The organism is Pseudoalteromonas sp. McH1-7 (assembly GCF_013366255.1).
GTDB lineage: Bacteria > Pseudomonadota > Gammaproteobacteria > Enterobacterales > Alteromonadaceae > Pseudoalteromonas > Pseudoalteromonas peptidolytica.
In genome coordinates this window covers 1-57,671 of sequence record NZ_JABWPQ010000033.1, presented here as the reverse complement: position 1 = coordinate 57,671, position 57,671 = coordinate 1, and the positions used below count along the sequence as shown (strand labels likewise).

General features: G+C 43.3%; 54 protein-coding genes and 1 pseudogene (1 of these 55 running past the window's edge). 18 read left to right on the top strand and 37 right to left on the bottom strand.

Annotation, left to right across the window (positions count from 1 at the left end):
- From rpsD to HUZ36_RS19565, 16 genes are all read right to left on the bottom strand, one after another.
- A protein-coding gene (gene rpsD, locus HUZ36_RS19640) for a 30S ribosomal protein S4 (RefSeq protein WP_017218390.1) crosses the window boundary here: on the bottom strand, positions 1-457 show its 5' portion. 164 nt of this gene lie to the left of the window's left edge; the window shows 457 of its 621 coding nt (coding positions 1-457); the start codon lies at positions 455-457; its stop codon lies off the left edge, out of view.
- A gap of 21 nt (positions 458-478) precedes the next feature.
- A complete protein-coding gene (gene rpsK / locus HUZ36_RS19635; RefSeq protein WP_099643703.1) occupies positions 479-865 on the bottom strand; it encodes a 30S ribosomal protein S11 in 387 nt (128 codons plus the stop codon).
- A gap of 13 nt (positions 866-878) precedes the next feature.
- Positions 879-1,235, bottom strand: coding sequence for a 30S ribosomal protein S13 (gene rpsM / locus HUZ36_RS19630; protein WP_010378282.1), 357 nt, complete (start codon positions 1,233-1,235; stop codon positions 879-881).
- A 131-nt stretch (positions 1,236-1,366) separates the two neighbouring features.
- Positions 1,367-1,480: a 50S ribosomal protein L36 gene (gene rpmJ / locus HUZ36_RS19625; RefSeq protein WP_002959476.1), complete on the bottom strand. Its 114-nt coding sequence runs from the start codon at positions 1,478-1,480 to the stop codon at positions 1,367-1,369.
- 22 nt (positions 1,481-1,502) lie between these two features.
- Complete coding sequence (gene secY / locus HUZ36_RS19620; RefSeq protein WP_010606805.1) at positions 1,503-2,831, bottom strand: preprotein translocase subunit SecY; 1,329 nt, start codon at positions 2,829-2,831, stop codon at positions 1,503-1,505.
- An 11-nt stretch (positions 2,832-2,842) separates the two neighbouring features.
- Positions 2,843-3,277: a 50S ribosomal protein L15 gene (rplO, locus tag HUZ36_RS19615; RefSeq protein ID WP_099643704.1), complete on the bottom strand. Its 435-nt coding sequence runs from the start codon at positions 3,275-3,277 to the stop codon at positions 2,843-2,845.
- Between the two features lie 4 nt (positions 3,278-3,281).
- Positions 3,282-3,461, bottom strand: a complete 180-nt coding sequence (rpmD, locus tag HUZ36_RS19610; RefSeq protein WP_010378276.1) for a 50S ribosomal protein L30 — start codon at positions 3,459-3,461, stop codon at positions 3,282-3,284.
- Between the two features lie 6 nt (positions 3,462-3,467).
- Entirely contained in the window at positions 3,468-3,974 is a 507-nt protein-coding gene (gene rpsE / locus HUZ36_RS19605) for a 30S ribosomal protein S5 (protein WP_125250659.1), read from the bottom strand.
- 9 nt (positions 3,975-3,983) lie between these two features.
- Positions 3,984-4,334, bottom strand: a complete 351-nt coding sequence (gene rplR / locus HUZ36_RS19600; protein WP_010378271.1) for a 50S ribosomal protein L18 — start codon at positions 4,332-4,334, stop codon at positions 3,984-3,986.
- A gap of 9 nt (positions 4,335-4,343) precedes the next feature.
- Positions 4,344-4,874, bottom strand: coding sequence for a 50S ribosomal protein L6 (gene rplF / locus HUZ36_RS19595; RefSeq protein ID WP_125250660.1), 531 nt, complete (start codon positions 4,872-4,874; stop codon positions 4,344-4,346).
- A 13-nt stretch (positions 4,875-4,887) separates the two neighbouring features.
- On the bottom strand, positions 4,888-5,280 hold the full coding sequence (rpsH, locus tag HUZ36_RS19590) for a 30S ribosomal protein S8 (RefSeq protein ID WP_125250661.1): 393 nt from the start codon (positions 5,278-5,280) through the stop codon (positions 4,888-4,890).
- Positions 5,281-5,300: 20 nt separating this feature from the next.
- Positions 5,301-5,606 carry a 30S ribosomal protein S14 gene (gene rpsN, locus HUZ36_RS19585; RefSeq protein WP_095728862.1) on the bottom strand — a complete coding sequence of 102 codons (306 nt, stop codon included), beginning with the start codon at positions 5,604-5,606 and terminating at the stop codon, positions 5,301-5,303.
- A gap of 10 nt (positions 5,607-5,616) precedes the next feature.
- On the bottom strand, positions 5,617-6,156 hold the full coding sequence (gene rplE, locus HUZ36_RS19580; protein ID WP_010378262.1) for a 50S ribosomal protein L5: 540 nt from the start codon (positions 6,154-6,156) through the stop codon (positions 5,617-5,619).
- 15 nt (positions 6,157-6,171) lie between these two features.
- A complete protein-coding gene (gene rplX / locus HUZ36_RS19575) occupies positions 6,172-6,486 on the bottom strand; it encodes a 50S ribosomal protein L24 (protein WP_023401269.1) in 315 nt (104 codons plus the stop codon).
- Between the two features lie 10 nt (positions 6,487-6,496).
- On the bottom strand, positions 6,497-6,865 hold the full coding sequence (gene rplN / locus HUZ36_RS19570) for a 50S ribosomal protein L14 (protein WP_010378257.1): 369 nt from the start codon (positions 6,863-6,865) through the stop codon (positions 6,497-6,499).
- Positions 6,866-7,257: 392 nt separating this feature from the next.
- Entirely contained in the window at positions 7,258-8,049 is a 792-nt protein-coding gene (locus HUZ36_RS19565) for a polysaccharide deacetylase family protein (protein WP_444428458.1), read from the bottom strand.
- Positions 8,050-8,266: 217 nt separating this feature from the next.
- Between HUZ36_RS19565 and HUZ36_RS19560 the strand changes: the two genes are divergently transcribed.
- Positions 8,267-10,819 carry a serine/threonine-protein kinase gene (locus HUZ36_RS19560; protein ID WP_147388910.1) on the top strand — a complete coding sequence of 851 codons (2,553 nt, stop codon included), beginning with the start codon at positions 8,267-8,269 and terminating at the stop codon, positions 10,817-10,819.
- A 4-nt stretch (positions 10,820-10,823) separates the two neighbouring features.
- Here HUZ36_RS19560 and HUZ36_RS19555 read toward each other — a convergent pair whose 3' ends face one another.
- From HUZ36_RS19555 to HUZ36_RS19545, 3 genes are all read right to left on the bottom strand, one after another.
- Positions 10,824-11,282 (bottom strand): hypothetical protein, encoded by a 459-nt coding sequence (locus HUZ36_RS19555; protein ID WP_147388911.1) that lies wholly within the window; start codon positions 11,280-11,282, stop codon positions 10,824-10,826.
- A gap of 117 nt (positions 11,283-11,399) precedes the next feature.
- Entirely contained in the window at positions 11,400-12,218 is an 819-nt protein-coding gene (locus tag HUZ36_RS19550; RefSeq protein ID WP_147388912.1) for a phytanoyl-CoA dioxygenase family protein, read from the bottom strand.
- A 119-nt stretch (positions 12,219-12,337) separates the two neighbouring features.
- The gene (locus tag HUZ36_RS19545; protein WP_176033766.1) at positions 12,338-14,281 is read right to left on the bottom strand and encodes an AsmA family protein; all 1,944 of its coding nucleotides are present in this window, start codon (positions 14,279-14,281) and stop codon (positions 12,338-12,340) included.
- Positions 14,282-14,480: 199 nt separating this feature from the next.
- Between HUZ36_RS19545 and HUZ36_RS19540 the strand changes: the two genes are divergently transcribed.
- Together HUZ36_RS19540 and HUZ36_RS19535 are read left to right on the top strand one after the other, a co-directional pair.
- Positions 14,481-15,647, top strand: coding sequence for a hypothetical protein (locus tag HUZ36_RS19540; protein ID WP_176033765.1), 1,167 nt, complete (start codon positions 14,481-14,483; stop codon positions 15,645-15,647).
- Positions 15,648-15,915: 268 nt separating this feature from the next.
- Entirely contained in the window at positions 15,916-16,587 is a 672-nt protein-coding gene (locus HUZ36_RS19535; RefSeq protein WP_128731839.1) for a TorF family putative porin, read from the top strand.
- 141 nt (positions 16,588-16,728) lie between these two features.
- On the opposite strand, the gene HUZ36_RS19530 is transcribed toward HUZ36_RS19535, so the two are convergent.
- The 5 genes and pseudogenes from HUZ36_RS19530 to HUZ36_RS19510 all read right to left on the bottom strand — a co-directional run.
- Positions 16,729-17,622, bottom strand: a complete 894-nt coding sequence (locus HUZ36_RS19530) for an aldo/keto reductase (RefSeq protein WP_176033764.1) — start codon at positions 17,620-17,622, stop codon at positions 16,729-16,731.
- A complete protein-coding gene (purT, locus tag HUZ36_RS19525) occupies positions 17,619-18,806 on the bottom strand; it encodes a formate-dependent phosphoribosylglycinamide formyltransferase (RefSeq protein ID WP_176033763.1) in 1,188 nt (395 codons plus the stop codon). The genes HUZ36_RS19530 and purT overlap by 4 nt, the downstream gene beginning before the upstream one ends.
- A gap of 131 nt (positions 18,807-18,937) precedes the next feature.
- Positions 18,938-19,600: a fumarylacetoacetate hydrolase family protein gene (locus HUZ36_RS19520; RefSeq protein ID WP_128731836.1), complete on the bottom strand. Its 663-nt coding sequence runs from the start codon at positions 19,598-19,600 to the stop codon at positions 18,938-18,940.
- Positions 19,601-19,722: 122 nt separating this feature from the next.
- A complete protein-coding gene (locus tag HUZ36_RS19515; protein ID WP_176033762.1) occupies positions 19,723-19,956 on the bottom strand; it encodes a hypothetical protein in 234 nt (77 codons plus the stop codon).
- Positions 19,957-20,159: 203 nt separating this feature from the next.
- Positions 20,160-20,279: pseudogene (locus HUZ36_RS19510) on the bottom strand (ABC transporter ATP-binding protein); the annotation flags it as partial.
- Positions 20,280-20,430: 151 nt separating this feature from the next.
- On the opposite strand from HUZ36_RS19510, the gene HUZ36_RS19505 reads away from it, so the two are divergent.
- Positions 20,431-21,108, top strand: coding sequence for a nitroreductase family protein (locus HUZ36_RS19505; RefSeq protein ID WP_147388918.1), 678 nt, complete (start codon positions 20,431-20,433; stop codon positions 21,106-21,108).
- 18 nt (positions 21,109-21,126) lie between these two features.
- On the opposite strand, the gene HUZ36_RS19500 is transcribed toward HUZ36_RS19505, so the two are convergent.
- The 3 genes from HUZ36_RS19500 to HUZ36_RS19490 are packed head-to-tail and all read right to left on the bottom strand — an operon-like array spanning position 21,127 to position 25,780.
- A complete protein-coding gene (locus HUZ36_RS19500) occupies positions 21,127-22,170 on the bottom strand; it encodes an efflux RND transporter periplasmic adaptor subunit (RefSeq protein ID WP_128731833.1) in 1,044 nt (347 codons plus the stop codon).
- Positions 22,160-25,465 carry an efflux RND transporter permease subunit gene (locus HUZ36_RS19495; RefSeq protein ID WP_176033761.1) on the bottom strand — a complete coding sequence of 1,102 codons (3,306 nt, stop codon included), beginning with the start codon at positions 25,463-25,465 and terminating at the stop codon, positions 22,160-22,162. The genes HUZ36_RS19500 and HUZ36_RS19495 overlap by 11 nt, the downstream gene beginning before the upstream one ends.
- A gap of 18 nt (positions 25,466-25,483) precedes the next feature.
- A complete protein-coding gene (locus tag HUZ36_RS19490) occupies positions 25,484-25,780 on the bottom strand; it encodes an ArsR/SmtB family transcription factor (protein WP_176033760.1) in 297 nt (98 codons plus the stop codon).
- A 424-nt stretch (positions 25,781-26,204) separates the two neighbouring features.
- Here HUZ36_RS19490 and HUZ36_RS21825 point away from each other — a divergent pair, with 424 nt between their 5' ends.
- Positions 26,205-26,276, top strand: a complete 72-nt coding sequence (locus HUZ36_RS21825; protein ID WP_368659808.1) for a hypothetical protein — start codon at positions 26,205-26,207, stop codon at positions 26,274-26,276.
- Positions 26,277-26,313: 37 nt separating this feature from the next.
- Positions 26,314-26,658, top strand: coding sequence for a rhodanese-like domain-containing protein (locus HUZ36_RS19480; protein WP_125250677.1), 345 nt, complete (start codon positions 26,314-26,316; stop codon positions 26,656-26,658).
- A 247-nt stretch (positions 26,659-26,905) separates the two neighbouring features.
- Here HUZ36_RS19480 and HUZ36_RS19475 read toward each other — a convergent pair whose 3' ends face one another.
- The gene (locus tag HUZ36_RS19475; RefSeq protein ID WP_176033759.1) at positions 26,906-27,532 is read right to left on the bottom strand and encodes an OmpA family protein; all 627 of its coding nucleotides are present in this window, start codon (positions 27,530-27,532) and stop codon (positions 26,906-26,908) included.
- Positions 27,533-27,618: 86 nt separating this feature from the next.
- Positions 27,619-28,398 carry a substrate-binding periplasmic protein gene (locus HUZ36_RS19470; protein WP_241651635.1) on the bottom strand — a complete coding sequence of 260 codons (780 nt, stop codon included), beginning with the start codon at positions 28,396-28,398 and terminating at the stop codon, positions 27,619-27,621.
- A 126-nt stretch (positions 28,399-28,524) separates the two neighbouring features.
- Between HUZ36_RS19470 and chrA the strand changes: the two genes are divergently transcribed.
- Positions 28,525-29,655: a chromate efflux transporter gene (chrA, locus tag HUZ36_RS19465; protein ID WP_176033758.1), complete on the top strand. Its 1,131-nt coding sequence runs from the start codon at positions 28,525-28,527 to the stop codon at positions 29,653-29,655.
- A 120-nt stretch (positions 29,656-29,775) separates the two neighbouring features.
- On the opposite strand, the gene HUZ36_RS19460 is transcribed toward chrA, so the two are convergent.
- The 4 genes from HUZ36_RS19460 to speA all read right to left on the bottom strand — a co-directional run bounded on the left by HUZ36_RS19460 (position 29,776) and on the right by speA (position 34,781).
- Complete coding sequence (locus HUZ36_RS19460; RefSeq protein WP_176033757.1) at positions 29,776-30,981, bottom strand: mechanosensitive ion channel family protein; 1,206 nt, start codon at positions 30,979-30,981, stop codon at positions 29,776-29,778.
- On the bottom strand, positions 30,978-31,898 hold the full coding sequence (locus tag HUZ36_RS19455) for an acetyltransferase (protein WP_176033756.1): 921 nt from the start codon (positions 31,896-31,898) through the stop codon (positions 30,978-30,980). The genes HUZ36_RS19460 and HUZ36_RS19455 overlap by 4 nt, the downstream gene beginning before the upstream one ends.
- 18 nt (positions 31,899-31,916) lie before the next feature.
- Entirely contained in the window at positions 31,917-32,789 is an 873-nt protein-coding gene (locus HUZ36_RS19450; RefSeq protein WP_176033755.1) for an acyltransferase, read from the bottom strand.
- Between the two features lie 111 nt (positions 32,790-32,900).
- Positions 32,901-34,781, bottom strand: a complete 1,881-nt coding sequence (gene speA, locus HUZ36_RS19445; RefSeq protein WP_176033754.1) for a biosynthetic arginine decarboxylase — start codon at positions 34,779-34,781, stop codon at positions 32,901-32,903.
- Between the two features lie 220 nt (positions 34,782-35,001).
- Here speA and speE point away from each other — a divergent pair, with 220 nt between their 5' ends.
- Positions 35,002-35,862: a polyamine aminopropyltransferase gene (gene speE, locus HUZ36_RS19440; RefSeq protein ID WP_125250687.1), complete on the top strand. Its 861-nt coding sequence runs from the start codon at positions 35,002-35,004 to the stop codon at positions 35,860-35,862.
- A 38-nt stretch (positions 35,863-35,900) separates the two neighbouring features.
- On the opposite strand, the gene HUZ36_RS19435 is transcribed toward speE, so the two are convergent.
- On the bottom strand, positions 35,901-36,509 hold the full coding sequence (locus tag HUZ36_RS19435; RefSeq protein WP_176033753.1) for a DUF2057 family protein: 609 nt from the start codon (positions 36,507-36,509) through the stop codon (positions 35,901-35,903).
- A gap of 161 nt (positions 36,510-36,670) precedes the next feature.
- Between HUZ36_RS19435 and HUZ36_RS19430 the strand changes: the two genes are divergently transcribed.
- The 5 genes from HUZ36_RS19430 (at position 36,671) to HUZ36_RS19410 (ending at position 47,431) form a co-directional block, all read left to right on the top strand.
- Entirely contained in the window at positions 36,671-37,042 is a 372-nt protein-coding gene (locus tag HUZ36_RS19430; protein WP_128731240.1) for a histidine triad nucleotide-binding protein, read from the top strand.
- A 228-nt stretch (positions 37,043-37,270) separates the two neighbouring features.
- The gene (locus HUZ36_RS19425) at positions 37,271-37,927 is read left to right on the top strand and encodes a helix-turn-helix transcriptional regulator (RefSeq protein WP_125250690.1); all 657 of its coding nucleotides are present in this window, start codon (positions 37,271-37,273) and stop codon (positions 37,925-37,927) included.
- A gap of 382 nt (positions 37,928-38,309) precedes the next feature.
- Entirely contained in the window at positions 38,310-40,469 is a 2,160-nt protein-coding gene (locus HUZ36_RS19420; RefSeq protein WP_128731241.1) for an ATP-binding protein, read from the top strand.
- Between the two features lie 138 nt (positions 40,470-40,607).
- The gene (locus HUZ36_RS19415; RefSeq protein WP_176033752.1) at positions 40,608-43,946 is read left to right on the top strand and encodes an amidohydrolase family protein; all 3,339 of its coding nucleotides are present in this window, start codon (positions 40,608-40,610) and stop codon (positions 43,944-43,946) included.
- A 182-nt stretch (positions 43,947-44,128) separates the two neighbouring features.
- The gene (locus tag HUZ36_RS19410) at positions 44,129-47,431 is read left to right on the top strand and encodes a methyl-accepting chemotaxis protein (RefSeq protein ID WP_125250693.1); all 3,303 of its coding nucleotides are present in this window, start codon (positions 44,129-44,131) and stop codon (positions 47,429-47,431) included.
- A gap of 78 nt (positions 47,432-47,509) precedes the next feature.
- Here HUZ36_RS19410 and HUZ36_RS19405 read toward each other — a convergent pair whose 3' ends face one another.
- Both HUZ36_RS19405 and HUZ36_RS19400 read right to left on the bottom strand, forming a co-directional pair.
- Positions 47,510-48,280 (bottom strand): amidohydrolase, encoded by a 771-nt coding sequence (locus HUZ36_RS19405; RefSeq protein ID WP_176033751.1) that lies wholly within the window; start codon positions 48,278-48,280, stop codon positions 47,510-47,512.
- Complete coding sequence (locus HUZ36_RS19400) at positions 48,268-49,440, bottom strand: methionine aminotransferase (RefSeq protein WP_176033750.1); 1,173 nt, start codon at positions 49,438-49,440, stop codon at positions 48,268-48,270. Before HUZ36_RS19400 ends, HUZ36_RS19405 begins: the two co-directional genes overlap by 13 nt.
- Before the next feature lie 70 nt (positions 49,441-49,510).
- On the opposite strand from HUZ36_RS19400, the gene HUZ36_RS19395 reads away from it, so the two are divergent.
- From HUZ36_RS19395 to HUZ36_RS19380, 5 genes are all read left to right on the top strand, one after another.
- Complete coding sequence (locus HUZ36_RS19395) at positions 49,511-50,125, top strand: methylthioribulose 1-phosphate dehydratase (RefSeq protein WP_125250696.1); 615 nt, start codon at positions 49,511-49,513, stop codon at positions 50,123-50,125.
- Positions 50,122-50,808, top strand: a complete 687-nt coding sequence (gene mtnC / locus HUZ36_RS19390) for an acireductone synthase (protein ID WP_176033749.1) — start codon at positions 50,122-50,124, stop codon at positions 50,806-50,808. The genes HUZ36_RS19395 and mtnC overlap by 4 nt, the downstream gene beginning before the upstream one ends.
- On the top strand, positions 50,805-51,347 hold the full coding sequence (locus HUZ36_RS19385) for a 1,2-dihydroxy-3-keto-5-methylthiopentene dioxygenase (RefSeq protein ID WP_176033748.1): 543 nt from the start codon (positions 50,805-50,807) through the stop codon (positions 51,345-51,347). Before mtnC ends, HUZ36_RS19385 begins: the two co-directional genes overlap by 4 nt.
- A gap of 342 nt (positions 51,348-51,689) precedes the next feature.
- A complete protein-coding gene (locus HUZ36_RS21820; protein ID WP_254879600.1) occupies positions 51,690-51,956 on the top strand; it encodes a hypothetical protein in 267 nt (88 codons plus the stop codon).
- A complete protein-coding gene (locus HUZ36_RS19380; protein ID WP_176033747.1) occupies positions 51,902-54,040 on the top strand; it encodes a winged helix-turn-helix domain-containing protein in 2,139 nt (712 codons plus the stop codon). Before HUZ36_RS21820 ends, HUZ36_RS19380 begins: the two co-directional genes overlap by 55 nt.
- A gap of 175 nt (positions 54,041-54,215) precedes the next feature.
- On the opposite strand, the gene HUZ36_RS19375 is transcribed toward HUZ36_RS19380, so the two are convergent.
- On the bottom strand, positions 54,216-57,065 hold the full coding sequence (locus tag HUZ36_RS19375) for a M16 family metallopeptidase (RefSeq protein ID WP_176033746.1): 2,850 nt from the start codon (positions 57,063-57,065) through the stop codon (positions 54,216-54,218).
- Positions 57,066-57,671 lie beyond the last annotated feature (606 nt).

Sequence of the window (57,671 nt, the reverse complement as noted above, 5' to 3'; positions counted from 1 at the left end):
CTTGCTTTTTAGACTTCTCACGAATTACTACTACATCTTCAGGAGTAACTACGAAAGAAGGGATATTAACAACACGACCATTAACCATAATCGCTTTGTGGCTTACTAGCTGACGTGCTTCAGCACGTGTGCTTGCAAAACCCATGCGATATACAACATTGTCTAGACGTTGCTCTAGAAGCTGTAACAAGTTTTCACCTGTGTTACCTTTAAGGCGAGCAGCTTCTTTGTAGTAGTTACGGAATTGCTTTTCTAGTACACCGTAGATACGACGAACTTTTTGCTTTTCACGTAGCTGTAAACCGTAATCAGATAGACGACCTTTACGTGCGCCGTGCTGACCAGGTGCTGTTTCTAGTTTACACTTAGAGTCAATTGCTCTTACGCCGCTTTTAAGGAACAGGTCAGTACCTTCACGACGACTTAGCTTGAGCTTAGGGCCCAAATATCTTGCCATGTTCTTTCTCCTAACCTATTGTTATACGCGACGTTTCTTCGGTGGACGACAACCATTGTGTGGAATTGGCGTCACGTCAGTGATGTTAGTGATACGGAAACCAGCAGCATTCAATGCACGAACAGCAGACTCACGGCCTGGACCTGGACCTTTAATGAATACTTCTAGGTTCTTAAGACCGTACTCTTGTGCAGCAACACCTGCACGCTCCGCAGCAACCTGTGCAGCGAATGGAGTAGACTTACGAGAACCACGGAAACCTGAACCACCCGCAGTCGCCCAAGAAAGAGCATTACCTTGACGGTCAGTGATGGTCACAATAGTGTTGTTGAAAGACGCATGAACGTGAGCCATGCCGTCAACAACTTGCTTTTTGACCTTTTTACGACGAATTGGTGCTTTTGCCATAACTTACCCCACCTTATTTCTTGATAGGCTTGCGAGGACCCTTACGAGTACGCGCGTTAGTCTTAGTACGCTGACCACGTAGTGGTAGCGAACGACGGTGACGTAAGCCACGGAAACAACCAAGATCCATAAGACGCTTGATGTTTAGTGTAACTTCACGACGAAGATCACCTTCAACAGTGTACTTGCCAACTTCTTCACGAAGGATGTCAAGAGTTTCGTCATTTAACTCGCCGATTTTAGTAGTTTCAGCGATACCTGTCGCAGCTAAGATCGCCTTAGCGCGAGTTTTACCTACACCATAGATGCTTGTTAAACCGATAACAGCATGCTTATGATCAGGAACGTTAATGCCTGCGATACGGGCCACTAACATATCTCCTATAAATAAACTTGATTATCATCTTGCTGGAAAGCCCGTATAGGATACCCAACCGACATTCAAGTTTTACCAAAGAAACAGGCTAAGTAGAGCTACTCAGCCTGCACGACTTAATTTGCTTAGCCTTGCCTTTGCTTGTGCTTTGGCTCACTGCAGATCACACGTACAACACCTGCACGCTTGATTACTTTGCAGTTACGGCAAATTTTCTTAACGGAAGCACGTACTTTCATTACTCAACTCCGTAAACTGACCTTAACGGCCATAGCCTTTAAGGTTCGCTTTTTTCAGCACAGAATCATATTGATGAGACATCATATGAGTCTGTACTTGTGCCATAAAGTCCATGATGACAACAACGATAATCAAAATTGATGTACCGCCGAAGTAGAATGGCGTTTGCCATGCCATAGTCATAAACTCGGGCACCAGACAGATAAAGGTTATATACAAAGCACCTGCCAATGTCAGGCGTGTCATCACTTTATCAATGTATTTAGACGTCTGCTCACCTGGACGAATGCCTGGAATAAAAGCGCCAGATTTTTTCAGGTTATCTGCTGTCTCACGCGGGTTAAATACCAACGCAGTGTAGAAGAAGCAGAAGAAGATAATAGCCGCAGCTAATACCATCGCATACAGTGGTTGACCTGGAGTCAATACTGCTGAGATAGCTTGTAGCACATCAGCGACCGGACCTTCACCTTGGCCGAACCAGCTTGCTATTGTACCAGGGAACAAAATGATACTGCTAGCAAAGATTGGTGGAATAACACCCGCCATGTTAACTTTTAGTGGTAAATGCGTGCTTTGAGCAGCGAATACCTGACGACCTTGTTGGCGCTTCGCGTAGTTTACAACGATACGACGTTGTCCACGCTCAAAGAACACAACTAGGTAAGTTACAGCGAATACGATTACCGCAATCAATAACAATGCTAAAATATGCAGATCACCTTGGCGCGCCATTTCTGCTGTCGAACCAATTGCAGACGGCAGGTTAGCTACAATACCAACAAATATTAGAACAGAGATACCGTTACCGATACCACGTTCAGTGATTTGTTCGCCCAACCACATTAGGAACATTGTTCCTGTGACTAAGCTCACTACAGCTGTGAAGTAAAAGCCGAAGCCTGGATTCACAACTAAGCCTTCCATCATATTAGGTAGACCAGTAGCGATACCTATCGATTGGAATGTAGCAAGCACAAGCGTACCATAACGCGTATACTGGCTGATTTTCTTACGCCCTTGCTCACCTTCTTTCTTAAGCTCTATCATCGCAGGGTGTATATGCGTTAATAGCTGCATAATAATCGAAGCCGAGATGTACGGCATAATACCTAGCGCCAATACCGATGCACGCTCAAGCGCACCACCGCTGAACATGTTGAACATTTCAACAATGGTGCCCTTTTGTTGCTCGAAGAATTCGGCAAGTACAGCGGCGTCAATCCCAGGGATCGGCACAAAAGAGCCCAGACGGTAAATAATGATAGCACCTAAAACGAATAGTAATCGGCGCTTCAGTTCCGCAAGCCCACTTTGTGCACTTTGCATATCTTGACCTGGTTTAGCCATAGCGTACTTCCTTAGTCTTCTACCTTGCCTCCGGCAGCTTCGATAGCTTCGCGTGCACCTTTAGACACTTTAATGCCTTTAACGGTAACAGCGCGTGAAACTTCGCCAGATTTTACAACTTTTACGAACTGGATGTTCTTTTTAACGATACCAGCTGCCTGTAGCGCGTTTAGATCTACCACATCGCCTTCAACTTTAGCGATTTCGAATAGATTCACTTCTTTAGACACAAGAGACTTGCGTGAAGTGAAACCAAACTTTGGTAGACGACGTTGCATAGGCATTTGACCGCCTTCAAAACCAACGCGTACTTTACCGCCAGAGCGTGACTTTTGACCTTTGTGACCACGACCACCAGTCTTACCAAGACCAGAACCGATACCACGGCCGACACGCTTACCAGCAGTTTTTGAACCTGCAGCAGGTGAAAGTGTATTCAAGTTCATCGAATTACCCCTCAACCTTAACCATGTAAGAAACTTGGTTGATCATACCGCGAACTGCTGGCGTATCTTCTAGCTCAACAGTGTGGTTGATACGACGTAAACCAAGGCCACGTAATGTAGCTTTATGCTTCGGTAAACGACCGATTGAGCTACGTACTTGAGTTACTTTTACTGTGTTTGCCATGGTGTCTTACCCCAAGATTTCGTCAACGCTAAGACCACGCTTCGCAGCAATACCTTCTGGAGAATTCATATTCTCAAGAGCTGCAATAGTTGCGCGAACGATGTTGATCGGGTTAGTTGAACCGTATGCTTTAGATAGTACGTTCTGTACGCCAGTTACTTCTAGTACTGCACGCATCGCACCACCTGCGATAATACCTGTACCTTCAGATGCAGGCTGCATGTAAACTTTAGAACCCGCGTGGCGACCCTTGATTGGGTGCTGTAGCGTGTTACCGTTTAGTTCAACAGTGATCATGTTGCGACGTGCTTTTTCCATTGCTTTTTGAATAGCAGCAGGAACTTCACGTGCTTTACCATAACCAAAACCTACTTTACCAGCGCCATCACCAACAACAGTTAGTGCAGTGAAGCTAAAGATACGACCACCTTTAACCACTTTAGACACACGGTTTACCGCGATTAGCTTTTCAGCCAACTCTGGCTGTGCTTGCTTTGCTTCTACGTTAGCCATTGTCTACTCCTAGAATTGCAGACCGGCTTCGCGCGCAGCATCAGCTAGCGCCTTCACACGGCCGTGATATTTAAAGCCACTGCGATCAAAAGCGATTTTTTCAACGCCTTTGTCAGCTACGCGCTCAGCGATTGCTTTACCAACTGCTTGAGCCGCTTCGATGTTGCCTGTGCCTTTAACTGTTTCAACAATTGCTTTTTCAACAGTAGAAGCAGCAGCCAGTACATTACCCTCAGCATTGATTACTTGAGCGTAAATGTGACGTGGCGTGCGGTGGATAACAAGACGTGTTGTGCCTTGTTCGATAATATTTCTACGAGTGCGCTTAGCACGACGTAGACGAGCTGTTTTCTTATCCATCGTCTTACCTTACTTCTTCTTAGCCTCTTTACGACGCACGTGCTCATCAGCATAACGTACACCTTTACCTTTATAAGGCTCTGGTTCACGGTATGAGCGGATGTTAGCAGCTGTTTGACCAACTAACTGCTTGTCTGCGCCTTTAACAACAATTTCAGTTTGGCTTGGAGCTTCGATCGTGATACCCGCTGGGATCTCGAAGTTCACTGGGTGAGAGAAGCCAAGAGTTAAGTCTAATACTTTACCCTTAACTGCCGCACGGTAACCAACACCTACTAGCTGTAGTTTCTTTTCATAACCATCGTTAACACCAACAATCATGTTGTTGATTAGCGCACGTGCAGTACCAGCTTGAGCCCAAGCATTAGCAACTTCACGTGGAGCTGTAGTGATAACGTTGTCGTTTAGTGAAACTTCAACCGCATCGTTGATTGTGCGAGTTAATTCACCGTTTTTGCCTTTAACTTTGATGTCCTGGCCGTTAACTGTAACTTCAACACCGGCAGGAACAGTAATAGGAGCCTTCGCTATACGAGACATAGTTCCCCTCCGATTAAGCTACAAAGCCAATGATTTCACCACCAACACCAGCGTTACGCGCAGCGCGGTCTGTCATCAGGCCTTTAGAAGTTGATACGATAGCGATACCTAGACCACCCATTACCTTTGGTAATTCGTCACGTTTCTTATAGATACGTAGACCAGGGCGGCTAACACGCTGGATGTTTTCGATTACAGCTTTGCCTTCGAAGTACTTAAGTTCGATAGTCAATTCTGCTTTTACGTCACCAGATACTGCGAAGTCAGTGATATAACCTTCGTCTTTAAGTACCTTAGCTACAGCTACTTTCAGCTTTGAAGTTGGCATTGAAACAGATACCTTCTTCGCAGACTGACCGTTACGGATACGTGTGAACAAATCCGCAATTGGATCTTGCAAGCTCATGTCTTACTCCCGTGATTCTATTACCAGCTAGCCTTTTTAAGGCCAGGAATTTCACCGCGCATCGCTGCTTCGCGAACTTTAATACGGCTTAAGCCGAACTTGCGAAGGTAACCATGAGGGCGGCCCGTGATGTTACAACGATTACGTTGACGTGAAGGGCTAGAATCGCGTGGTAAAGACTGTAGCTTTAACACTGCATCCCAACGCTCATCATCAGATGCGTTAACATCGCTGATGATAGCTTTTAACGCAGCACGCTTTTCAGCATACTGAGCAACTAATTTAGCACGTTTTACGTCACGCGCTTTCATTGAATTCTTTGCCATAACCCTACCCTTACTTTTTGAATGGGAAGTTGAACGCTTCTAACAACGCACGGCCTTCGTCATCTGTTTTCGCAGAAGTAGTGATTGTGATATCCATACCGCGTACACGGTCTACTTTATCATAATCAATTTCTGGGAAGATGATTTGTTCACGTACGCCCATAGAGTAGTTACCGCGACCGTCAAAAGACTTTGCGCTAACACCGCGGAAGTCACGAATACGTGGCATCGCGATAGAGACTAAACGCTCTAGGAAATCCCACATACGCTCGCCGCGTAGGGTTACTTTACAGCCAATTGGGTAACCTTCACGGATCTTAAAGCCAGCAACTGATTTGCGTGCTTTAGTCACTAGAGGCTTCTGACCAGAGATTGATTCTAGATCTGCTACTGCATTTTCTAGAATTTTCTTGTCAGCTAGGGCTTCGCCCACACCCATGTTTAGTGTGATCTTTTCGATCTGAGGGACTTGCATGACAGAGCTGTAACCGAACTTCTCTTGAAGCTCTTTTACCACTTTGTCTTTGTACACTTCATGCAGTTTCGCCATCGTCTACTCCAACTATTAAATAGTTTTACCGGTAGACTTGAAGAAACGGACTTTTTTACCGTCTTCAAATCTAAAACCTACACGATCCGCTTTGCCAGTTTCGGCATTGAAAATCGCTACGTTTGATACGTCGACTGACGCTTCTTTCTCAACAATACCGCCAGCTTGCTGTAGTTGTGGTACAGGCTTCTGGTGCTTCTTGATGATATTAACGCCTTCAACAAATACTCGGCCAGTTTCAGTAACAACTGAAAGCACTTTACCGCGCTTACCTTTGTCTTTACCGGCTAGTACGATTACTTCGTCATCACGACGGATTTTTGCTGCCATGATCGACTCCTTATAGTACTTCTGGTGCTAGTGAAACGATCTTCATGAACTTTTCAGTACGAAGTTCACGAGTCACAGGGCCGAAGATACGAGTACCAATAGGCTGTAAGTTATCATTTAAGATAACAGCCGCATTGCTATCGAAACGGATCAAAGAGCCGTCTGGACGACGTACGCCTTTTTTAGTACGCACAACTACTGCGTTTTTAACATCACCTTTCTTCACTTTGCCGCGAGGAATAGCTTCTTTAACAGAAACTTTAATGATGTCGCCAACCGCTGCGTAGCGACGGTGCGAACCACCAAGGACTTTTATACACTGCACTTTGCGAGCGCCGCTGTTATCAGCAACGTCCAGCTGAGTTTGCATTTGGATCATCTTAATGACCTCCGGTGTAGTTACAACTCGCCGAGATTTTGTTCAAAATCAAGGCATTTAGGTTAAATTCCGCTCAAAAAACTGTGATTATGTCTTTCAAGGGCGGGCAATTGTACCAGCAAAGTCCAATCAAAGATAGTTCAATTTTTAATTAATTTAATGCTTTAACGTGACGTACTGATTGTAATTTCAGTATGTGGTGACGAGTATTCGAGAATTCAACCACTTGCATAATTTTCAAACAAAACTCATACGTGGATTTTCGCCTGATCCACTCTTGCTGAGAATACCTCGCCGTAACTTGAACAGAAACACATAAGCTTTGAATAAGATAGTTCACTGGTTTTAAACAGAATGATTGCGAAGTAGAATGGAGTATGGGTAGCCATACTCTACTGCGCTCTTTTAGCTTTGATGTAGTCACCCACATTACTTACAGTGTCAAGCCAATAGCCGTTTTTCGGATCCTGTAGATAAGGGATGAGCGCTTCTAACATTTCTGAATCGACGGTATACATCCCCCCTTCTCCCACTTCATGCCCAGCTAAAATAATCCAACTATTGTTCGCTCTTAATTGCTCTAAATAGTTTTTAATAGTTGAAAAGCTAAGGCCGTCCATTCTAATCCCAGTCAATTGAGCAAAGTCTGTATAGGTAGGATGATTGGCGCTTTCATCAAGCCAGGTGCGACCACTATCGAAGTGCCTTGCTATTATTGGCACATAGCTTTTTACATTTTCACCACGCCCGACAAAGGTATTACCGCAAGGATAAGCAAAGCTTCGCGGGGTTACGCCTAAGTGCTTTTCTATGTATTCGGTTGTATAAGTAATATCGCGTTCAATATATGCCAGATCAACTTGCTCCAGTCCTTGATTCTTCTCTCTCAGCCACGCAAAGTTCCCAGTGCACAAGTGTTCGTTGGTATGATTACCTATTTCATGACCCTGCTTAACAGCCCCTTGCCACAACGACAGATTTTCCGCTATTTTTGATGGCATGACGTAAAATGTCCCTTTAACCTTATAGCGGTTTAGTAATGGTATCGCGACCGTGACTTGGCTCGTTCTTGCATCATCAAAGGTCAGACTAATGGCATTGCGAGCGCCCTTTGGGTACGTAAAAGTCACATCACTATCTGCAGCTTTACTCAGCGTACTATAAAGTAATGTACATATAGCCATCACCCCCCAACAACAGCGAGTGAGGGAAAGAGTGTATAGGTTTGCCATATCTTTATCCTTAAAAGCTTGGTGTTTTATTACTCTATAAAAGTTGCACTCCCTAGCAAAGTGTTAAATTCTCAACTTATTTATTTACTATTTAGGTCACCGCAAGTAGTACTAATTTGGCGATTTTAGCGATACACTACCTTTAATAACCAATAAGAAAGACTGTGCTGTGTTGAAGTTAGAAGAATACTATCAGGACGTGATTTTGCTCGCTGAAGGCGGTATGAGCAAAGTGTACCTTGCTACTGACAAAAAGCTCGGCCGCCGTGTAGCGGTCAAGGTATTGTCGCTCTCTCAGCATACACAAGCAGACGAGTTCAACGAGGCTCGCCTATTAGCGCGTTTTAACCACCCTAATATAGTACAAATATACGACGTTTTTGAGAGCAATGGCCACATGGCTTTAGAAATGGAGTATGTACAAGGCGCGACTTTACAGCATTATACAAAAACACATGTTTTAACTACCGAGCAAAAAGTCGAGCTGCTTAGCCATATTGCCGACGGTCTCGCGTCAGCACATAGCCAAAATATCCTTCATTTAGACTTAAAACTGGGTAATATTCTGGTCAATGATCAGGGTGTAGCCAAGATCGCCGACTTCGGTATTTCACAATTAGAAGATAGCCAAACTTCTCGCCCTCACACCAGCTACGGCAGCCTCACCGCAATGTCACCAGAGCAACTTCGTAATGAAATGCTAGACAGCCGTAGTGATCTATTCTCGCTCGGACTTATTGCGTATCAATTACTGGCTGGACACCACCCTTATTGTGAACAAGCTGACGATGGCAGTGATAAGTCTATTGCTGAACAGATTAAATTCCAACCTTTAAAAACTAGCGCTAAACGTATTTTAGATATTCCCCCTGCGCTGGCACAGCTGATTGACCGCTTACTGCAATATGAGAAAAGCGCTCGCCCGAGTAGTGCCAATGAAGTGAGCCAACAGCTCAAGCAAATTTTACACACCTTTAGCTACGACAACAGCGAGGCAACATTATCCCTTGAAGAAATAGCACTACGAGATAGAGCCAAAGAGAAAGCCAAAACACGTAAAAAGCGGCTAAGTGTTACAGCACTTTTCACCTTTTTAATGTGCTTAGTCGTTGGTGGATACTGGTATTGGCAAGAAACCAAACCCAAAGTTTATATTGCAGCGCTACCGGTAGAGTTTATTGGACAAAGTGATATACCAAATTCACACAAACAGATAGTAAAACAAACCGTTGAAGACGCCATCTATCAGTTTCTGATTACCAGTAAAAACTATGAGCCAGTTTCAAAGAAAGAAGTAAAACAAACGCTTGCATCTTTAGGTAGAACCGCGAAACCTTCTGATATCTCTCAGTCTTTACAAATAGACAAGTTATTCATTCCGACAGGCGAGTGTAATAATTATAGCTGTACTATCCAACTTGAGTTGCTAGGGAAGTCAGGAAAAGTCGTTGAGTTTTCAGAACGGATTACCGTCATCAACACGCAAATTTCTGCAACGTTTATTTCTGTCTCACAAACGTTATCTAAAGCGCTCAATATCACTGATACTTCAGAGCGATTGATAGACGACAATTTTAATAAGGCATACTCAGCCTTGATAGAGCAATTGCACCAAGAAAACACAGTCGACATCAAATTAATTAGTCAACTTAGGGTGTTTATTCGGACATACCCTAAACACTATTCTCTTTACACTACTTATACCAAAGGTAGCCTCCGATTATACAATCGAACTCTAGATATTAAGATTATCAATGAATTAAAAGAAGTCTTAGATTCAAGCCCTCACGAATATAAAGAAACTTTGGACTACCTAGCAAATAGAACCTCGCTACTTCTGTTACTAAATAAGAAGGATGATATTGAGACACTGTTGAGCAGCTACCAAGGAGACAATAGCAACTCATACGAGTTGCTAAATCTAAAAGGGAGTATTTATCAGAAATTAGGAAAATATGAGCAAGCGAAAGCTTCATTCATCAAAGCATATCAGCTCAAACCTACTTTGATTGTACTGAGAAACTTAGTGAAAATACATGCGATATCAGGAAGCTTTGCCGAAGCGCTTCATTTCGCAGATAAAGCATTATCAATCACTCAAAAAGATCATCAACTCATCAAGATCACAGCTGATATTTCATTAATTACGGGTAACCTGAGTAGAGCAATAGAGCTCTATCAGACACTTGTGAAATCTGATAGTAATAACGCAAACTATTTAACAAACTTGAGCACAGCCTTAAGTTTAATCAAAGAACAAGACTTATCCTTGGATTATGCAACTCAGGCATATAGGATAAATGAACAAAGAGCTGATATTGTCCTCAACTATGCTGATGCCTTAGCGCTGGCTAACAACGATGCAGATCGAGCCTACATGAAGGTAATAGCGCTTTTAGATACCCCGAGTAAACCAATTGATAAATTAATAAAAGCGCAAGCTCTTGCACATTTAGGGTATAGCATTGAAGCACTCAAATTACTCCAACTCGTAAAGTCAGAAGCACCCGAGTTATATGAACTACCTTTTGTAAGCGCCCTAATCATGACCTTAATTGGGGATGAAAGCTCGGCGATAATTCAAATAGAAGCAAGTTTGGATTCAGGCTGGGCAGTACAGTTTTTTAACTTGAAGTGGTTTGATCCACTGTGTGGTATTGATGAGTTTCATAAATTGCTAGAAAAACACAATTATTCAGAGCGCTGTAGCGCTCTGAATTAGAGTTTTAGTTTGGCTCTGTATCTTCGATAACAATCGTTGGATCTTGTGAGAAATAACGTACGACACCATTTCCAGAATCCTTTTGAGCAACAAGTCTGAACTCAATACGTGAATTGTTATTTTCTACTAGTGTGACAACCTTCGCATCAGGATTAGCTGATAGCGCTTTGATATCACTTTCACTTAGTGTATTCGCAACGTTCAATGCTTCAATTGTAACTTCAACCGTATGCTTACCCTCTAATTTGCTTGTAAGGTTATAATTGAAATTGTCTTGCGCTTCGGTAAAGAAAGTACCATTTTCCGCAAAGCTCCAGTCATCTTCATCAGTAACAAGCTTATACTTTAGAGTGGCGCTTTTCCCCTTAGCTAATTGAATTTTAACTGGCTTATCATCACCTGAAAATATCCAGTTACCCTCGACTTTTGGGGTCACTACGAATTCATATTGGGGTGTACTCATTATTTTATCCTTCGTTTGTTTGTAGAGCAATTCCCACTTATCTAAGCACATGAATAACATTAATGCTATTACAACCGGTTACAGCAGACAGATTTAAACGCATTTCGACGACAATCATCAACCAAAGTTAAAACCATAATCAGCTGGCTCAATCTGATAAAATGTACTGTAAAAATCTGGCTCCACCAAGTTATAGCCTGCGCTCTCCCTCTCTCCTTTTTGCAATTTAGCGAGTAACGCTAAGCGCTTATCAAGCCACTGTGTTGAATAATTACTATTTTGCTGCAGGTGGGATATCGCTCTAAATTCAAAATACAGTGTTCTACGCATACTTTTAGCGTGCTGTATACCAGAACAATGCAAGGTATTGACATGATGAATCAAAATATCGCCTGCTTTAACTGGCACATCAACTGGTGTTAGCTGTTGCTTCTCAAGCTTTTCCTTCAGCTCAAGGACACTCTCTTTTGCAAGATGGGAGCCAGGTAATACCTGCAACGCCCCTTGCTGAGCCTGCGCATCATCCAAATAAATTCCCATGGTAATGATCCGCTCGTCAGCTCCCGCATTCATGTCTCTATGCCACCCTATCTGATAAGGATCAGCGGGGTCTTTAATTAGTAGAGACTCATAAACTGGCGCCACAGGTTCACCAATTATCTTTTCAGCCAGTCCTATCACACTCGGGTGTGCAAGCAGCTCAGCGTAAGCCGACTGAAATTTAAATAGGTCATTTATACGTGAAACCACCAATCTCCCTTGATGGCGTGACGCTGAGATATGCTCTAGACACTTGTCTTCTTTGGCAAAGTTCTGAGCATCTTGTAACAGGGATGTAGTGATGGCTTGTAATGACTTGAATAACTGTGCTTCAAATGCAGCCTCTACTTTTATAAATCCATACTTATCAAATGTGTGTTGTAGCTGAGTTTCCATTTTAACTTTTAGTTCTTCTTGTTATGGCTATGTCGAATATAACGCAAAGGCCGCCACTGACAACCTTTGCGAGCTGCTTCATTGACTTCACGCAACTTACTCACCTGGGATGTTATCAGTTAGCCGCCGAACAACCCTTTAAGCTTATCCTTTATCTTGTCCTTTACCTTGTCTTTGGCTTTATCTTTAGCCGCTTCTTTTAAATCTAGGCTAGTATCCACTTTGTGGAATGGGCCTTTGATCCGCACCGGAATTTTAAAACCGGTACTATCATCAGTACTCGCTTGCCCTTCAATGGTACCAACAATTCCAGTCACCACACGGTAATCGACCAAAGTTTGTGGTAAATCAACGGTACCCTTACCTGTCACTCGTAGTAAAGGACTTGCCAACGAGAAGTCATCATTTTGACCTACACCTTTGGTAAAGAAAAAGGTGCCAGTCATGGCTGAGAAGTCGGTTTTTTGATCTGGGTCGAAATTGGCATTGAGTCCTTGCGATACCGAAGAGAAATCGCCTTTGAGCATCTCTTTGCCCTTACGGATCATCTCAGCAAGGTTTGCACCTTTCACCCCACCATCTTTGAACTCAAAACCTAATTTACCATCAAGAGCATTCACAAATTGCTTTTGACTGACACCTTGCGTGCTTAACGCCCAATTAAGACTTCCTTTACCCAATATTTTGTCAAAGCCGATAGCATCGGTCAGTAGTGGCTCAGCGTTAATCGCTGTTAATGTAAAGTCAGTATTGATGGCATAAGGTTTTGTTGTCGCGTTTACCTCAACCTTGCCTTTACCCTGACCTTCATAGGCTTGGAACTTATCTAAGCCGAGTGTCGCTTTACCTGAGTTAAGTACTAAGCTGATTTGGTTTTCGCCAAGCTTAATTTCTCTCGCACGTAGCCCTGTTGAGGTGATCTTCACATTCGCATTAAGGCTATTAAGCGCTGATAGATCAATTACAGAGTCATCCCACACGATTGGCTGTGCTGGTGCCCCCTCAGGCTCAGGTTTCGTTTGTGGTTTTTCTACAGGCTCTGGCAAATAAGGGTTAAGATCTAACATGCCAAGGTCAACACTCGCGGTAATATCAGGCTTACCAGAGAGGGTGACTTTACTTTGACCTTTTATTACCAATTCGTCCACGGTCGCTTCTAAGGCGTTAAGAGTAAAAACTTGCCCTTGCATCCTCATTGTGGCGTTTAGGCCAAAGTTGTTAAACGCATTTTCTTTGGCTTTTAGGTCAACGCCCTGCCACTCAGCTAGCGCTTTTACCGAGTCGCCAGACAAGGCTAACTGACCGCGAATGGTTTTACCTTGCTCTGCAATTTCACCTTTATAGTCAAGGTTGAACAGCGCTGATTTTACTTGTTGTTCAACATTAAAGGTTGCACCTTCGATCGCCTTTGCTGGATTGTCGAGTGTAGTAACAAGGTTAAAAATTTGACCTTGAAAAGTCAGCTTACCGTCGACTTCTAGTGGTTGGTAAAGTGACGATAGCATCACGCCAATGTCTAAATCAGTTACTTGATATTTAGCGCCTGTCACACCATCAAGATAAGTCACCGAGCCACCATAAATCGCCACTTCGCCAAGGCTAACATCTAAGCCCTCCGGTAACTGCATATTACCTTTAGAGCTGGTTTGTGCCGTTGGCGTGTTTTCTGCACTGGCGGGTAGCAACCGCCAGTTCGCGTTACCTTGTTTGTCAGTTTCGAGAATAATATTTGGATTACTGATCACAAAGCGCTCAAGCTTAGCTTCACCAGACAATGCACTTAACCATGGAATATGCACGACAAGTTGCTCCATGGCGAACATATCTGGGCGACTGCCCGTTTCCATGTTAGCAAATCGCACTTGGTTTAGCTCGATATGTAGAGTCGGGAAAATACCAATGTCAGAGTCGCCATCAATCGACAGCTTTCTACCTGTCACTGACTCTATCTGTGATGTTATCTGGCTGATAACGGCTTGTTTGGGGATTAAAAACGGAGCTGCGATAACAAGAATAATAATAAGCGCTATTATGACACCTACGATTTTAGCTAGCCGATTCATTGCCTTTCCTTCATAAATCTTGATTATTTTTATGATAACCCTTGTTATCGAATATACCATGAATAAAGGCAAATAATTTGTACTGAGCGATTGCAACCTCATCACTAATCGGTATGATCCTCGCCCTTGCCAGTTTTTATCGTCATTCGCTATATTTTACTGGTTAGCTTATTAATCAAACTTGGAGTATCTAACCCACATGAAGAAACTGCTCATATCACCGTCAAACATGGCCTTGGGCGAACAGGAAAGTCAGATTTATCAAAATATCCTTAAACAGGCCACAGAGATCAGCCTCAATCTGATGGCGGTTAAAGTGGAAAATCACCCTGAAGATTTTCTTGGTTGGTGCTATGAACTACTTGATGTGGCAAAAAACCGTATCAACTTTGATCTCTTGGATGACCATCAACTTCCTATCGTTAAAAAGCTACAAGATTTACTTATCTCAGCAATTAGCTTTTTACAGCTAAAAACTTTACGCATAGCACCTTGGCCTATGGTGACTGCATTTATTGCTGACCATAAAGAGATAGTTGCACTAGATGAACAACTAAAATTAATCGAATACCTAAAGCCAATGCGTAGCACACCACTGAAGGACATGATTAAAGAAGATCGCCTTGCCTTTAGTGGTAAACATGCTGCAAGTTTAGACACTAGCGTGTATCAATTTGACGTCGAGTGGTTTGCTTCCACCAAAAGTGCAAAAGGCTTTCACCAATTATTAGACGACCTTCCGGGTGCTTTTGATGACGCATTAGCTGCTATTCCTGCTGAAGGTGACGTAACGCTTGAGCACTATCAATCATTTATGGTGGGGTATTTAAGTGCCTTTTCTGGCAGCGAGGAAAAGCCAACGCTTGCACCAGCCACTCGCCTATTAGCAATGCGTCGCCCAGATGTGTTCACACCAATAACGCCCAGTAAACTTGACGCTTTGTGCCAAGCGCTTGGTATTGCGAAGCTAAACAATCGCGATTTTGAGCGTTATTGGACAGATATAGTCAGCACCATTAAAACGATGCCGTGGTACACCATGGCTGCACCAGCTGATGAATTTGAAACCCAATTAGCTGAGATTAAAGCCCTATTACCTTGTCTGTTTTATCACGCAGACAAAGACACAGCAACTAACTCCAACTACTTTAAGCTACTGCATAAGCCTAAACGCACCGGAAGCAGTGGTGGCAAAAAGACCGTACGCCGTGGTAAAGAGTCAGCAGAGGTACTGGTCGACCGCGCCCTTGCAGATGAGTCTATTCCAGAGCATATTCGCGCCAAACGTGACTCGATAGTCGCTGAAGTAGAAAAAGGTCGTAGTGTCGATGAAACCATCAGCCTTATGCGTACCATCTTTGGCTAACCTGCCAGCACTTCAATAACTCTCCCCTCAATACGCTGCTTGCATTATTAATGTGCAAGCAGCGACTTTTTGCACCAGCCCCGTGCAGTATTTATGCAGTCAATGCTTTTATGTTCAGAGAACATGAAATAAAATTCCAATATTTTTAATAATATAGAATTAAATCTCCGTTACTTTCAGATGTTGGCCTTCCCTTTGCAGTCACTCTTTACAAAAAGTGTAATGACAACAATTAAATAAAAAGTCTGCGTTCAATGGGGAAAACAGAATGACAAACAAACCTTTACTTATGCTACTCGGCGGATTAACTGCGTGCTTTTGTGTTTCAGCTCAAGCGGAAGTAACAGCAAATATTGCGGCCAGCTCAAATTATTACTGGCGTGGGATCACTCAAAGCGATGATGGCGCAGCGGTGTCTGGCGGCTTAGATTATAGCAGTGAGTCTGGGTTTTATGCTGGTACTTGGATTTCTAACATCGACTTTGGCGACGCTGCCAGTTATGAGATGGATCTGTACGCCGGTTACGCTGGTGAAATCAAAGGCATGAGTTTTGATTTCGGTTATATTCACTACGCCTACCCCGATGCCAGTGGAGATATTGATTTTGGCGAGATTTACGCCGCACTTGGCTGGCAATACTTTACTTTTAAACTCAGCCACCTAGCCACAGCACAAAGCGATTCAACCACAGAAGAAGACATGCTGTATGCCGAAGTGTCGGCCAGCTTCCCCATTTTTAAAGACAGTGAATTAACTTTACATATTGGTCGCTCCAGCGGAGACACCGTGCTTGAGTGGACAGGTGAAGAAGACGCTTATATGGATTACGGCGTGAGTTTATCTACGCAAGGCTTTACCTTTGGATTAGTAAAAACCGACTTAGACAGTAGCGATGATATTAAAGCTTACGTAAGTTATGGATTAGATTTTAATCTGTGATGACCAAAGGTGGGCGGTCTTGTGACAGCCGCACCACCTTATTTTTTACTTGCTGCAACACGTAGGGCCGAAAGGCCCTTTTTTGTGGCTGAATTTACAAGGTTGTCGCGTAAATTAACTCTAATCCAAACACATGCTGCTTTATGGTACGCTATGCCCAGTAGACGCCGTCCAAATGCGATACCACTGCTCGCGACTCATGCTAAGTGACTGTGAAGTAAACGCGCTGGCAACTCGGGTGATATTTCCTGTTCCAAGCACAGTGGCAGGTTTCGATGGGTGCATGGCTAGCCATGCGTATACCACTTGATCAATTTCAGTGCTACCGATCTCTTCACCCACTTGCTGTAACACCGCACGGAGTCGTTTGGCTTTTTCATCTTCATTGGAAAATATTCTGCCCCCAGCCAGTGGCGACCACAGCATAGGGTTCATGCCTAGTTGCTGGCACTGATCAAGGGTGCCATCGTCAAGCGCTTTCATCTCAAAAGGTGAAAACTCAATTTGGTTGGTCACTAAAGCGAAATCGAGCCTCGATTGCAATAAGGCAAGCTGGCTGGGTGTAAAGTTCGAGACCCCAAAATGAAGTACATCGCCGTTTTGTTTAAGGGTATTAAACGCATCGGCAACTTCATCGGCATCCATTAGATAATCAGGGCGATGGATCAACAGCACATCTAACCTATCCGTGCCAAAGTTTTTTAATGACTGCTGCGCTTGGGCAATGATATGCGCCTTGCTTGAATCATAATGGTTTGCCTTTCCCGCTAATCCCAAGCTCGGAAATGCGGGCTTAATGCCACATTTGGTGATGATCCGAATGTGCTCTCGAATGCTAGGCTCAAGCGCTAAGGCTTTACCAAACTCCGCCTCACACTGATACTCACCGTAAATATCAGCATGATCTGTATCACGTATTCCAAGCTCAATCGCTTGCTTTAAAAAGCGTAAATTTTCTTGCGGCGTAATTTGCCAGTCTAAAAGCCGCCAAAACCCCAATACTAATGGGTCAAGTACGCGGGTGATTGAGTTCATAACGTAATTCCTACTTTTGCAACTACTCGCATGGCTTTCTCGACAGCACTTTCAGCCGAGTCTGAGCGTGCTAACGCCACACCCATTCTGCGCTTGCCACTCACCTCTGGTTTACCAAACAAACGAATATCCGTTAGTGGCTCTGCAAGCGCTTGTGCAAGATTGTTGAACTGTAATTGTGTTGACTGACCTTCGACAAGGATCACGCTAGATGCCGATGGTCCATGGAAGTGAATGGTGGGGATAGGCAAGCCTAAAATCGCGCGAGCATGCAGTGCAAACTCACTTAAGTCTTGCGAGATAAGCGTAACCATGCCGGTATCATGTGGCCTTGGTGACACTTCGCTGAAGTACACTTCATCACCCTTAATAAAGAGTTCAACGCCAAACAGACCCCGACCACCAAGTGCTTCCGTGACTTTTTCAGCCATGGCTTTACTACGCTCTAGTGCCAACTCAGACATCTGCTGCGGCTGCCAACTTTGCTGGTAATCACCGTCTTGTTGCACATGCCCAATTGGTTCACAAAAGCTCGTGCCATCGATATGGCGTACGGTTAGCAGCGTAATTTCATAGTCAAAATCAATAAAACCTTCCACAATCACTCTGCCCTGACCTGCACGCCCACCCTCTTGTGCGTAGTGCCAAGCGGCTTCCACATCTTCAGCGTTTCTAATCACGCTTTGCCCTTTACCTGACGAGCTCATGATAGGCTTAACTACACATGGCATGCCAATGCGTGCGACAGCGGCATTAAAGTCTGCCAAGGTATCAACAAATTGATAGGGTGAAGTGGCAAGCCCAAGCGTTTCAGCAGCAAGACGGCGGATCCCTTCACGGTTCATGGTCAGCTGAGTCGCTTTGGCGGTTGGCACCACCGTGTAACCCTCAGCCTCTAATTCCACCAGCTTATCCGTCGCAATGGCTTCAATTTCTGGCACGATATAATCAGGTTGCTCTTGTTCAATAATCGCTTTGAGCTTTTCACCATCCAACATAGACAAGGTATAGCTGCGATCTGCTACTTGCATCGCAGGCGCATTGTCGTAGCGGTCTAATACAATCACTTCAGCACCTAAGCGCTTAAATTCGATGACGACTTCCTTCCCTAACTCGCCACCACCGCAGAGTAATACTTTGCAAGCTGTTGCGGAAAAGGGCGTGCCCAGAGGTTTGATTTTCATGATGATTCCTTGGTTGGTTTGATACCTCCATGGTAACGACTTTTTGTCATGCAAAAAAGCCAAGAAGTAGGCATGCAATTAAAACGCCCTCTACATACCTACTTTATCAACAACAAAGTGCTTGCTGTTACTTACTTTACGGTGACGTTACCATGCCAAGCCGGGTATTGTTCAAGTTGTAGTTTCAACTTATCACCTGATGCTAGACTACCCACACCTTTGGGGGTGCCAGTGAGCACAATATCTCCTGGTTGCAACGTAAAGTAACGCGTGATTTCATTCATCAACTCAATGATCGGAAAAATCATTAAGCTAGAGTCGCCATGCTGTTTTAGCTCATCATTCTGCCAAAAGCGATACTCTACGCCCTCAGCAAAGGTGCTTTCATCGCAAGGAATAAATGGCGTGATTGGACAGCTATTATCATAGGCTTTTGCTCGCTCCCAAGGGTGCCCTTGTGCTTTTAATTCACTTTGTAGGTCTCGCAAAGTTAAATCAAGCGCAAGTCCCACTCCAGCAATGTGCTTTAGTGGCTCTGCTGTATTTGCATCAATTTGCGTACCAATCAACAGTGCGAGCTCTGCTTCATAATGATGCTCACCAAGCGCAGCGTTTAAGCATAAATCGCTATCAAATGTGACCAAGCTAGTAGCTGGTTTTATAAATAATAATGGGTTATCGGGGATTGGATTATCTAACTCTTTGGCATGTTCAACATAATTTCTGCCAATACAAACTACTTTACCCACAGGTAAATCCCATGGTACTAAATTATCGCGCTTATGCTGGTACATACTAACTCTCTCTGTGTGTTATACCAATTAGTCTTAATACTTGCTCAATTTGAAGGAGTAATTCACGGTACTGCTAGCCAATAAAAAGGCTTCCGAAGAAGCCTTTTCGACAGTATTAATAGCTACAGCGACTTGATATTATCAGCCGCTTTTTTATCAACCAGCTTTACAAACGGGTCAACCCCAGCAAACTTCGGTAAGTCCTTTACTGTTAGCTCAATTGTATTTGCACCGGATACAATCCTATGCTTTTGTAAATACAATAACGCATTACCTCTTTGAATTATATCTAGATCTGCGAAAAACAAAGCGATACCTATTTGTTGGTCAAACAGAATTTTTTCTTCATTAAACACCACATGCCATCGCTGTTTTATCTATGGCACCAAGGTTGCTGCCTAGTTATCTTAGTCGGCTCTTTAATATTCTCCCTGCGTCTTTTGACCAAAATAAATGATTAAGTGCTGACAAAATCAGCAGACACTGCTTCAAATCCTTTAGGGCTTATGGTGAGAATACGCAGGGCAGTATTTGTCCGGTAAATAGTGTGTCGCGATCACCTACCAGCGCTATTAGGGCAAAGTAAACCAAACATACCTTTTGGGATCGAGAGTTCTACACCTCGCAAGGCATGAACACCATTGTCATAGGTTTTAGAGAGTCCTGATATTTCAAGCATTTTTATTTCCTTTATGGATTTTTATTATTGCCCTTTTTATAACATTCACCTACGTTAGTAACAGTTAACACAAACATATCAATTGCAAATAAAAGTAAACACTGAAACACTAGGCAACACCCTTATTTTACAAATACCAAGGAAAACTAACATGCAAGATCATGCCAACCACCCACTGACGGATTTTATCGAATACCCTCATGATGAGATGCTAAGTCGTGCTGAGGCCTTCTTGGAACACAGTAAAAGACGTCATAGTATCCGCGCTTTTAGCGACCGCTCAGTACCTCAAGAAATTATTGAAACCTGTATAAGAGCAGCAGGTACGGCACCAAGCGGTGCAAACCACCAGCCATGGCACTTTGTAGCAATTGGCAGCAAAGAAAAAAAACAACAGATCCGAGCCGCTGCAGAAGAGTTAGAGCGCTCTTTTTATCAAGGCCGTGCTGGTGATGAATGGCTAGATGCGCTAAAGCCGCTAGGGACCGATGCACAAAAACCCTACCTTGAGCATGCACCTTGGTTAATTGCGATTTTTAGCCAGAAAAAAGGCGGGATCCACGCTGAAGATAAAAATACCAATTATTACGTGCACGAGTCAGTAGGTATTGCCACTGGGTTTCTGATCCAAGCGCTTCATAATGCAGGATTGGCAACACTGACACATACGCCAAAACCAATGAGCTTTTTAACAGAGTTATGTGGTAGGGACAAAGATAATGAGCGCCCCTACATGTTACTTATTGCAGGCTATCCAAGTGATGAAGCCACTGTCCCTGAACATGCTACAGTTAAAAAGTCACTTGAAGAAATAGCCACTTTCATCTAAACGATATCCAACTAGCTGTTAATATACGGCTAGTTGATCGCCCTCATTGAGCCCTGTGATCACAATCGTCTTGTTGCTGCGCTCTTCACCTAAACGTATATAACGTTTATATCGCTGGCCATTTTCAACCACCTCTACCATCGCCAACTGACCATGTTTACTGATCATCTTAGTGGGAATTTGAATAGCAGAGCGTTCACCAAGTACTAACTCCACTACGGCATACATACCCGGCACAACGCTACGCATCAGTGGCATATCAAGTTTAATGACAAAACTGCGCGCTTGACTGTCGGCAACTGGAACCATTTCCGACACCCTTGCCATTTGCGTCACCTCTAATGCAGGAATACGTACTTTAATTTCGCTGCCTAGCTGAATGTGTTTAACTTGCGCTTCTCGAATGGACGCTTCGATTTGCAATTGCAGTGGATTAAACAAAGAAACAATAGTACTGCCAGGGCTCACCGTACTACCTGGCTCCTGTAAACGCTCAACCACTTTACCGGAGATAGGTGCAATTATCTGTGTGTACCCTAGCGCGACTTGCGCACTGCGAAGGGCCTCTTGTAATGCTCGGCCCTGTGCTTGCAGCTCATCGACACTGGCTTGCCATTCATCGACTTGATTAATCGCAATCAACCCCTTTTCATTTAGAGATTTGCTTCGTGCTAATTGCTTTTTGGCTTGCACAAGCTTTGCCGAGTTAGCCGCTTGCTGCGCCGCTACACGCTGTAATTCCGCTTTAAGCTCTGCATCATCTAATGTCGCAATTAACTGCCCCGCAACCACCTTATCACCAGCCCTGACACTGAGCGTTTTTAACTCGGCCAATAGGCGGCTCGATACTAGCGTATTTTCTTTTGCAACCACACTGGCTGGCACTTGCTCTATTATTGCAACCGAAGATGCTTGTACCGTATAGCGCTTACCTTGATACTGCGGTTGCTGCACTTTTTCCCCTGGGGCCAGCTTTTCCTGAAAACCACCAGCAAGCCACACCACCATAAGCAGCAAGGCAGCAATAGCAATGACAGGAACAATAATTTGATTACGAGACATGTGATGACTCCTGAACTGATGAACTCGTGAGGTATTGAGCTGCTGCTGGTACATCTTTGAATACCAAGTAATACACAATTGGCACAACCAACAGCGAAAATAATGTAGAAGCAATAATGCCGAAAATAATTGCAAGTGCTAGCCCACTGAATACGGGGTCTAAAATAATCACTAAGTTACCTAATAAGGTCGTCCCTGCGGTGAGTAACACAGGTCGCATCCTAACTGTGCCAGCTGTAATTAAGGCATCAATGAGTGTCATACCTGCCGAACGAGATTGATTAATAAACTCCACTAAGATAAGAGAGTTTCGAACTACAATACCAGCCAAGGTAATCATGCCAATCATGGCGGTTGCAGTGAATAGCACAGGCTCTGGAGCATCAGCAATCACACGCTCTCCAAACTGATTGAGCAACCAAAAGCCTGGCATGATCCCTATCATGGTAAGCGGAATGGCAGACATAATAATCAATGACAAGCGACTGGATACGGTTTGTATACGTAAAATCATAAATATTGCTGTGAGTGCAAATACAAACGCAATGCCCATATCCCTAAACACATCAATTGTAATCCGCCACTCCCCCTCTCCTTTAAAGGTATAACTAGTGCCTTCAGGCATCGACCAACTGATACCACCGCCACTTTGTAAAAAGTTACGTGATGACCATTGGCTTTGAGGCAGCTGCTGGTTTTCGTCCGCAACGACATCAGCAATAACTTCAGCAGGTGTGCGGCCGTTGAGCTCAGCAAACACATAAATTACTTCTCGAAGATCTTTACGTATTATTACAGGAGCAGTATCTACAGAGGTTAGCTCGCCTAGTTCCGCGATTGCAACCAGTGGCCGTGCGGCTTGCGCTAAGCCGTATTCTTGTGCGCTTTTTGCTAAGTCTTGGCGACCACGAACCTGCATAGCCAATAAGTTTTGCCATTGATTACGTTGGCTGTAGTTAACCCCCAGCTCAATGGGCACCATTGCGGCTTCATGTTCGGTATAGAGAAACCCTGCTTGCATTGTGCCGCTGGCTATGGCCAAAGACTGGTTCACATCCGCTGTGGCAATGCCAGACAGTGCTGCTTTTTGCTTATCTACAACAAAACGTTTAAATACGGTGGGTGTTGCCATAGATGTGTCCACCTCTACCACATGAGGTTCTTGCTTTAGCCTTTTGGCGACTTGTTGAGCAGCCGCCTCATGGGTGGCACGAGACACAAATGGCTGGGCATATACTTCGGCAACGAGCGTGCTCAAAACAGGTGGCCCAGGTGGCACCTCAACAACTTTCACTTGAGTTAACCCCTGATTAAACTGCTGTAGTTTATCCCGCAGCCGCATTACCACAGCATGAGATTGGTGCGCCCGCGCTTCTTTATCTACCAAAAGTACACGCAGTTCAGCAAGGTGGGTACCATATCTGCGATAGTAGCCGCGCACCATGCCATTAAAGTCCATGCTTGATGGTTTACCAACAAACGCTGCAATGTCCGTTACTTCCACTTCAGACCAGACAACTCCCTGAATTTTTTTAGCCATCAAAGCCGTTTGTTCAAGGCTGGTGCCTTCGGGCATATCAATTAACACTTGAATTTCACTTTTATTGTCAAATGGCAGCAGCTTGAGCGGCACAACTCGAAATATCGGTAAGCTGATACTCGCAATAAACAGCCCAAGTACAATCCAAAGTACCCATTTGGCTCTAGTGGGGTGCTTTAGCAATGGCAACATTACTTTGCCATATAAAGAGGCTTGCGGGGCAACCGTTTGTGGTATTGATTTGGCTTGTAGTAACTTCTTAGATAACCACGGGGTCACTAAAAAGGCCACCAAAGTTGACGCCATTACGCTTATCGGCACATTAAATGCCATCGGTGCCATATAAGGTCCCATCATGCCAGTAATAAATGCAAGTGGAATAAATGCCATAATAATGGTGAAAGTAGACATCACTAGTGGCGATTTGATTTCTACCATGGCAGCAACAATATGCTTATCTTTATCTTGTCCAGCCCCACGGTGAATAAACCGATTTATATTATCAATCCCAGTGATTGGGTCGTCGACTAACAAGCCCAAAGAAAGAATTAACGCAAACAACGTGACACGGTTAATGGTATAGCCAAACGCCAAGTCTAGCCCGAGAGTGATGCCATAGCAGATAGGCACCGCTAACCCCACAACAATCGCTGAACGCCAGCCAAGGAAGATGCCAACAAATACCACCACAGTAAACACTGAAAAGGCCAAGCTTGAAGTTAGGTTATTCACCTTATCATTGGCTGTTTTGCCATAATTACGCAGTACTCTGACGCTCACTTCAGCAGGTAACAGCTGCTTCTGTAACTGATTGATAAGTTCCAGGCTTTGCTCAGCAACAGTCACAGCATTACTGCCTTTTTGTTTTGCAACACCAATAGTAACAAGTGGTGCGTTCATACCAAGGGAACTGCTTGCAAGCCACTGATAGCTTTCAGGCTCATTTGGCCCGTCGCGCACCGCTGCCACATCTTTTAAGACAATCCCACGGCCATTAATCACGTTAACGGTAAGATTTTCAAGCGCAGATTTGCCGCGGATCACATCGCCAGATTCAAAGGTATAGGTATGCTTTCCTGCACTTACTTGCCCAACCCGCTCAACTTGGTTACTTGCTTGGATTGCTCTTAGTACATCCATTGGCGTAGTGTGATGTGCAGCCAATGCCGCCAAGTCTAACTCGACACGTAATGCCCTTGTGCGCCCAGTAATTACGGTGACTTCACTGGTATCAGCAATAGTCTGCAACTGGATGGATAGCTCTTGTGCAAAACGCGTCAGTTCATAGTCACCATACAGAGTAGGGTTAGTACTATACAAACCCAACATGAGAATTGGCACATCATCTACTTCAATCGGACGGATCTGCCACTGCTTAACAATGCCGGGCATGGTGTGCTGATTGGCATTCAGTTTTGTGTAGGTATTTAAAATTGCCCGCTCTCTGTCCTCTCCAACATGAAACCTTAATGTGACAACCGCGACTCCGGTTTGCGTTGTGGAGTATACGTGTTCTACACCGGGAATTTGTAATAGTAGTTTTTCCAGCGGTGTCGTCACCAAACGTGCGACTTCCGGTGATGCAGTATTAGGGACTTCGACATGAATATCTAGCATCGGTACAACAATTTGTGGCTCTTCTTCTCTTGGTGTCATCTGCAATGCAAATAGACCAAGGAAAATAGAACACAAAAAAATAAGCGTAGGCAGGTATCCTTGTAGGCTTTGCTTAATCGCGCTATCTAGCTTTTGCATAACCCGCGCTCCGAATCATCAGTTGGCACAAAAAAGCTGATACAGGCTTTCTAACATTACCGCCACTTTAGGATCAGATACCCGATAATAGATGGTGGCACCGTCACGGCGAGTTGATACAATTTCAGCTTTTCGCAGACTAGCTAAATGCTGAGATAAAGCAGACTGCGTAAGCGGCACCATCTCATTAAGCTGACTAACACTTAACTCCTGTTTTTGCAGTGAACACAAAATCATCAAGCGGTTTTTATTTGCCATTAATTTGAGTAACGACTCCGCCTGCTCGGCATTTTGTGCCATTTGCTGAAGATCCATGCTGACTCCCTAATAATAAATTTGCACAAAGTATAGACACAAATATTAGCAATGTCTAATATTAGGGTGACCTAATATACTGTAATTTCATTATGACCTTACACCAATTTGCTTAATTAAGTGGTCTATTTTGAGGCGAGAAAATCTTGTCGATAACTCCGCTAACGCGTCCTGCTATCGCTAAGGTACCTACATCCATATAGGCAAGGCAAAAATTTTGCTATTTAGTTGTTCTAAATGAGAAATTTTTAACACTGTTAGCGTCAGATTTACTCCTTCAAATTGAGCAAGTATTAAGTCAAATTGGTATTACATCCTCTACTTCGATTAGTTGCTGGGGTGGTATTTGCAATTTGCTGACTGCTTACACATTTTGTCATGTCTCGATTGAGTCTGGTTGAGTGCATTTATATGTGCCAATTTGGTGCAGTCTGCGTTTACAAACTGGTGTCCAATGATCACCATTTTGAAGAAACTTGGCATTCAGGAAAGGTAAGCCATAATGAGACAAATAAACTTATAAGGAGTGACGTATGCTGATATCTGCCCAAGATGTCTTAAAAACGGTAAAACCAAATCAGCGCTGTATCGATGCAGCGCAAGCAAAATCAGAAATTACCCAAAACAATGGCTTGGTCATTGACGTTCGAGAGCCCGCCGAACATAGCCAAAAGTCGGCTAACGGGGCAATCAACATTCCTCGCGGTTTATTGGAGTTTAAACTTCCAGAACTGGAAAAAGACGCAGACCGACCAATTTATTTACACTGTGCTGCCGGTGGCCGTGCTATTTTTGCCGCAGAGCAACTTACCCGTATCGGTTACACCAATGTCAGCGTAATTACCTGCAAAGCTGACGTAGTGTGTGACACGCTCTAATACCAATTTGCTTAATTAAGTGGTCTATTTTGAGGCGAGAAAATCTTGTCGATAACTCCGCTACCGCGTCCTGCTATCGCTAAGGTACCTACATCCATATAGGCAAGGCAAAAATTTTGCTATTTAGTTGTTCTAAATGAGAAATTTTTAACGCTGTTAGCGTCAGGTTTACTCCTTCAAATTGAGCAAGTATTAAGTCAAATTGGTATAAGCTCGCTGGGCATACTTGTATATGCCCACAGCTTTCCTACACGCGGTTTGGAATAATTTTGATTTCTACCCGGCGATTTTGTGCTTTTCCTTGTTCAGTTTGATTGCTTGCAATAGGTTGGGATTCTCCCATCCCTTCAGCATATAATCGCGCCGGTAACACATGTTGAGATAACAGGTATTGCTTCACGCTATTAGCACGTTGCTCAGACAAGGTTTGGTTGAAACTCGCTGATCCCGTGGAATCTGTGTGACCAACAATCGTAAGGAATGTCTTGTCGTATTGTTGCATCACACGCGCAATGCCTTGCAATGTGTTATAGAAACTCGGGCTGATCGCGGACTTACCACTGGCAAACGTAATATTTGAAGGTAACACTAAACGCATTTGTTCACCTTCTCGAACGACTTCTACGCCAGTCCCTGCGAGCTCTTGGTTAAAAGCAGCTTCCTGCTTGTCCATATAATTACCAAAAGCTGCACCGGCGATTGCACCAACCGCAGCCCCAATTGCTAAGCGCTTGTCTTTATGATTACCGGTTGCTTTTCCTAGCACTGCCCCAGTCGCCGCACCAATCGCTGCGCCTTTGCCGGTATTATTCATTTCACACCCTGACAGTGCAGCAACAACCACCACACCCACTAACACATTTCTTGCATTCATCTTAACACCTGAATTCATTTCGACCTGATTGTGCACATTGTTGCAATAAGTGATTAACGCTCGCTGAAGTGCGGCTTATTTTACTGTTACGGTGTTACTGTCGAGACATGCTGAGAAATTGGTGGCAATTTATATTTTGTCACAACCGGATCGAGTTTCTTTTCCACTGCTAAACGCTGCATAGCTTGACGAATTCGCTGTGCTAGCACTGTGCTATGAAACTGCGTACTCATTGCCATATGACCGTAAATAGCCTGACTATGGCGATAAGAGACCTTTTTTAACTTTTCAATGGGTTGCCCTAATACTTCCATCGCAACTTCAGCGGTATCTTCAACTGCAATCACCAAATCCACTCGGCCTTTTAACAGTAAATCAAATGCCACTCGCTCACTAAATACAGGGACTTTATTGAGCTGTCTATCCGCGTCAAAGCGAGGATAAAATACGCTACCGCGCATGACGGCGATACGATTGGTATAGAGATCCGAATATTGTTCAACTTCAATATTACTGTCTCTTCTGGCATAGAAGACAAAAGAGGAGGTCAGCGCCATATAAGCGGGATCGACAAAATCTATTACTTTGTCTCGCTGTGGTGTTTTGATCAGCCCCCCCATCACATCCACCTCTCCTTGCGCTAGCAAACGCATACATCGTGAAAATGGGCAAGGAACTGTGTTTATCTGATAATCAATATTGGACTGTGCGCGAATAATTTCTAGAATGTCTAAGATTAAACCGTGTACTTTGCCATTTTCCGCAATAATGCTGTATGGCGGGGCGTGATCAACAGCAACATTTATTTGCTGGCTATAAACAGAAAAACTTGCCAGTAAAGCAAACAAATACCGCAATAAACTCATTTGCATAATCATTGTCCAATTGTAGCTGTTACACCAGTTGGCTAGCTGGTACTAAACACACCAAAGTCATAAAATTGTCATATAAAACTGTAAGGATACAAGGTTAACAATATCACAAGGTATACTATGTTTTTGAAAATATTTTATCAGTTTTTTTTACTAGGCTGCACAAGTTTTGGAGGTCCTGCTGCCCATTTAGGATTTTTTAAAAAACACTTTGTCGATAACTTGAAATGGCTCAGTAATGAACGCTATGCCAGCATGATCAGTCTATCTCAGGTTCTCCCAGGACCTGGCTCTAGCCAAGTGGGGTTTGCCATTGGCCTTGAACGAGCAGGGATAATAGGTGGAATAGCCGCTTTTTTAGGTTTTACGCTCCCCTCCTTCTTGCTAATGCTGCTACTGGCATTAACAGCAGGTCAGCTTTCAGGTTCTGCACTTGCGATTATTGACGGCCTTAAGCTGTTTGCAGTAGTGATTGTCGCCGATGCGGTACTCAGTATGGCTAAAAGCTTCTGTAAAACCATGGCACTTAAAATTGTCACGTTTATTGCAACATTGATATTACTATTTTTGCCAAGTTTAAACGCTCAAGTAGGGCTACTCGCAGTGCTCGCCGTTGTCGGTTATTTTTACGCTTTTAGTAATGTACCGAGTCAACAAAGTAGCCAACACACTTACCCTAACTGGCCCGTGCTTGCAGTATTCATCGGTTTATTCTTACTGACCTTTGCGGCACTACCAACTCAGATCTTCGCCGAGTTTTATCAGGCAGGTGCATTGGTATTTGGCGGTGGACATGTTGTTTTACCATTACTACAAAGCAGTGTTGAGAACATCCAGCAAGAAACCTTTTTAACCGCCTATGCAGCTGCACAAGCAATCCCAGGACCAATGTTTACCATAGCAAGCTTTCTTGGTGCAATTGCCGAGCAGACAAACCCCGTTTTGGGCGCAGCAATAGCGACACTGGCCATTTTCTTGCCAGGTCTGCTATTAATGTGGGCGTTTCATCAGCAGTGGCAGTCACTCATCGCACTACCCCGCTTTGCTAGTATTAGCGCGGCATTAAACGCAGGAGTTGTTGGTATTTTAGCGGCGGCATTATATCAACCAATTTGGCAGTCTGCGGTACATAGCGTGCTGGATTTAGTGGCTGTGGTGGCGGGTTTTATCGCCTTGAAGTGGTTAAAGCCGGCGATCTGGCAATTACTCATCGCCTTTATCGTATTTGGGCTGATCTCAGGCAGTTTGTAATACCAATTAATTCAGGACTCTGTTTTGAGGAAAGTAAATCTTGTCGGTATGATTTACTTCCTCCCATTATGCAGACATTAACACAAGCTGGGGTCGCTTATGCCTTAATCGCTTCTCAGATTAACTACCTCTCACCTTGACGCGATGCGAACCAAAATAGTCACTGACACTTTGATATGGGCGAAGACCGAACACAGGCATTACACTGAGCATATAGTCAAGAATATCCGCCTGTAAGTGCTCATAAACCACCCAGCGCTTGTCACGGCTGAAGCAGTAAAACTCGAGAGGCAAGCCATGTTGAGTCGGCGCAAGCTCTCGTACCATACATAAACACTCTTGGTTTATCGCTTCATGTTGCTTTAAATAAGCTTCACTATAGCGCCTAAACAGCCCGAGGTTAGTAATATCACTGGGTATGTCTTCGAGTGATTCAATTAAAGGGTATTGTGTGGTTATCGCTGCTCGCTGCGCTTCGCTTAACAACTCGATACTAGTAAAGTCAATATGAATTGCGCGTTTAATACGACGTCCCGCAGACTCCTGCATTGCTCGCCAGTTTTTAAATGAATCAGAGATAAGCATATAGGTTGGTATTGTGGTCACGGTGTTATCCCAATTACGCACTCTGACTGTATTTAAACCGAGATCTATTACTTCTCCATCCGCGCCAAAGGCATCTACTTGGATCCAATCACCAGTAGTCACAAGCCGGTTAGCGGCGATTTGAATGCTGGCGACCAACCCTAAGATAGTATCTTTAAATACTAAAATAATTACAGCAGCGATCGCACCAAAACCTGACAGAATATAAGTCGGCGATTTATCGACAAGAATGCTCACCACCAAGATAGAGCAGACAATAAAAATCAGTAACTTAAGAACTTGTATAATGCCCTGAATTGGCACTTCCTTCGCAAATGGAAACAAGTTATAAACACCGTTGGCTAAGTTCACCAAACTGCTAAATAGAAAGCCCGACGCGACAACCAACAGTACGTAAACCAAGCTCTCCATAACCACAAACACCCAAGCTGGTGCAACAAACAAGCGCTCATGATAAGCAGAAAAAACCAAAAGGCATAAAACAAAGGCAAAACGCCCGCTAAACTTACTGAGTTGTGGTGCAAGGTGACCTATTTTTCGCGGTGAAATATGACGGGCAAGGTTCTCTACATTAGGCAGTACGAGGCGCCTCACAACCCAATATAAAAATAGTAAGCCAACTACCGCGATACCATTTGTGAACAAGGCACTGATCACAGTGCCTTGTGGTAATGCTTCTAACCATGGCTGGACAACATCATGGAGGTGGTCAAACTTCATAGTTGCTTTATCTCCTCACTAAGTGTGTCTTCAGGTGCTGCTCGGCGTAGCCAATGCGCTTCTAATTGGCTATCTTTGCGCTGCCATACTGTATTCATAAAAGCTTGAAACTGTACTCGGTAGGCCTTATCACTTTGATAGTTACCAAGGGGAATATCCGCCATTGCAATATAATCTATTTTTATATCTATCGTATCAACACGTCCAAGCATAAATGATCGGCAAATATGTTCACCGTCTAACTCATAGACCAACGTCGCATTAAGCATCCCATCAAGTTGATCAGAGAGCACCTCTAAAGCAAAAGCAACACCACCTGCTTTTGGTTTGAGCAAGTGTTTGAAAGGGCTTTGCTGTCGTTGATGTTTCGCTTTTGTATGGCGAGTACCTTCAACAAAATTGATCACCGTTGTTGGATGGTCACGAAAGTTACGACAGCTCGATTTGGTGCGCTCTACGTCCATGCCTTTTAGTTTAGGGTTTTTAGCGATCTGCGCTTTACTTGCCCGCTTCATAAAAGGCATACCCATTGCCCACGCGCCAGTACCAATAAAAGGAACATATTTTAGCTCATCCTTTAAAAAGAACTTAGGTGCGGGCAATACTTCCATGGCACTAAGCACAACAATGTCCAACCAGCTGAGATGATTAGAAATTAACAAATACCAACCTTGCGCATGCAGCTCTTTTGGCAAACGTACATGGATTTTATCGCTAGCAATACGCAGCCCAATGTGATTCCCTTTACACCACATTCCGTAAAAAAAGTGCAGAGCTGTTGAAATAAACTTTAAGGGTATCAGTAGCTTTACGATACCGAGCAACAACACAAGTAAACCGCACACAAAGGTGTTAACCAACAGCCAAGCGCTGGCTGAAAGTCCAAGAAACCACTTAGGTAGTATTTGTTTTAACATCACAACTTCCTTCTACTACTATTTTTCAGCAAGCTCGACCAGTTGCGCATCTTTAGCTTGCCACAGCGCGTTTAATTCAGATTGAAATCGCACTCTAAATTCAGGGTCATTGATATAATCACCAATTAAGTTTGCGCTTACTGGCATTACTTCTACCTGAACGTTTACTGACTTCACTTTACCACCAATAAAATCAGCGAAGGTTGGCACCCCGTCAGGGTAGTGAATGGTAACATTCACTACTTTGCTGATCTGCTCTCCCATCGCTTGCATTACGAATGCAATGCCACCGGCTTTAGGTTTTAGCAAATAGGTAAATGGACTTTTTTGCTTAGAATGCTTTTGCTCAGTGTAACGCGTACCCTCAACAAAGTTTACAATACTCACTGGCATTGTTTTAAACTTTTCACATGCTTTTCGCGTTGTTTCTATATCTTTACCCCGCAGTTTAGGGTTTTTCTTCAATTGAGATTTACTCGTTCTCGTCATGAATGGAAAATCTAAAGCCCACCAAGCAAGTCCCAACACGGGAACATATAATAATTCCTTTTTCAAAAAGAAATTTAAAAACGGAATTTTGCCATGTAACACTCGCTGTAATACTAATATATCCACCCAGCTTTGGTGATTCGCAATGACCAAGTACCAATCGTTACGTTTCAACTCACTCAACCCGCTCACATTTAATGTATATGGCGCGATAAGATTTTGACTCATTGAGTTACAAGCAACCCAGTTGCTCGCACAAGCTTTGGCAATATAACTCATCACTTTTTGCAAAGGTGAAATCGGAATTAGTTTTAACAGCCCACAGATAAAGATGGGGATAAACCAAAATATGGTGTTTAACGCATACAGTAACAAACTGAGCAATTTTCGAATAAACGACATTCATTCCCTCATTGTGTTTTACAGCTTGTGCGTATCATACCTTGAAAATTACGCACAATTAAGCCGACCAGTGGGTCGGCTATTTTTTATTCTTTATTATAGTTTGAGCTATTAATCCTCAAAATATGTGTACCCTTCAAGACCTGCGTTTAATTCTTGCAGATACTGAGTTTTAACGGATTCAGGGAGGGGTAGCGCCGCAATCTGTTGTGCATAATTGTTTGATAGTACGGTTTTGTCATAGTGTACAAAACGTAGTACATCTTCGACACTATCACCCTTAATCGCATTAGTTAGTGTGTAGCCATCTTCACTAAGCTCAACATGTACAGAGTCAGTATCACCGAACAAATTATGTAAATCACCCAAGATCTCTTGATAAGCACCGACTAAAAACATCGCCACATGGTATTGCTCGCCCGGAACATACTCAGGAATAGGTAAGCTTGACTCAATACCAGCCCCTTCAACATAGCTGTTTATCTGGCCATCAGAGTCGCAGGTAATATCCTGAATCACAGCCCTTTGTGTCAATGGCTGATTTAGCTTATCGATTGGCATGACTGGAAATAGTTGATCAATCCCCCACACATCAGGCAAAGACTGGAACAAAGAGAAATTCACAAATAGTTTATCTGCTAACTTTTCATTCAAGTCATCTAGCACTTCTCGGTGCGCACGCGCATTTTCACTTAAACACTCACGCACTTTATGCAGCGTGGTGAAGTATAATTGCTCAAGTTGCGCCCACTCTTGCATGCTGATCAACCCATGCACATATTGATCATGGGCGTCACTGAATAAGTGCATAGCATCATGATAGGTCTCTAGTGCCATCCTAGGAGTTAGTTGTGACAACGAGTGCCATAACTCTTGCAATACCAGAGGGCTTGTGTCTTTTGGCTCCACAGGCTCTATCTGGTTTGGCGCCTTCTCAACATCAATTACGTCGGTGATAAGTACAGCATGGTGCGCTGTTAATGCGCGACCAGATTCAGTGATAATATCAGGGTGTGGCAGGTTGTTAAGTTCAGCAATATCATGAAAAGCATGTACTACATTTTTTGCATATTCTGCCACGGTATAATTCATCGAACATGAGCTACGTGAGCCAGAACCTTCATAGTCAACGCCAAGACCACCACCGACATCAACAATACGCAATGGTACACCTAGCTGAACCAATTCTGCGTAATGGCGAGCACATTCTTTTAGTGCACGCTGAATATCGCGGATATTCGCTATCTGAGAGCCAATGTGAAAGTGTACTAGCTGCATCAAGTGCAGACGATTATGAGACTTTAATCGCTCTACCGCTTGTAGTACTTGACTTGCTGTTAGGCCAAACTTACCTTTTTCACCGCCTGTGTTTTGCCATTTTCCTTTGCCCACTGAGTTTAAACGGATCCGGATCCCAATGGCTGGCTCTACGCCTAAATCATCGATTTCTTGCAACAGCGTATCTAGCTCGGAGAGCTTCTCTACAACAATGTTAACTTGATGCCCCATAGCTTGGCCAATACAAGCTAAGCGCAAAAACTCACTGTCTTTATAGCCATTGCATACAATCGTAATTGGTTGCTGCGCGATACCTAAAATCGCCATTAATTCTGGCTTTGAGCCAGCTTCTAAGCCAACTAAACCACTTGGATGCGCCAGCAGCTTGCTCACAACTGAGCGCTGCTGATTCACTTTTATTGGGTAAACACAAGTATACTGGCCCTGATAGTCACGCTGCGCGCGAGCAGCAGTAAAGGCCTGCGTTAAGGTATCAACGCGGTGTTTTAGAATATCAGTAAAGCGCACTAGCACAGGTAAAGTAAGTCCTTGCGCCTTAAATTGTTCCGTTAATTCACACAGAAGAACAGGTGACTTAGTGCGGTCACCGTCAGGAAACGCCACTAATTGACCCTGTTCATTAATATCAAAATAGCCGTCACTCCAGTGCGTGACGTTATAGATAGAACGTGCTGTTTGCAGACCCCAAGTCATTACTGCTCTCAATTAACTCTTCATAAAACTTCATTCTAATACGCAAGACTGGTCAATGCGACCTAAAGTTGTGTTTTCACTACCTTACAAATTTTAAAAATAACCACAGTGAGATCAACACCAATATGAGGCAAAGTACAAAATGTTGGCTAAAATTGATTGAGCAAAGGCGCAACCACTGGCAGAATTGCGCTAATTTTTATCAAGTGTGAACACAATCATGGCAAACTTAGAAGCAAACCGTTGGTTTACTGAAATTAGCGACCGCGATGGCAGCGCATTTTCACTTAGAGTCAACAAAAAATTAGACGAAATCCAGTCTCCTTTTCAAAAAGTAGAAATGTTTGAGACCACGGATTTTGGTAACCTGATGATCATTGACGGTTGCACTATGGTGAGCACGCGTGAAAACTTTTTCTATCACGAGATGATGAGTCACCCGGCATTATTTTCACACCCTGCACCAAAAAATGTGGTGATCATTGGCGGCGGCGACTGTGGCACATTGCGTGAAGTATTAAAGCACCCTGGCGTTGAAACCGTAACTCAAATTGATATTGACGAAGTTGTGACCCAAATGTCACTGAAATACTTCCCAGAGCTTTGCGAGTCTAACAATGACCCTCGCGCAACCGTGATGTTTGATGACGGCATCAAATACATGCGAGAAGCACCAGCTGAGTCCATTGACGTAATCATTGTTGATGGTACTGACCCTGTTGGTCCTGGTGAAGGCTTATTCAACCACGCATTCTACAAAAGCTGTTTAGCAGCGCTTCGCACAGGCGGTATTATGATCCAGCAAAGCGAATCACCGCTAATGCACATGCCACTGCTATTAGAAATGCGCGATGCAATGCTAGAGGTCGGCTTTGTTGATCTGCAAACTCTGCCTTTCCCACAGCCAATCTACCCAAGCGGCCTGTGGTCAGCAACGATGGCACGTAAAGATGAAAAGTTTGCCGGATTCCGCGAGCAAGATGTTGACAACGCAACATTTGATACTGAGTACTACAACACGGGTATTCACAAGGGCGCATTAGCAACACCTAACTTTATGAAGCGTGCATTCGAAAAGTAAGCTAACCTCGCTTACTACTATTAATATTTATAAGGGCATTAATTGCCCTTTATTTTTTCCAAAAACAGCTGCTTTTGTTCAGGTGTAGCTTGCTGCCACCAATAATCCAACATGCCAACTACATCTGGATGAGCTGATTTAGGTGCTGCTGGCGCGGCAGGCTGTGTGGGATTACTAGGTGTCGAGTAACGTGGCGCAGTCACTTCTGCTGATTGGCTTGCTATCGCACTCACTACTCTAGGCCTTTTTTGAGTAACCACCAAGGTTGTGGCTAACGATTCATTAGGCGCTTGCAACATAATCAATGGCTGGGCGGCAAACGCTTTTGCTGCGACCACATTGTCAGGACGATTAAATTTCACATCATATTGCCCATCTGTATCGATACTGATTGTTGCCCAAAATGGCTTAGATTCAACGGTTTCGTGGTCGTCATAGCCCACCTCATACAGGTCGGTATAACGCATTTTCACTGCATATTCACCACTTGCTAAATCTAGCTCTCTGACTTTCGAAAAAAAAGAGTGCTCGATGGTTTTATCATTCACCTGCAATGGAATAATTTCTTCGGGAAAGCTGAGTAATGCAGCGTGGGAGAATGATGATAAGAACAGTCCCGCTGTTACAAGTGTAGATTTTAAACGCATCTATTCACTCCTTCGTTTATGGGTTTAATACCAGTTATCTTAATTGAGGTTACTGCATAGTCAGATATATCTCCAGCCTTTTTCTATGTACTCAATATACTATTGAGTATCTACAATAGTTGGTTATGCTAGGCATATCATTCACTAATTAAGGAAGAACGATGAGTTCAGAAACCATTTTCACCAAAATTATTAACCGAGAAATACCTGCTGACATCGTATATGAAGATGAAAAGGCATTGGCATTTAGAGATATTAACCCGCAAGCCCCATTTCATGTTTTGGTTATCCCAAAAACAGCTATCGCAACCATTAACGATGTAACGGAAGAAAACTCACACCTCATCGGACACTTATACGTGGTAGCTGCAAAGCTAGCGCAAGAGCATGGCTTTGCCGAAGACGGTTATCGAGTCGTAATGAACTGTAATGAACATGGTGGACAAACGGTGTATCACCTTCATCTGCATGTTTTAGCAGGAAAAGAAATGGGTTGGCCTCCTTACCAAGATACGAAGAAAGGATTAGCCTAAATTATTCCATGTTAATTTATGTAAATAAGTAAGTTATTAATCAACATTATTAAAAACTTACTTATTTCAACAAATTACATTCTGATACATATTCTGCACATATTTTTGATCCATTATTTCACTTTCGTATATAGCGGATTTATCTATCTTGTACTAAAAATTCTAATACAAAAGGTCTGAATCCCATGTTAGCATTGATAAATTGGAAAAAATTAGAGTGTGTCCAAAATGAGCAGTACTGCTTTTTTGTTATTAGATAAAGAGCCTGTTAACACCATTGGTATCAATGTGTTACAGCCATTGTTAAAAACTCAGGGACTGGATGTAACAACAGGAACTGATATCTCAGAAGTGCCTGAAGGCACAAGATTACTTTTCATTGAAACCGCAGTGAATGATTCTTGGGGAAAACTAAAAGAACAACTTGTCAATCTCAAGGTAAAATGTGACATCGTGCTGTTTAACTTAGATGAAAACCCTGAATTAGCGAACCGCGCGCTACTCAGTGGTATTCGAGGTGTATTTTACACCACTGATAATGCCGATGTGCTAATGAAAGGGATCCGACTTTTACTCGAAGATCAACTTTGGTATCGCCGCGACGTAATGTGTAATGTTTTAAATCGCATGCTGCAATTTAATAAGGATGCTCTACATAAGCTTACAGAAGGCGATATAGAGCCAATCAAACTTACGAAGCGAGAGAAAGCGATTATTGCGTTAATGAGTAAAGGCGCGAAAAACAAAGAAATTGCTGAAGAGTTAAACATCAGTCCTCATACTGTAAAAACACACTTATATAGTGCATTTCGTAAAACTAAATGCCGTAACCGCATTGAGTTATTATCTTGGGCTCAGCAAAATATCCCGGACGAAATACGTTAACGATAGATTTCGTCAAATCCAGTACAATATATTTGATTAATTAACCTGAGGTTTGGATAAGGAATGTTCCAACTCATTGTTGCTAAAGCACAACTTAGTTTTTCCTTGTCTAGCCAGCAAGTTTTAGGGAAAACACCGCTCCCGCGTCCAGCTCTCGCTAAGGTACCTACATCCTGTAGGCAGGCGAATTTACGCAGTTAGCGCTAAAACGGGCTGCTAGAAAGACATTAATTATCCGCGGCTCAGGTTAAGTCAATGGCTATCGCGCAATAGCGTCCCCCTTGAGGCACTGCCTTTCTGATCTCAGTGCTTCATTACTTTACTGCCTCAATGAATACCTCTATGCTAAGTTTTTATCATTATCAAAAGCAATTTTAGGTACATGCTCGACCCAAAAACACTCTACCTCACAAGTATCGTGATGACGGCCATGATGGCGCTTCTCACTTTTTTGACATGGCGAGCAAATAAAAGCACACCAGGTACGCTACTATATATCTTCTACCCATTGGTATTACTTGCAGCAATTTCTTCTTTTGCATTACACGGATACTTTGAAAACTGGCAAACAATTCCGATTGCCAACACCCTCCTTTTCGCAGCATCCATTATCCACTGTATGGCTATCAAGCAGTTTTTGGAAGTACAAGGTCATGCGTTCAAAGTGTTTCTGGGGTTTACCGCAGTGCTCTTTCTTTTATTGCTTTATAACAGCCTTATCGACCCAAACTTGCGAAATCGGATCCTGATATCCGATTTACAACATCTAGTAGAAGCAGTCTTACTGCTCTATTTTTTTACTCGCTTTGCGCGCACAAAATATCCGAATGGGAGCATAGTCTATATCACTATATTGATTATCATCTTGTTCATCTTTACTGGTAGATCGCTGCTGATGGGAGAGGTGACTCACTTTTCTTTGTTTAAAGAAAACTGGTTCAGTATTACCATTTTCTTCAACGGGGTACTTGCTCCCATTTTTTATGCCACGGGAATGGCATTGCTGTGTAATGAGCAAAGAGAGAAAAACCTCAATAAGTTGGCACTCAAAGCGCAGCAAGATCTTGAACTTAGAGGCATGTTCTTATCAACTATTAGTCATGAAATTAGAACGCCGCTCAATGGTATATTGGGCAGCGCACAACTCGTGCTTGGCAGAACAAAAGACAATCGCAATAAAGCCTATTGCGAAGCCATCGTAAATTCAGCGGAATCTTTAAACCTACTTATTGATAAGGTGCTGGACTATGCCAGCTTAGAGCAAAGCGATGAAGCACTCTACGAGGAGGATGTGGAACTTAGAAGCTGGTTACAAAACCTTTGCTTGTTACTCAGCCCTTTAGCAGAGCAAAAAAAGCTGCATTTTGAATTAGTATATGAGCTACCTGATCAAGTTTGTTATTACTTCGATCAGCAAAAATTACGGCAAATCCTCATCAACCTTGTTGGTAACGCCATCAAATTTACCGACAAAGGAGAAGTGAAACTCAAAGTTGAGATCCTAAAAGACCAACAGATTGAACACAAGGTTCGCTTTAGTATCATAGATTCAGGGCCTGGTATTGAAAAGGAAGACATTAGTAAACTCACCGAGCCTTATGTCCAAAGCAGTGCTGGTAAAATAAAAGGAGGCACCGGTCTTGGCCTTGCCATTACAAGCCGGTTACTAAACCGCCTTGGCTCACAATTGAGTATTCAAAGTGAACTCAACAAGGGCAGTCAATTTAGTTTCGATTTACTTCTAAATATTGGGGAGCTTAGTTTGGTAGAGCAACGTCCTCAGCACGAAAACTGCATTACCGGTCTAACTATTTTATTGGTCGAAGATTTAGAACTTAATCAAAAAATTGCAATCGAGTTTATGGCTGAGGATGAACACAAAGTGAAGCTTGCCACTGATGGCCGCAGCGCTATTGATATGCTAGTGCAGTACCATTTTGATGTCGTGTTACTGGATATGAATTTACCTGATCTCTCAGGTCAAGATGTCTTAAAACAACTCAAAAGCTGTGAGCACAAAAATAAACGTACTCCATTTTTAGCGTTTACAGCCAGTTTAAGTCCGGATGAGGTCAAAGAGTATCTCGCACTTGGGATCCGAGACATTGTGGGTAAGCCAATTAAACAAGAAAAACTTCGTCAGGCTATCAGTGAATCTCAATCCCCCAAAAAAGCAGCAATCAGTGTTGAACTCCCAGACGTACTGTACGATGAAACTGCCGTGAATGCGTTACAGTCAGGCTTTAGTGAAGATGAAGTATCCTCTATTTATAATGAGTTTGTCCTCTCTGCTCGCAATAAGCTTATTCATATTCAACAATTGTTAGAACATGATGAAGAACAGTGCATCAGACTACTTCATCGTCAAGCAAGTACCGCTTTGCAACTAGGCTTTAATCGCTATGGCGCGAACTTAAAAAAAGCTGAGCGCCGACTACTAGACGGTAAGTCTTGCCATGACGAACTCACCGACGCTATGACGCTATGGCAAGAAAGTCTGGCCGCATATCTGCATTTTGTGCGTAAAGAAACGATGGGATGACACCATTAACCGCATGTTATTCGACATCCCCCATAAACTTGTTCATGCTAAATGCCAATCGATATAAACCACTATGTACTAAGACAAGTCAGTGGCTGACTTGTCTTAAACAAAAACGATAAAATAAAGGGAACATCTATGTCTTTTTTTAAGTCGCCAATAGCCGCAGCGATTAGTGCTGCTGTTATCGGGTTTAGCCAGCCAACTATCGCTGATGATAAAGCTGCCGCGACACCTACCGAAGAAAAATCAACAAAAGGCTGGGACGTACTTAACCCTCCTGGTGATAAACAAACGATTACCATTGATACCAATGAAACAACATGGAGTAATCTGGATGTGAGTCCAGATGGTAAACATATTGTTTTTGATATGCTTGGCGATCTGTATATCATGCCCATAAGCGGTGGAAAGGCCACTGCGCTCACCGCAGATATTGGCTGGAACATCCAACCAAAATTCTCACCTGATGGCAAAAAGATAGCGTTTATCTCCGACCGTGCCGGTGGCGACAATTTATGGGTAATGGATGTTGATGGTCAAAATCTACGTCAAGTATCTACAGAAGTGAACAATATTGTTCACAACCCAGCATGGTCGCCAGATGGCCAGTACATTGCGGTAAAACAAGGTCAAGTAACGGGCCGAACTATCCCCGGTGGTTCAATCCGCATGTATCATATTAGCGGTGGTAAAGGCGTGTTAGTACGCGAGCGCTTGCATGGCGCTAAATCACAGAAGAACGTTGCTGAGCCAACCTTTTCTAACGATGGTAAAAAAATCTATTACTCGGTAGATGCAACATCGGGAGTGCGTTGGGAATACAATAAAAATGCACTTAAACCTGTTTTTGAGATCCGCAGCTGGGACTTAGCGACAGGTGAAGAAGAAACCGTGATTAGCGGTGCCGGTGGTGCGATTCGCCCAACCGTCAGCCCTGATGGTAATTCAATCGCTTTTGTAAAACGAGAAGACAATGGCGATGAAATGGTCAGCGCACTTTATACAAAGAATTTGCATTCAGGTATTGAAACGCGTATTTACTCAGGGCTCGATCGTGACTTGCAAGAAGCCAATGGCGCACACGGTAATACCCCTTCATTTGCCTACACACCTGATGGCAAGTCTCTGGTATTTTGGGCTAAAGGTGTATTCCACCGTGTAGATATTGACTCAAAAGAAGCACAAGTGATCCCAACCAGAGTCATTGCTGAAAAACAAATGACTCCAGCACTTCGCTTTGCTGTCGATGTTGCACCAGATACTTTCAAAGTTAAGCTTGCTCGCTGGTCACAACTCTCTCCAGATGGTGAGACCGTCCTTTTTCAAGCGCTTGGTTATCTTTATCTGAAAGATATTGAGTCAGGTGAGATTAAGCGTCTAACCAAACAAACCGATCACTTTGAGTTCTACCCAAGTTATTCACGCGATGGTAAATCAATCGTATACACAACTTGGAATGATAAAGCGCTTGGTGACGTAAGAGTCGTTTCTGCAACCGGTGGTAAAGGTAAAGTGATCACTCAAGAGCCAGGACACTATATCTCAGCAAGCTTCTCTGCGAATGGCAAACAAGTACTATTTAAAAAAGTCACTGGGGGCTACTTACTCAATGGTGATTGGTCAATGCACCCAGGGATCTACCTAGTTGACACATCTGGCGGTGAAGCTAAGCTCGTTACCAAGCATGGTGACAACCCTCACTTTGGTGCTGATCCTGAGCGTATTTATTTTTCGATGATGAGTGATGAAACTCATAGAGAATTAAAAAGTGTTAATTTAAATGGCCAAGAAATGCGCAGCCACTTTAAAGGAGATTATGTCTTTGACTTTAAAGTGTCACCCGACGGTAACTACGTTGCATTTATCGAGCACTTCAATACATTCGTTGCGCCATTCACTAGTACAGGTAAAACCTTATCAATTAATAAAGGTGAAAAGGCTTTCCCGGTAAAGCAAGTATCAAAGTATTCCGGCGATTTCTTAAACTGGAAAGCTGATAGCAGCGCACTAACTTGGGCATTCGGCCCGACACTTTACCATCGTAAGCTTACTGACACATTTGCATTTATTGATGGTGCTTCAAATCAGCTAGATGAGCTCACCGCAGAGGGGATTGATTTAAGTTTTACGCATCCAGCAGATAAGCCTGAGGGTATACTTGCGCTAGTAGGTGGTAAAGTAGTTACCATGCGTAATGCCGAAAAAGAGCAAGAGGTCATCGAAGATGGGGTGGTTTTAATCAAAGAAAACCGCATTGTGGCCGTTGGTAAACGCAGCGAGGTAGAGCTCCCTAGCACAGCAAAGGTTATGGATATCAGTGGTAAAACGGTTATCCCTGGCTTAATTGATGCGCACGCACATGGCAGTTATGGAAGTCGTAATTTACAGCCTCAACAGAACTGGAACCAATACTCCAACTTAAGTTTTGGCGTAACAACTATCCATGACCCCTCAAATGACTCGTCAGAAGTATTCTCTATGGCAGAGTTGCAACGAGCTGGTTTAACCGTGGCACCTCGAACCTATTCCGTTGGTCGTATTTTGTATGCTGGACATGCACCAGGCTACAAAACACCAATTAGCAATTTAGAAGATGCACAGTTTCATGTTAAACGCTTAAAAGATGCCGGTGCTATCTCTGTTAAAAGCTATAACCACCCTCGCCGCGAAACTCGCCAACAAGTGTTAGAAGCTGCAAAAAACATGGAAATCATGGTAGTACCTGAGGGCGGCTCCAAGTTCCAGCACAATATGAACATGATTGTGGATGGTCATACTGGTGTCGAGCACGCGTTACCGGTTCCTAATATTTACTCTGATATTGAACAAATGTGGGGGCAAACAAACGTTGGCTTTACACCAACATTTGTTGTTGCCTATGGCGGTATCTCAGGTGAGGAATATTGGTATGAGCATACCAATGTTTGGGAAAACGAACGCCTAATGAGTTTTGTGCCTGAATATATTGTCAAACCAAGAGCTATCCGTTCAGGAAAGGCACCGGAGCGCCATTATAATCATATCAATGTTGCCAAAACAGCCAAGCAACTCCGCGACAAAGGGGTGACTGTACACATAGGTGCTCACGGTCAAAGAGAGGGCTTAGCTGCACACTGGGAACTATGGTCTATGGCACAAGGGGGCTTCACACCGTGGCAGGCACTGAGAAGTGGTACCATTGACGGCGCAAGATACCTTGGTATGGATCATGACCTTGGCACCATTGAGCAAGGTAAATTGGCAGACTTAGCGATTATTGATGGTGACGTGCTGTCAAACATTCGTGACTCAGAAAAAGTCGCCTATACCGTAATCAATGGCCGTATCTATGATGCTGCTACCATGAACGAAGTCGGTAACTATGACAAGCAGCGCCAACCTTTCTTCTTTGAAAGTGGCTCACAAACACAGATGCACCCTGCCACTGCCGAGTATATGGAAGAAAAAGCGCATACTTATCACTGGAAACACTAACGCCCTATTTGGTTAGCGGTTTGAATAAAAAATGAGCCTACTTATTGTTTAGCGCTCTGGTTATTTGATACCTAGAACAGCCCGGTGATTTACTCACTGGGCTTTTTTATATTTTGCCTAGATCTTAACCAATACTGTTCTATGCTGTTATAGATACCTCTATCACAACAGGGAATTAGGTTATGTCTGGATTTTCACAATTCTTTCGCTCGCTTAATCTAACTAAGAAACTCATCTTTGCTTTCTTAGTTGTTGCGCTGGTGCCACTAATCGTGATTATTTCTATTGCCCTGAACTCGGCATCGAATGCGATGACAGCACAGATATACTCGCAACTTGGTGCAGTTAGTGAAATAAAAAAAAGCGCAGTCTTACGCTACTTTGATACTGTTGAGAATAAACTCGATGCGTTTACTGCAAATCCTTTGATCCCCATTATGGCGCAGGAATTTGTAACCAGCTTTACAGCTCAGGAGAGCGGTCAAAATAGCACGAAATTGAGCCGTTTCTATGACGACGTATTTGTTCCTAAATTTAACCAAAGCAACTCCTCTGGTATTGCTACCACAAACTTGATAGACAACCTCTCAGGCACCGGGCTCGCATTGCAAACTAGATATTTAGCAGATAACCCCTACCCGATTGGTGAAAAGCATAAATTTATCGAAACAGGTCACTTGGACGACTATGACCTAGCCCACCGTAGCTATCATCCCTACTTACTGAACGTTGCTGAGATCAATGAATTTTATGACATTTTCATTATTGACCCTAATAGTGGCAACATTGTTTATTCTGTATTTAAGGAAGTGGACTTTGCGACCTCTCTTGAAACTGGGCCTTACTCAAACAGCAACTTAGCTACTCTATACCAAGAGTTGAAACAAGTAACAGACCCGAGCGTCAGCGCTTTTGCTGATTACAGCCAGTATTTACCTTCCTATAACGCCCCAGCTAGCTTTATCGGTAAACCTATAGTAATGGATGGTCAAATCGTTGCGATTATAGCGATTCAACTATCCATTGATGCAATTAACGCCATCATGACTGAGCGTGAAGGTCTAGGTGACAGTGGCGAAACTTACTTAGTAGGCCCTGAAGGGCTGATGCGCTCCGACTCTTTTTTAGATCCAGAGCATCATTCAGTGGTCAATTCTTTTCGCTATCCAGAGCGAGGAAAAGTCGACACTGTTGCCGTTTCACAAGCATTGAAAAATCAGTCTGGACAGCAAATCATTGAAGACTACAATGGCGAAAAGGTACTCTCTGCCTTCACGCCCGTTGATATATTTAATACACGCTGGGCATTACTTGCCGAAATCGATGAAACAGAAGCCTTTTCTTCAATCACTTCGCTGTCTCAATATCTTACACTCATACTCGCCATCACGATAATTCTAGTGCTGTTTGTCGCATACTGGTTTTCCAAAACACTTACCAAACCTGTTCGTGAGCTGGTTGATACGATGAAATCTGTCGAGCAAGAAGGTAACTTTTCTCTTCGAGCCCCAGTTCATAGTGTTGATGAAATAGGGTTAAGTGCACAGGCGTTTAATTCTTTGCTAGATGCGTTACAACTCTCCATTACAGAGGCTAATCGTGTGATGAACCAAATGGCTTCTGGTAAATTTGACGACCGAATTAAAGTGCCATGCCGAGGCGAATTAGAAACTCTCAAAGAAGCAACGAATCACTGCGCCAATACATTAAACCGCGCAATCTCAGAACTCAATGACATTTCTATTGATATGGCGCAGGGTCGCTTCGATACCAAGCTAAGCGTCCCCATGTCTGGTGATTTGGAAAAGCTCAAACATAATATCAACGACTCCCTCTCATCCATTAACTCAACCATGAGCGGAATTGTCCATGTAATGACAAATATTGAACAAGGTAACTTTAAAGAAAAAGTGACAGTTCCGGCAAAAGGAAAATTAGCGCAGCTTAAGGATGCAGTGAACAACTCGGTACAGAGTTTAAGCAGCGCAATTGACGGGATAAGTAATATCATGTCAGCAATGAAACAAGGCGACTTTTCAGTTCAGCTAGATGCACCTTTAGCAGGGCAACTCGATACGCTCAAACAAGATATCAACTCCAGCATGGCAAACTTAGACAAGGTGATGAAAGAGATAGGCACCGTGATGGCAGGGGTCAGTAATGGTGATTTTAAGCGACAAGTGAATGTGGCAGCGACAGGACAGCTTGCGCAGCTCAAAGATGACATTAACGCCTCAATTACCTCTGTCGATGTCGCTATATCTGAAATATCGACCGTAATGATGGCCATCAGTCATGGCCGCTTCGACAGAACGATTCAGTCTGGAATGTCTGGTCAACTAGACAACCTGAAAACCGACATAAACCGCTCTGTAAATAACCTCAATCAAGTAGTCGAAGAGTTGGGTAGCGTGATGGGAGCGATGTCTGAAGGTGACTTTAGCCAAAAAATAGCGCTACCGCTACAAGGGCAATTGCAGCAGCTTAAGGACGACGTAAATGACTCAACACAACAAATCTCTGATGCAATTACCGAGGTGAGCAGCGTGTTGGCCAATATTGCTAAGGGAGACTTAAGCAATAAAGTCGAGGGAGATTATCTTGGTGTGTTTGCCGCATTGCAACACGATACGAATACCACTATACAGAAGCTGACGAGCGTAATTGAAGGGATCCAAACCGCAGCCAATTATGTTGCCCAAAGTGCAGGTGAGATAGCGGCAAGCAATACAGAGATTAGTCAACGTACCGAAGAGCAAGCCGCAAACTTAGAGGAGGCGAGCGCCAGTACAGGCAATATGTTAGACGAACTGACAAAAGTTTCGAATCAATCTGGAGATGCCGTAACCCTTGCAAGAAATGCAGAAAATATTGCAAAAGAAGGTGGTAGCCTGTCGTCTCAAACCGTCGCAGCAATCAACGAAGTAAATAAAGCCAGTAAAGACATCAATGAAATTGTTTCTGTTATTGATGGCTTAGCATTTCAAACCAACTTACTTGCATTAAATGCTGCGGTAGAAGCGGCTCGTGCAGGTGAAAATGGCAGAGGGTTTGCTGTTGTCGCAAATGAAGTGAGAGAATTGGCTGGTAGAAGTGCAGCATCGGCAAAACAGATAAAAGAAATCATTGCCAACAGCAACCAAAAAGTAGAGCAAGGCACAGAGCTTGCCAACGATTCAGGAGAAAAACTGGAGCAAATAGTAGGCGCAGTGAGTGATGTTAATCATAATATCATTAAGATTAATGAGTCGACTTCGATGCAGCAGCAGGCCATAAAAGAGGTTGATTTAGTGGTTCAGCGATTAACTGACCTTATTCAAGAAAATTCAGCGATAACGGAAGAAACCATGGCTGCGGCTCGGCAAATGGCTGAACAAGCCCATGAAATGCGTACACAATTGAGCTACTTCCACCTATCAAAAGATGAATACCGTGCAGAGCGTGAGGATGGAGAGCTATTGGTGCACCAATACAATGCCTCATAGTAGCAGTTTGTGACGAATTCACCCAGCATGGCTGGGTGAAGCGTCTGATCTTCGCTTTGCTTTAAACCAGTGGCAGCATTACGTCAAAGCAAATGCGTCGGCATCCAGATACGCTGGAAAGCGGCTTTTGTATTCGGCTAGTTTGTTTGTATCGATCAGAACAGTAATAATCCCAGACCTTTCATCAGCAACAGAGTCAAGAGTATTACCATTAAAATCAATAACCTTGGTACCGCCATCATGCTCAGTCCCATAACCGTCCTGACCGACTCGATTTACTGCCAGAACAAAGCATTGATTTTCAATAGCTCTAGCTGCGAGCAAAGTATCCCAGTGCGAGCGCCGTGCTGCGGGCCAATTCGCGATATTAATCATCACGTCATAATCATTGTGGTTGCGTTGAAAAACAGGAAAACGCAAGTCATAGCAGATCTGCGGTAAAAATTTAACTCCGTTTAATTCGAACACTTCACGGCACTTCCCAGCCACCACAAAATCCCCCTCATTGCCTAAACAGAATAAGTGCCTTTTGTCATAGTGGCATATCTCTCCATTTGGCTGGCACCACACCATACGATTGGCTTTTTTCTCTTCATGCGGAATCAATATACTAGCAGCCACCACAGCCTGAAAACGCTGAGCACACTGCTGTAAAAACGCGATGGCTGCTTCAGCATGATGCTCAACACCCTGCTCTTTTACCGCAAACCCAGTAGCAAACGTTTCTGGTAGCAAGATTAAATCACTGTCCTCCAGACCTTCGAGTAACTGTTCTATCTGGGCAAAGTTAGCTTCTGGCGACAGCCATTGGATATCTGTTTGAACAAGAGAAACGGTTAAAGTTGACATAAACGTTTTGCAGCCTCTTCTAATGTCTGGTTTTCCTTAGCAAAGCATAATCTAATCACTTTGTCTTTAGGCGCTTGCTGATAGAACACACTAAGAGGTACAGCTGCAACCCCCACCTCGGTCACCAAATAGCGACAAAATGCAACATCATCAAGTTCAGAAATGGCACTGTAGTCCAACAATAAGAAATAAGTACCTTCACTTGGTAACAACTCAAATCGACTCGATGCCAATGCGTTAACGAGCACGTCTCGCTTGTGTTGGTAAAATGCACTTAATTCATCAACATGTTCAGGCTGCTCAGCTAACATGTCTGCTAGCGCAAGCTGTGCTGGAGTAAAGCTCGAAAACGTTACATACTGGTGGATCTTTCTAAACTCCATAGCCATCTGTTTTGGCGCCACACAGTAGCCCATTTTCCAGCCTGTGCTGTGGAACGTTTTACCAAAGCTGGAAACCACAAAGGCACGTGCAAATAGCTCAGGATCCGACAGCACACTTCGGTGAGCAAAGCCATCAAACGTGATGTGCTCATATACCTCATCACTAATAAGTAGGAGGTCATGCTGCTCTAGTAATTGCTTCAACTGTGCTAAATCGTCGCTTTTTAGGGTTTTTGCGGAAGGGTTATGAGGAGTGTTAATAATAATAGCGCGAGTCTTGTCAGTGATACTTGCGGCGACTTGCTGCCAATCAATTTGGTAATTCGGCGCAGTTAACGCAATGTGTACTGCTTTACCTCCAGCAAGTTCTATCGCAGGCTCATAAGAGTCATAAGCTGGGTCAAATACGATGACTTCATCTCCTTTTGATACAATAGCCTGAATAGCCACAAACAATGCCTCAGTCGCCCCTGACGTCACCGTGACTTGCTCTTGCCCTGACACATTCACCTGATAACGACGTGCAATTAATGCTGCGACTTGCGCCTGCAGGTTTGGTATTCCAGCCGAAGGCGCATATTGGTTCTGACCTGCATGAACATATTGATTCAGCTGTGACTTCAGATAATCAGGTGCATCAAACTCAGGAAAGCCCTGAGATAAGTTAATTGCACCATGCTCATTAGCTAATGCCGTCATTTGGCTAAATATACTGATCCCGACTTCAGGTAACTTACTTTTCACTGGCGACACTCTCTTTCTTATGGTGCTAATCATGAGTGGATGCTATCATTGCTCAAAATAGATGTATAGCCGTCCAAACACATTTAATTTATAGGTGTAAGATATGCACACACAAGCCGCAAAACTCGCGCTTATCGAAGCAGGAGCTTGGGTTGCTCAGCAAGGCTGGGTTCCCGCGACTGGTGGTAATTTTTCTATCAAAACAGACTCTGGCTTTGTTGTCACGGCCAGCGGCTTTGATAAAGGCAAATTAACCCCTGAACAATTTTTAGAATTAAACTCTGAGGGTGCCATAGTTGCGGGCAGTGGTAAACCTTCCGCCGAGACGGCTTTGCACCTTAAGTTATATGCACTATGCGACCACGCACAGTGTATTCTGCATACTCACTCAGTCGCTGCAACAGTATTATCACGCTACATAAAAGGCGAGCAACTACAGATCTGCGGTTATGAAATGCAAAAGTCACTGTCCGGTATTCAATCGCATGAAGAAACCTTATCTATTGCTATTTTTGACAACGACCAGGACATCGAGCGACTGGCACAACACGTGGCTCAACGTCATCAGACTACACCGATAAGACATGGTGTATTAATACGAGGGCATGGATTGTATGCAGTTGGACAATCAGTACAAGAAGCCCGCCGTCATATTGAAGGCCTAGAATTTTTGTTTGCCTGCGAACTAGAACGCATAAAATTGGAGGGGCGCCAATGATCAAAGCAATACTAACGGATATCGAAGGAACCATTACCCGCATCTCTTTTGTCAAAGAGATACTATTCCCGTATGCCACGGCGCATTTACCACAATTTATTCGCGACCATCAACACGACGCCGACGTTGCCGAGCAAATTAGTGCTGTAAGAGCGGAGTTGGATAATGCTAACGCCGATATTGATACCGTGATCACAGCACTACTTGAATGGATTGCTGCTGATAAGAAAATCACGCCATTAAAACAACTACAAGGTCTTGTTTGGCAGTTTGGTTATAAAAATGGTGACTTTACCGGACACCTGTATGAAGACGCCTACCAGTTTTTGACCCAACAAAAAGCTAATGGCCGAAGCTTATATGTATACTCCTCAGGCTCAGTAAAAGCCCAACAGCTCCTTTTTGCACACTCTGACTACGGTGACATCCGTGCACTTTTCAGCGATTATTTTGATACTAAAGTGGGCGCTAAGCAGGAAATTTCAGCATATCTGAACATTATTGCCATCTTGCCGTACGAGGCAGAGCATATTCTCTTTTTAAGCGATATTGTCGCAGAACTGGATGCTGCAAAGGCAGCAGGTATGAAGACGTTGCAGCTATTTAGAGATGCTCAATCAACATCAGCAGAGCATCCAGTCATATCAAATTTTGATCATTTTGATGAAGGGGCATTTTCATGAGTCAACTCACCATTTTCTCCGCAAACAACCCAAATCAAGCGCTACAGCAAGTGCAGGATGCAAACACAATCGCATCTTTACTTGCAGAGCAAGGCGTGCGCTTTGAACAGTGGCAGGCCACAAAAGACATCCACTCGGACATGTCGCAAACCGAGATTATTGATGCCTATCAACACGATGTTGAAAGGCTAAAGGCTCAGGGTGGCTATCAAACTGTTGACGTCATTTCACTTGCAAGGGGCAACCCAAGCGCCCCAGAGTTACGACAAAAGTTTCTTTTTGAGCATACTCATAGTGAAGACGAAGTGCGCTTTTTTGTTAAAGGACAAGGGTTATTTTGCCTACACTTAAACAACAAGGTATACCAAGTACTGTGCCAGCAGGGCGACCTTATCTCAGTGCCAGAAAACACACCACACTGGTTCGATATGGGCAGTGATCCAGAGTTTACGGCAATTCGCCTATTCAATAATCAAGAGGGATGGGTAGCAAGCAGTACCGGCTCTGAGATTGCAAAACAATTTCCACTACTTGATTGATCCCAAACTGAAAACTCGGAGCAAGGAAGCAACTGCTGAGTCTAGATTGCTTCCTTACATTAAACCCCAACCACTAAAGTACTTACCTCAACAATATCACTGCTTTTTTAACCGTAACCAACTCTTGCAGCGGTTAATTCCCAAAGATATAAGTAATAACTGCTGAATATTATTTTAAAATCTTTGATAATATCGGCATTAGGATCTGTGTACCTTTCAAGTTTGTTGTTGCAATAGTTTGAGTGGTATTTATACAAGGTAGCGCCTACGTAGCATAGTGTGTCTATGTAAATCAGGCGATAAAGACTATGTGCTACTACAAAGTCACCTTACCCTACTCCTATGTTGAGCAACGCAGCAGAAGTGCTAATAGAGCTCAGCGTTTTGGATTTACCTGAGTGCGTGTTGTTCATTGTTGCCCAACTTTTACTCAGATTACTTGGCGGCAAGTCGAGCGCAGTGAACAAGACACACTCAGAGGAACAAAAATCAAACAGCAAAGGTCAACAGACCCCAAACAAATTGATATTACTGGTCACTAATTTGGTATTTTCATGGATCTCGAAACAACACACCCGAACTATATTGATATTGGATGCTGGCAACTGAATACAGCCACGCAAACCATCAGTAATGCCCAAGAAAGTAAAGAGCTAGAACCATTACTTTTCAAAGCACTGATGTATTTTATTCAAAATCAAAACCGGATCATTACTCGCCAAGAGCTTGCGCAAAACGTATGGCATCTTAGCTTTGTTGATGATAATACAATTAACCGTGTCATATTCGAGCTAAGAAAGCAGCTGACTTCTGATCTGCAACCAAAACCAGTGATTAAAACGCACTACCGAAAAGGCTATAGCTTTACTGTACCGCTAGCAGATGCAGCGGAGTTGCCCCCTGAAGCAGAGACAGCTGTTTGCAAAAAAAGCAAAGCATCAAAGCCTTATAAATATTATCTTATTGCATTTACCTGTTTTGTCTTGGCAGCTATTGCCATCACCCTGTATGTAGAAATGCCCCGTCAAACTACTGAGCGTAACCATCAGCCACCGCTAGCTGCAACATTTAACAATCAAATACTCTCGTGGTATCGAGGCCATCATGGCAAATTATACAACTCTCCAGATCAGCGCTACCTCGCTTATAGCTTTAAATCCGCGACCAATGAAGCGAATACACTAGGAGAGATAAGACTGATGGATCTCACTACCCAACATGAGAAGGCGCTAAGCATACCGACAAACAGTTCCATTTTAGGGTGGTCCGCTGACAGTAATTGGATTTATTATCTACACCAAGCCGAGCGCGACTCAGAGCAACCGGTATGCGAATATCGCAAACATCGCCTATCTCCAAACACCGTTAACCGCGATCAAGCTTTATTCCCATGCTCTGGCGGCGCTATCAACGCAATATTTGATTTCGGCCAAGCACAAATAGTGTATAGCCGACGGGGTTATTTAGGGATACCTAGCCTCGGAGCCATTTATCGTTATGACCTTAATACACAACAAGAAACTCGGATCACAACACCCAGCAATCATGGTTTTGGTGATCGCCTGCTTGCAATCATCCCCGACACACAACAGTTGATTTTTACACGTAACATTGGTGATAAGGTTGAGCTATTAGTCACCACACTCAATGGCCATAAAACCTTGAAATTAGCTGAATATCCACATTTGTTATGGGCTGCAAATTGGGATCCTAAGCAAAAAACAGTGTTGTGGTTTGACCATAACAGCAGCGAAATTAAGCGTTATTCAATGCAAACTTTAACTGAGCTACCACCTGTTAGGGTAGCAGTAGAACCAACATCTTACGTTTTGCCTATGTCAAAGAGCCAACTACTCATGACCACTTATGGCTATGATCATGACAGTTATGTCATTGATTTAAAAACGGGCGAGTCAACAACTTTTGCTAAACCCAAGATCTACGAAGTGATTATGGCCTACCTTGGAGAAGGAGAGTTTGCCTACACAGATTCGGTCTTTAAGGACACCGAGTCATATACTGTAATGCGAATCGACCAACATCATAGATATAGCCCTATCACACAGCTGAGTGCTGGATATTCAATCATTGACTCCGATCCTGCCGAGCAGCAAATATTGGTTAAGCAGACAGTGAATAAAGTCGCCCAAGTAAGAGCTTTAGGCTCGCTCGATATACTATATACGATGCCAGATAACGAAAAAAATGGCGACACCCGCTTACACAATAATCGAGTGGCTCAGCTGCGCGCCCATGAAATAACGGATGATAAAATAATTGAAGTGATCTCTATCAGAGATCAAAAGAGCACAACTCTTCCTGCTCGCAATATTGTCGGTATTGACTGGTATGACGATACCCAGCTTGTCACGCTATCAAGCAATCGAGACATCGCACTATTGAACGTTGTAACCACCGAAGTCACCCCATTAATATCGGGTGAAGCCCTGCACCATAACTTGAAAGGTGAAAAGGTCAGACCCATGATAACGGCAGCTAACGGTGATATATACCTTTATAATCGACAGTCTGTATTTAAGCTTAATGACGATAACACCCTTGAAACCGTTCTGGATATAAAGTCCGTTGTCAATGCCGACTCTAGCATCTACTATTTAGATGCACATGGTAACAAACTGCTGATTTCTTACATCTCTCGATACCATAATGAAATTAAGTTATATCAACGCTAGGGCATGCCAGCACAAATAATAGATGGCATCGTATTGGTACTCAGTTACCACGTGTTTGCCATCCTCCTAGTAACTAGCGAAAATACAACTTGGATATGCGCTTATTTGTCAAAAGTCGAGTTAAAAAAATGGCGAGCACAGAGTGCCCGCCACGGTTGGGATCAATTTGGTTAACTTATTGAACGGTTAATGTTTTAACTTTAAAGCCCTTAGCCTCTAGTTGCGTTGTCAATGAAGGCGCATCCCCCACTACAATGTAAGTCATATTTGTTGGTGCAAGGTGCTTAGCAGCTAATTGGTTTAGTTCTTTTTTAGTCACCTTTTCGATAATGTTAGCCTGTGTTTCTACAATACTTGAATCAACATTATGTGCGTGCATCATCGCAAAGAAACTTAATTTCGCAGCTGGTGTTTCATATTTCAGTGCATCTCGCTGGGCAATGGCATTTTTTGTAAACTCCACTTCTTTGTCTGTCAGTCCCGATGTACTAACCAATTTTAATTCATGTTGAATCTCGTTTAGTGCATCTGCCACATTTTCAGCATTAATTCCTGAAGAAATCACATAATGTCCTGTGTCTCGATTTCCTGAGAAGGTGCCACGGATACCATAGGTGAAGCCTTTATCTTCTCGCAAGTTTTGCGTAATACGGCTGTTAAAACTATTTGAGAATGCAAAGTTCATAATTTGACTTTTAAAATGCTCACCTGATAAGTCTGCAGCCACAGTATGCGTTGCCACCCTGATCTGCGCCTGAGGTGCATTTTCTTTGTGTACAAGGTAAATCGTATTGCTGTCTAACTGCGCAGGTGTTGCCTCAACCATAGTAAGCTCACCTTTACCCTGCCACTTAGATAGTGCACCTTCCAATGCCGCAATGAGTTTAGGCTGTGCCATATCAGATACTACCGACAATTTACTACCTTGCGGGCGAACTTGCTTGGCGTAATAGGATTTAATATCGGTAAGCTCTAGCTTTGCAAGCTCGTCAACAGTAGGTAACCAAGGTTTACTGTAGTTTCCTTTTGCATACATCACTTCATTTAATGCACTATCCGCTAAAAAGTCAGCACTATCTCGCTCTGTTTTACTGTACTCCATGACAAGGCCTTTCACTCGATCAAAATCTGATTCAGCAAATTTAGGCTGCAATAACTTCTCAGCCAACACCGCTAATGTTTGCGTTAAATTCTTCGTTAAAGTCGACACCTCAATTTCAATATGCTCAGGCTTAGCATCAAATGATATTTCCGCACCGAGTTTAGCTAACTGCTGAGCGAGTTCTGATTTTGTATGTTGAGTTGTGGCTTCTGTTAGCATTTCCACCGTTAATAATGCAACACCTGGTAATTGCTCTGGGTCATATAAGCGACCTGCTGGAATTTGCAATAGTAAGGTTGTAGTAGGCGTTTCAGCATCTTCTGCACCTAACACTTCAATACCATTCATCGTTTTTGTTTTCCAAAGCTTGGGTAACGTAATCGTTTTTGCAGCACCAGAGGTAGGCTTTATACTGCGGTCAAAAGTATCTACGATAATAGGTAACTCTACCTCAGCTTTTGCCGTTTCAGTGCCTGCTGGTTCGAAAAATGTTGGTGTATAGTTGTCCGGTTGCGCCACTGCCTCCGGCTTACCTTTAGGTACAATGCTGAGCACAGTATGCGGTTTGTTAGCAACATATTGAGCATATACTCGCTTAATATCATCTACTTTCAGCGCTCTGATACTCGCTAGCTGCTGACGCAAGTAGTCAGGACTGTTATAGAAAGTCTCAAATTCGGCAAGCATTGACACTTTACCTTGCACACTTTGCAGCGCCCTAACAATTTCTGCTTCTCGTTTGGTAATAAATAGCTCAATGTCATTTTGAGTCAGGTCATTTTCAATGTAGTCACTCACTAAGGTTTCAATATCTTGGTTTAGCGCCATCAACGTTTTACCACTTACAGGGTGTGGCAGTGCGATAATAATCATCTGACAAGATAATTCAAAACACTTATGCGTAGAGCTTGCATGAACAGCTTGCTGAGTATCAACTAATTTCTGACGCAGCATCGAACTCTCACCTTGGCCAATAAAATAACCTAGCGCATCTAATGCGGCTTCATCTTGGTGCCCCATATAGGCCGTCGGATAAGTTTTTCTGATCATTGGCAGTGACACATTATCTTCGTACGACACAAAACGAGTTTCACTCAATGTACCAGGCTGTTTTGCAGCGCTGGTCACGGCCTCGCCTCGTGGTATTGAACCAAAGTATTTTTGTACCAATGGCAACACGTCATCGCGACTAATTGCTCCACCAATCGTTAGTGTCGCGTTATTTGGGCCATACCAACGTTTAAAGAAGGCTTTTAAATCGTTGGCATCAGCTCTATTTAGATCCGACATATATCCAATTGGCATCCAAGAATAAGGATGCCCATAGCCATACAGAGCTTGATGCGACTTTTCGGTACCCTGCCCATAAGGCACATTGTCATAACGCATCATGCGTTCATTTTTTACCGCAGCACGCTGAACTTCAAACTTTTCTTGAGTAATACCTTGAGCAAAAAACCCCATACGGTCTGACTCTAACCACAGCATCTTCTCCAACTGATTTACAGGGACGGTTTGGAAGTAGTTAGTTCTATCTAAATTCGTTGTGGCATTTAGCTTTCCACCCGCTTCAGTCACCATTTTAATATGTTCTTCATCTGCCACATGTTTTGAGCCTTGAAACATCATGTGTTCAAATAAATGAGCAAACCCTGACTTACCCAGCTCTTCTCGTGCAGAGCCGACATGATAAGTCACATCAACATGCACTAATGGATCAGAGTGGTCTTCATGTAGAATAACGGTTAGGCCATTTTCTAATTCAAACTTTTCATATGCGATACCAATATCACCGCGTTCAATATGCTTTTGCTCAACAAATTCTGCACCTACATATTTTTCGCTTTCAGACGATTGAAACTGACTACAGCCATTTAATGTTGCAGCCATAATTACTGCCATTGCTACTTTGTTTAAAAGCATAAGAAAATCCTTACATCAACTTTATTATTTTATCTGTTTAGAGGAGCTCGCAGGCTGTCCCCTGCTGTTGACGACAAGATTAACTATCTCTGATCGGTGAGTCGCTTATGAAGTTATCATGAATTCATTTTTATTTTATTAGCAATATAATCAATAGCTTAAAATTATTATAGAAATATTCCACACGGGCTTTTCGTTATTTCGAGGCTTTTACAAGCAGTATCCGGGTGTAATGTTAGCGCAAGTGGCTAAGTAGTCTTTAGCAATCAGTGTCTATTAGTAATGCGTGAAGTGTGGGCAGTTACAATAGCTTGGTTTATACCAATTATCTTTATTAAGTGGTCTAGAGCAAATCTTGTCGATAACACCGCTTCCGCGCCCTGCTCACACCGAGGTATCTACCTCCAGTAGGCAAGACAAAAATTTGTTTTGTCTAATCGAACAAGCATTAAGGCAAATTGGCATAAACCTGAGCCGAATATATATAAGGCCATAAAAAAAAGCCTGACTTCAATACAGTATTAAAGTCATACCAATTTGCTTAATTAAGTGGTCTATTTTGAGGCGAGAAAATCTTGTCGATAACTAGGCAAAAATTTTGCTATT

Bases quoted from the DNA above. Each gene is read 5' to 3' on its own strand.
- rpsK (WP_099643703.1), bottom strand. From the start codon at position 865: ATGGCAAAAGCACCAATTCGTCGTAAAAAGGTCAAAAAGCAAGTTGTT.
- rpmJ (WP_002959476.1), bottom strand. From the start codon at position 1,480: ATGAAAGTACGTGCTTCCGTTAAGAAAATTTGCCGTAACTGCAAAGTA.
- secY (WP_010606805.1), bottom strand. From the start codon at position 2,831: ATGGCTAAACCAGGTCAAGATATGCAAAGTGCACAAAGTGGGCTTGCG.
- rplO (WP_099643704.1), bottom strand. From the start codon at position 3,277: ATGAACTTGAATACACTTTCACCTGCTGCAGGTTCAAAAACTGCTGGT.
- rpmD (WP_010378276.1), bottom strand. From the start codon at position 3,461: ATGGCAAACACAGTAAAAGTAACTCAAGTACGTAGCTCAATCGGTCGT.
- rpsE (WP_125250659.1), bottom strand. From the start codon at position 3,974: ATGGCTAACGTAGAAGCAAAGCAAGCACAGCCAGAGTTGGCTGAAAAG.
- rplR (WP_010378271.1), bottom strand. From the start codon at position 4,334: ATGGATAAGAAAACAGCTCGTCTACGTCGTGCTAAGCGCACTCGTAGA.
- rplF (WP_125250660.1), bottom strand. From the start codon at position 4,874: ATGTCTCGTATAGCGAAGGCTCCTATTACTGTTCCTGCCGGTGTTGAA.
- rpsH (WP_125250661.1), bottom strand. From the start codon at position 5,280: ATGAGCTTGCAAGATCCAATTGCGGATTTGTTCACACGTATCCGTAAC.
- rpsN (WP_095728862.1), bottom strand. From the start codon at position 5,606: ATGGCAAAGAATTCAATGAAAGCGCGTGACGTAAAACGTGCTAAATTA.
- rplE (WP_010378262.1), bottom strand. From the start codon at position 6,156: ATGGCGAAACTGCATGAAGTGTACAAAGACAAAGTGGTAAAAGAGCTT.
- rplX (WP_023401269.1), bottom strand. From the start codon at position 6,486: ATGGCAGCAAAAATCCGTCGTGATGACGAAGTAATCGTACTAGCCGGT.
- rplN (WP_010378257.1), bottom strand. From the start codon at position 6,865: ATGATCCAAATGCAAACTCAGCTGGACGTTGCTGATAACAGCGGCGCT.
- HUZ36_RS19565 (WP_444428458.1), bottom strand. From the start codon at position 8,049: ATGGCTATATGTACATTACTTTATAGTACGCTGAGTAAAGCTGCAGAT.
- HUZ36_RS19555 (WP_147388911.1), bottom strand. From the start codon at position 11,282: ATGAGTACACCCCAATATGAATTCGTAGTGACCCCAAAAGTCGAGGGT.
- HUZ36_RS19550 (WP_147388912.1), bottom strand. From the start codon at position 12,218: ATGGAAACTCAGCTACAACACACATTTGATAAGTATGGATTTATAAAA.
- HUZ36_RS19545 (WP_176033766.1), bottom strand. From the start codon at position 14,281: ATGAATCGGCTAGCTAAAATCGTAGGTGTCATAATAGCGCTTATTATT.
- HUZ36_RS19540 (WP_176033765.1), top strand. From the start codon at position 14,481: ATGAAGAAACTGCTCATATCACCGTCAAACATGGCCTTGGGCGAACAG.
- HUZ36_RS19535 (WP_128731839.1), top strand. From the start codon at position 15,916: ATGACAAACAAACCTTTACTTATGCTACTCGGCGGATTAACTGCGTGC.
- HUZ36_RS19530 (WP_176033764.1), bottom strand. From the start codon at position 17,622: ATGAACTCAATCACCCGCGTACTTGACCCATTAGTATTGGGGTTTTGG.
- purT (WP_176033763.1), bottom strand. From the start codon at position 18,806: ATGAAAATCAAACCTCTGGGCACGCCCTTTTCCGCAACAGCTTGCAAA.
- HUZ36_RS19520 (WP_128731836.1), bottom strand. From the start codon at position 19,600: ATGTACCAGCATAAGCGCGATAATTTAGTACCATGGGATTTACCTGTG.
- HUZ36_RS19505 (WP_147388918.1), top strand. From the start codon at position 20,431: ATGCAAGATCATGCCAACCACCCACTGACGGATTTTATCGAATACCCT.
- HUZ36_RS19500 (WP_128731833.1), bottom strand. From the start codon at position 22,170: ATGTCTCGTAATCAAATTATTGTTCCTGTCATTGCTATTGCTGCCTTG.
- HUZ36_RS19495 (WP_176033761.1), bottom strand. From the start codon at position 25,465: ATGCAAAAGCTAGATAGCGCGATTAAGCAAAGCCTACAAGGATACCTG.
- HUZ36_RS19490 (WP_176033760.1), bottom strand. From the start codon at position 25,780: ATGGATCTTCAGCAAATGGCACAAAATGCCGAGCAGGCGGAGTCGTTA.
- HUZ36_RS19480 (WP_125250677.1), top strand. From the start codon at position 26,314: ATGCTGATATCTGCCCAAGATGTCTTAAAAACGGTAAAACCAAATCAG.
- HUZ36_RS19475 (WP_176033759.1), bottom strand. From the start codon at position 27,532: ATGAATGCAAGAAATGTGTTAGTGGGTGTGGTGGTTGTTGCTGCACTG.
- HUZ36_RS19470 (WP_241651635.1), bottom strand. From the start codon at position 28,398: ATGAGTTTATTGCGGTATTTGTTTGCTTTACTGGCAAGTTTTTCTGTT.
- chrA (WP_176033758.1), top strand. From the start codon at position 28,525: ATGTTTTTGAAAATATTTTATCAGTTTTTTTTACTAGGCTGCACAAGT.
- HUZ36_RS19460 (WP_176033757.1), bottom strand. From the start codon at position 30,981: ATGAAGTTTGACCACCTCCATGATGTTGTCCAGCCATGGTTAGAAGCA.
- HUZ36_RS19455 (WP_176033756.1), bottom strand. From the start codon at position 31,898: ATGTTAAAACAAATACTACCTAAGTGGTTTCTTGGACTTTCAGCCAGC.
- HUZ36_RS19450 (WP_176033755.1), bottom strand. From the start codon at position 32,789: ATGTCGTTTATTCGAAAATTGCTCAGTTTGTTACTGTATGCGTTAAAC.
- speA (WP_176033754.1), bottom strand. From the start codon at position 34,781: ATGACTTGGGGTCTGCAAACAGCACGTTCTATCTATAACGTCACGCAC.
- speE (WP_125250687.1), top strand. From the start codon at position 35,002: ATGGCAAACTTAGAAGCAAACCGTTGGTTTACTGAAATTAGCGACCGC.
- HUZ36_RS19435 (WP_176033753.1), bottom strand. From the start codon at position 36,509: ATGCGTTTAAAATCTACACTTGTAACAGCGGGACTGTTCTTATCATCA.
- HUZ36_RS19430 (WP_128731240.1), top strand. From the start codon at position 36,671: ATGAGTTCAGAAACCATTTTCACCAAAATTATTAACCGAGAAATACCT.
- HUZ36_RS19425 (WP_125250690.1), top strand. From the start codon at position 37,271: ATGAGCAGTACTGCTTTTTTGTTATTAGATAAAGAGCCTGTTAACACC.
- HUZ36_RS19420 (WP_128731241.1), top strand. From the start codon at position 38,310: ATGCTCGACCCAAAAACACTCTACCTCACAAGTATCGTGATGACGGCC.
- HUZ36_RS19415 (WP_176033752.1), top strand. From the start codon at position 40,608: ATGTCTTTTTTTAAGTCGCCAATAGCCGCAGCGATTAGTGCTGCTGTT.
- HUZ36_RS19410 (WP_125250693.1), top strand. From the start codon at position 44,129: ATGTCTGGATTTTCACAATTCTTTCGCTCGCTTAATCTAACTAAGAAA.
- HUZ36_RS19405 (WP_176033751.1), bottom strand. From the start codon at position 48,280: ATGTCAACTTTAACCGTTTCTCTTGTTCAAACAGATATCCAATGGCTG.
- HUZ36_RS19400 (WP_176033750.1), bottom strand. From the start codon at position 49,440: ATGATTAGCACCATAAGAAAGAGAGTGTCGCCAGTGAAAAGTAAGTTA.
- HUZ36_RS19395 (WP_125250696.1), top strand. From the start codon at position 49,511: ATGCACACACAAGCCGCAAAACTCGCGCTTATCGAAGCAGGAGCTTGG.
- mtnC (WP_176033749.1), top strand. From the start codon at position 50,122: ATGATCAAAGCAATACTAACGGATATCGAAGGAACCATTACCCGCATC.
- HUZ36_RS19385 (WP_176033748.1), top strand. From the start codon at position 50,805: ATGAGTCAACTCACCATTTTCTCCGCAAACAACCCAAATCAAGCGCTA.
- HUZ36_RS21820 (WP_254879600.1), top strand. From the start codon at position 51,690: ATGTTGAGCAACGCAGCAGAAGTGCTAATAGAGCTCAGCGTTTTGGAT.
- HUZ36_RS19380 (WP_176033747.1), top strand. From the start codon at position 51,902: ATGGATCTCGAAACAACACACCCGAACTATATTGATATTGGATGCTGG.
- HUZ36_RS19375 (WP_176033746.1), bottom strand. From the start codon at position 57,065: ATGCTTTTAAACAAAGTAGCAATGGCAGTAATTATGGCTGCAACATTA.